Origin of the sequence: Enterococcus durans (assembly GCF_002277935.1) — a bacterium.
Taxonomy (GTDB): domain Bacteria; phylum Bacillota; class Bacilli; order Lactobacillales; family Enterococcaceae; genus Enterococcus_B; species Enterococcus_B durans.
On the sequence record NZ_CP022930.1, the window covers coordinates 1983424 to 2041094 of the forward strand.

The 57671-nt window shown below is 39.6% G+C and carries 45 protein-coding genes, 16 tRNA genes, 3 rRNA genes and 1 pseudogene (1 of these 65 running past the window's edge); 56 read left to right on the forward strand and 9 right to left on the reverse strand.

All coding sequences use genetic code 11. From position 1 onward, the window contains the following. From CJZ72_RS09440 to CJZ72_RS09490, 11 genes are all read left to right on the forward strand, one after another. Positions 1 to 416 carry the 3' portion of an amino acid ABC transporter ATP-binding protein gene (locus tag CJZ72_RS09440; RefSeq protein WP_081134734.1) on the forward strand. It extends 319 nt beyond the left edge of the window, so the window shows 416 of its 735 coding nt (coding positions 320-735); the start codon falls outside the window, past its left edge; it ends in the stop codon at positions 414 to 416. Positions 417 to 602: 186 nt separating this feature from the next. After that, positions 603 to 1130 (forward strand): YqeG family HAD IIIA-type phosphatase, encoded by a 528-nt coding sequence (locus CJZ72_RS09445; protein WP_081134733.1) that lies wholly within the window; start codon positions 603 to 605, stop codon positions 1128 to 1130. Continuing rightward, a complete protein-coding gene (yqeH, locus tag CJZ72_RS09450; protein WP_081134731.1) occupies positions 1127 to 2236 on the forward strand; it encodes a ribosome biogenesis GTPase YqeH in 1110 nt (369 codons plus the stop codon). Before CJZ72_RS09445 ends, yqeH begins: the two co-directional genes overlap by 4 nt. Before the next feature lie 15 nt (positions 2237 to 2251). After that, a complete protein-coding gene (gene yhbY, locus CJZ72_RS09455; RefSeq protein WP_053108905.1) occupies positions 2252 to 2563 on the forward strand; it encodes a ribosome assembly RNA-binding protein YhbY in 312 nt (103 codons plus the stop codon). Between the two features lie 9 nt (positions 2564 to 2572). Continuing rightward, a complete protein-coding gene (locus CJZ72_RS09460; RefSeq protein WP_025479907.1) occupies positions 2573 to 3223 on the forward strand; it encodes a nicotinate-nucleotide adenylyltransferase in 651 nt (216 codons plus the stop codon). Then, entirely contained in the window at positions 3213 to 3800 is a 588-nt protein-coding gene (yqeK, locus tag CJZ72_RS09465; protein WP_005877814.1) for a bis(5'-nucleosyl)-tetraphosphatase (symmetrical) YqeK, read from the forward strand. The genes CJZ72_RS09460 and yqeK overlap by 11 nt, the downstream gene beginning before the upstream one ends. A gap of 24 nt (positions 3801 to 3824) precedes the next feature. Next, positions 3825 to 4181: a ribosome silencing factor gene (gene rsfS / locus CJZ72_RS09470; RefSeq protein WP_095443791.1), complete on the forward strand. Its 357-nt coding sequence runs from the start codon at positions 3825 to 3827 to the stop codon at positions 4179 to 4181. A 1-nt stretch (position 4182) separates the two neighbouring features. Then, positions 4183 to 4923, forward strand: coding sequence for a class I SAM-dependent DNA methyltransferase (locus CJZ72_RS09475; protein ID WP_005877822.1), 741 nt, complete (start codon positions 4183 to 4185; stop codon positions 4921 to 4923). Positions 4924 to 5093: 170 nt separating this feature from the next. Further along, positions 5094 to 6248, forward strand: a complete 1155-nt coding sequence (locus CJZ72_RS09480) for a nucleotidyltransferase (RefSeq protein WP_081134730.1) — start codon at positions 5094 to 5096, stop codon at positions 6246 to 6248. A 120-nt stretch (positions 6249 to 6368) separates the two neighbouring features. Then, entirely contained in the window at positions 6369 to 7088 is a 720-nt protein-coding gene (locus CJZ72_RS09485) for a YebC/PmpR family DNA-binding transcriptional regulator (protein ID WP_005877837.1), read from the forward strand. Between the two features lie 408 nt (positions 7089 to 7496). Then, positions 7497 to 8135 (forward strand): hypothetical protein, encoded by a 639-nt coding sequence (locus tag CJZ72_RS09490; protein WP_005877839.1) that lies wholly within the window; start codon positions 7497 to 7499, stop codon positions 8133 to 8135. A gap of 86 nt (positions 8136 to 8221) precedes the next feature. Here CJZ72_RS09490 and helD read toward each other — a convergent pair whose 3' ends face one another. Next, a complete protein-coding gene (gene helD / locus CJZ72_RS09495; protein ID WP_095443792.1) occupies positions 8222 to 10498 on the reverse strand; it encodes an RNA polymerase recycling motor HelD in 2277 nt (758 codons plus the stop codon). 200 nt (positions 10499 to 10698) lie between these two features. On the opposite strand from helD, the gene CJZ72_RS09500 reads away from it, so the two are divergent. The 8 genes from CJZ72_RS09500 to CJZ72_RS14760 all read left to right on the forward strand — a co-directional run bounded on the left by CJZ72_RS09500 (position 10699) and on the right by CJZ72_RS14760 (position 21754). Further along, positions 10699 to 12483 (forward strand): heavy metal translocating P-type ATPase, encoded by a 1785-nt coding sequence (locus CJZ72_RS09500; protein ID WP_081134726.1) that lies wholly within the window; start codon positions 10699 to 10701, stop codon positions 12481 to 12483. Between the two features lie 123 nt (positions 12484 to 12606). Further along, positions 12607 to 12786: a 2-hydroxymuconate tautomerase gene (locus tag CJZ72_RS09505; protein ID WP_002287649.1), complete on the forward strand. Its 180-nt coding sequence runs from the start codon at positions 12607 to 12609 to the stop codon at positions 12784 to 12786. A gap of 325 nt (positions 12787 to 13111) precedes the next feature. Next, on the forward strand, positions 13112 to 15052 hold the full coding sequence (gene thrS, locus CJZ72_RS09515) for a threonine--tRNA ligase (RefSeq protein WP_081134725.1): 1941 nt from the start codon (positions 13112 to 13114) through the stop codon (positions 15050 to 15052). A 185-nt stretch (positions 15053 to 15237) separates the two neighbouring features. Next, positions 15238 to 16086, forward strand: coding sequence for a MurR/RpiR family transcriptional regulator (locus tag CJZ72_RS09520; RefSeq protein WP_005877856.1), 849 nt, complete (start codon positions 15238 to 15240; stop codon positions 16084 to 16086). A 272-nt stretch (positions 16087 to 16358) separates the two neighbouring features. Then, entirely contained in the window at positions 16359 to 18524 is a 2166-nt protein-coding gene (locus tag CJZ72_RS09525; protein WP_053108909.1) for a peptidoglycan D,D-transpeptidase FtsI family protein, read from the forward strand. Positions 18525 to 19361: 837 nt separating this feature from the next. Next, a complete protein-coding gene (locus CJZ72_RS09530; RefSeq protein ID WP_095443793.1) occupies positions 19362 to 20234 on the forward strand; it encodes an ATP-binding cassette domain-containing protein in 873 nt (290 codons plus the stop codon). Beyond that, entirely contained in the window at positions 20231 to 20926 is a 696-nt protein-coding gene (locus CJZ72_RS14755; protein ID WP_227260102.1) for a hypothetical protein, read from the forward strand. Before CJZ72_RS09530 ends, CJZ72_RS14755 begins: the two co-directional genes overlap by 4 nt. A 117-nt stretch (positions 20927 to 21043) precedes the next feature. After that, positions 21044 to 21754 (forward strand): hypothetical protein, encoded by a 711-nt coding sequence (locus tag CJZ72_RS14760; protein ID WP_232509726.1) that lies wholly within the window; start codon positions 21044 to 21046, stop codon positions 21752 to 21754. Positions 21755 to 21843: 89 nt separating this feature from the next. Here the strand turns inward: CJZ72_RS14760 and CJZ72_RS09540 are convergent, their stop codons facing one another. Continuing rightward, positions 21844 to 22653, reverse strand: coding sequence for a Cof-type HAD-IIB family hydrolase (locus CJZ72_RS09540; protein ID WP_306462902.1), 810 nt, complete (start codon positions 22651 to 22653; stop codon positions 21844 to 21846). Between the two features lie 305 nt (positions 22654 to 22958). Here CJZ72_RS09540 and CJZ72_RS09545 point away from each other — a divergent pair, with 305 nt between their 5' ends. Further along, entirely contained in the window at positions 22959 to 24395 is a 1437-nt protein-coding gene (locus tag CJZ72_RS09545) for an NCS2 family permease (protein ID WP_081134720.1), read from the forward strand. A 237-nt stretch (positions 24396 to 24632) separates the two neighbouring features. Next, entirely contained in the window at positions 24633 to 25829 is a 1197-nt protein-coding gene (locus CJZ72_RS09550; RefSeq protein WP_081134719.1) for a multidrug efflux MFS transporter, read from the forward strand. 85 nt (positions 25830 to 25914) lie between these two features. Here CJZ72_RS09550 and CJZ72_RS09555 read toward each other — a convergent pair whose 3' ends face one another. Next, positions 25915 to 26103, reverse strand: coding sequence for a YjzD family protein (locus CJZ72_RS09555; RefSeq protein WP_005875025.1), 189 nt, complete (start codon positions 26101 to 26103; stop codon positions 25915 to 25917). Positions 26104 to 26325: 222 nt separating this feature from the next. Between CJZ72_RS09555 and dnaE the strand changes: the two genes are divergently transcribed. The 4 genes and pseudogenes from dnaE to CJZ72_RS15110 form a co-directional block, all read left to right on the forward strand. Next, the gene (gene dnaE / locus CJZ72_RS09560; protein ID WP_095443794.1) at positions 26326 to 29634 is read left to right on the forward strand and encodes a DNA polymerase III subunit alpha; all 3309 of its coding nucleotides are present in this window, start codon (positions 26326 to 26328) and stop codon (positions 29632 to 29634) included. Between the two features lie 166 nt (positions 29635 to 29800). Then, positions 29801 to 30763, forward strand: coding sequence for a 6-phosphofructokinase (gene pfkA / locus CJZ72_RS09565; RefSeq protein WP_005875028.1), 963 nt, complete (start codon positions 29801 to 29803; stop codon positions 30761 to 30763). Between the two features lie 210 nt (positions 30764 to 30973). Next, positions 30974 to 32758, forward strand: coding sequence for a pyruvate kinase (pyk, locus tag CJZ72_RS09570; protein ID WP_095443795.1), 1785 nt, complete (start codon positions 30974 to 30976; stop codon positions 32756 to 32758). Between the two features lie 31 nt (positions 32759 to 32789). Beyond that, a pseudogene (locus CJZ72_RS15110) lies at positions 32790 to 32909 on the forward strand (DUF3788 family protein); the annotation flags it as partial. Between the two features lie 131 nt (positions 32910 to 33040). Here CJZ72_RS15110 and CJZ72_RS09580 read toward each other — a convergent pair. Further along, positions 33041 to 33937, reverse strand: coding sequence for a LysR substrate-binding domain-containing protein (locus tag CJZ72_RS09580; protein WP_081134714.1), 897 nt, complete (start codon positions 33935 to 33937; stop codon positions 33041 to 33043). 28 nt (positions 33938 to 33965) lie between these two features. Between CJZ72_RS09580 and CJZ72_RS14405 the strand changes: the two genes are divergently transcribed. From CJZ72_RS14405 to CJZ72_RS09715, 28 genes are all read left to right on the forward strand, one after another. Then, positions 33966 to 34112, forward strand: a complete 147-nt coding sequence (locus CJZ72_RS14405) for a hypothetical protein (RefSeq protein WP_157728887.1) — start codon at positions 33966 to 33968, stop codon at positions 34110 to 34112. Between the two features lie 403 nt (positions 34113 to 34515). Next, entirely contained in the window at positions 34516 to 35085 is a 570-nt protein-coding gene (locus CJZ72_RS09585; protein ID WP_095443796.1) for a YceD family protein, read from the forward strand. A 56-nt stretch (positions 35086 to 35141) separates the two neighbouring features. Next, positions 35142 to 35321, forward strand: coding sequence for a 50S ribosomal protein L32 (gene rpmF / locus CJZ72_RS09590; protein WP_002290970.1), 180 nt, complete (start codon positions 35142 to 35144; stop codon positions 35319 to 35321). A gap of 215 nt (positions 35322 to 35536) precedes the next feature. Further along, positions 35537 to 36958 (forward strand): NADP-dependent phosphogluconate dehydrogenase, encoded by a 1422-nt coding sequence (gene gndA, locus CJZ72_RS09595; RefSeq protein WP_005875035.1) that lies wholly within the window; start codon positions 35537 to 35539, stop codon positions 36956 to 36958. 186 nt (positions 36959 to 37144) lie between these two features. Then, a complete protein-coding gene (locus CJZ72_RS09600; protein WP_095443797.1) occupies positions 37145 to 37831 on the forward strand; it encodes a response regulator transcription factor in 687 nt (228 codons plus the stop codon). After that, on the forward strand, positions 37828 to 39330 hold the full coding sequence (locus tag CJZ72_RS09605) for a HAMP domain-containing sensor histidine kinase (protein ID WP_005875039.1): 1503 nt from the start codon (positions 37828 to 37830) through the stop codon (positions 39328 to 39330). Before CJZ72_RS09600 ends, CJZ72_RS09605 begins: the two co-directional genes overlap by 4 nt. Before the next feature lie 678 nt (positions 39331 to 40008). Beyond that, positions 40009 to 41568, forward strand: a 16S ribosomal RNA gene (locus CJZ72_RS09610). A gap of 77 nt (positions 41569 to 41645) precedes the next feature. Then, positions 41646 to 41718: transfer RNA gene (locus CJZ72_RS09615), tRNA-Ala, on the forward strand. Between the two features lie 180 nt (positions 41719 to 41898). Further along, positions 41899 to 44812, forward strand: a 23S ribosomal RNA gene (locus CJZ72_RS09620). 92 nt (positions 44813 to 44904) lie between these two features. Then, a 5S ribosomal RNA gene (gene rrf, locus CJZ72_RS09625) occupies positions 44905 to 45020 on the forward strand. The 16S, 23S and 5S rRNA genes sit together here with 16 tRNA genes alongside, the layout of an rRNA operon. 9 nt (positions 45021 to 45029) lie before the next feature. Then, positions 45030 to 45103, forward strand: a tRNA-Asn gene (locus tag CJZ72_RS09630). Between the two features lie 40 nt (positions 45104 to 45143). Beyond that, a tRNA-Ser gene (locus CJZ72_RS09635) sits at positions 45144 to 45232 on the forward strand. 15 nt (positions 45233 to 45247) lie between these two features. Continuing rightward, positions 45248 to 45319: transfer RNA gene (locus CJZ72_RS09640), tRNA-Glu, on the forward strand. 14 nt (positions 45320 to 45333) lie between these two features. After that, positions 45334 to 45406, forward strand: a tRNA-Val gene (locus tag CJZ72_RS09645). 9 nt (positions 45407 to 45415) lie between these two features. Continuing rightward, a tRNA-Asp gene (locus tag CJZ72_RS09650) sits at positions 45416 to 45488 on the forward strand. 34 nt (positions 45489 to 45522) lie between these two features. Further along, a tRNA-Phe gene (locus CJZ72_RS09655) sits at positions 45523 to 45598 on the forward strand. A gap of 1 nt (position 45599) precedes the next feature. Then, a tRNA-Tyr gene (locus CJZ72_RS09660) sits at positions 45600 to 45680 on the forward strand. A 6-nt stretch (positions 45681 to 45686) separates the two neighbouring features. Next, a tRNA-Trp gene (locus tag CJZ72_RS09665) sits at positions 45687 to 45760 on the forward strand. Between the two features lie 2 nt (positions 45761 to 45762). Next, a tRNA-His gene (locus CJZ72_RS09670) sits at positions 45763 to 45835 on the forward strand. Positions 45836 to 45845: 10 nt separating this feature from the next. Then, positions 45846 to 45917: transfer RNA gene (locus CJZ72_RS09675), tRNA-Gln, on the forward strand. Positions 45918 to 45954: 37 nt separating this feature from the next. Beyond that, positions 45955 to 46025, forward strand: a tRNA-Cys gene (locus CJZ72_RS09680). Positions 46026 to 46045: 20 nt separating this feature from the next. Beyond that, positions 46046 to 46130: transfer RNA gene (locus tag CJZ72_RS09685), tRNA-Leu, on the forward strand. 61 nt (positions 46131 to 46191) lie between these two features. Continuing rightward, positions 46192 to 46264: transfer RNA gene (locus tag CJZ72_RS09690), tRNA-His, on the forward strand. A 9-nt stretch (positions 46265 to 46273) separates the two neighbouring features. Further along, positions 46274 to 46345, forward strand: a tRNA-Gln gene (locus CJZ72_RS09695). Between the two features lie 9 nt (positions 46346 to 46354). After that, a tRNA-Leu gene (locus tag CJZ72_RS09700) sits at positions 46355 to 46438 on the forward strand. A 220-nt stretch (positions 46439 to 46658) separates the two neighbouring features. Then, positions 46659 to 47162 carry an AAA family ATPase gene (locus tag CJZ72_RS09705; RefSeq protein WP_081134456.1) on the forward strand — a complete coding sequence of 168 codons (504 nt, stop codon included), beginning with the start codon at positions 46659 to 46661 and terminating at the stop codon, positions 47160 to 47162. A gap of 70 nt (positions 47163 to 47232) precedes the next feature. Further along, positions 47233 to 47604 carry a nuclear transport factor 2 family protein gene (locus tag CJZ72_RS09710; RefSeq protein WP_081134455.1) on the forward strand — a complete coding sequence of 124 codons (372 nt, stop codon included), beginning with the start codon at positions 47233 to 47235 and terminating at the stop codon, positions 47602 to 47604. A gap of 226 nt (positions 47605 to 47830) precedes the next feature. Further along, on the forward strand, positions 47831 to 48040 hold the full coding sequence (locus CJZ72_RS09715; RefSeq protein ID WP_005878492.1) for a DUF3923 family protein: 210 nt from the start codon (positions 47831 to 47833) through the stop codon (positions 48038 to 48040). A 507-nt stretch (positions 48041 to 48547) separates the two neighbouring features. On the opposite strand, the gene CJZ72_RS09720 is transcribed toward CJZ72_RS09715, so the two are convergent. From CJZ72_RS09720 to celB, 4 genes are all read right to left on the reverse strand, one after another. Further along, positions 48548 to 49150 (reverse strand): alpha/beta hydrolase, encoded by a 603-nt coding sequence (locus CJZ72_RS09720; RefSeq protein ID WP_081134454.1) that lies wholly within the window; start codon positions 49148 to 49150, stop codon positions 48548 to 48550. A gap of 33 nt (positions 49151 to 49183) precedes the next feature. After that, positions 49184 to 50158, reverse strand: coding sequence for a ring-cleaving dioxygenase (locus CJZ72_RS09725; RefSeq protein WP_081134453.1), 975 nt, complete (start codon positions 50156 to 50158; stop codon positions 49184 to 49186). 162 nt (positions 50159 to 50320) lie between these two features. Beyond that, positions 50321 to 51040, reverse strand: coding sequence for a GntR family transcriptional regulator (locus CJZ72_RS09730; protein ID WP_005878504.1), 720 nt, complete (start codon positions 51038 to 51040; stop codon positions 50321 to 50323). 268 nt (positions 51041 to 51308) lie between these two features. Continuing rightward, positions 51309 to 52580 (reverse strand): PTS cellobiose transporter subunit IIC, encoded by a 1272-nt coding sequence (gene celB / locus CJZ72_RS09735; protein ID WP_081134452.1) that lies wholly within the window; start codon positions 52578 to 52580, stop codon positions 51309 to 51311. A gap of 154 nt (positions 52581 to 52734) precedes the next feature. On the opposite strand from celB, the gene CJZ72_RS09740 reads away from it, so the two are divergent. The 3 genes from CJZ72_RS09740 (at position 52735) to thiD (ending at position 55881) form a co-directional block, all read left to right on the forward strand. Then, positions 52735 to 54126, forward strand: a complete 1392-nt coding sequence (locus tag CJZ72_RS09740; RefSeq protein WP_081134451.1) for a glycoside hydrolase family 1 protein — start codon at positions 52735 to 52737, stop codon at positions 54124 to 54126. Positions 54127 to 54396: 270 nt separating this feature from the next. Further along, a complete protein-coding gene (locus tag CJZ72_RS09745; protein WP_081134450.1) occupies positions 54397 to 54837 on the forward strand; it encodes a universal stress protein in 441 nt (146 codons plus the stop codon). Positions 54838 to 55050: 213 nt separating this feature from the next. Next, the gene (gene thiD, locus CJZ72_RS09750) at positions 55051 to 55881 is read left to right on the forward strand and encodes a bifunctional hydroxymethylpyrimidine kinase/phosphomethylpyrimidine kinase (RefSeq protein ID WP_095444044.1); all 831 of its coding nucleotides are present in this window, start codon (positions 55051 to 55053) and stop codon (positions 55879 to 55881) included. Between the two features lie 177 nt (positions 55882 to 56058). Here thiD and cls read toward each other — a convergent pair whose 3' ends face one another. Beyond that, the gene (cls, locus tag CJZ72_RS09755) at positions 56059 to 57510 is read right to left on the reverse strand and encodes a cardiolipin synthase (protein ID WP_081134448.1); all 1452 of its coding nucleotides are present in this window, start codon (positions 57508 to 57510) and stop codon (positions 56059 to 56061) included. Between the last annotated feature and the right edge of the window lie 161 nt (positions 57511 to 57671).

A 57671-nucleotide genomic window follows, 5' to 3' on the forward strand; every position in this document is an offset into this window, starting at 1 on the left:
TAAAAGTAAAGAAACTCTCAAAAGAAGCAGCAGAAAAGATTGCCAAAGACTTATTGGGAAAAGTTGGGCTTTCTGACAAGGCTGATGCATACCCACAATCTTTATCAGGTGGGCAGCAACAAAGGATCGCCATCGCACGAGCTTTGGCCATGCAACCAGATGTGATGCTTTTTGATGAACCGACTTCTGCACTTGATCCTGAAATGGTCGGAGAAGTACTAGAAGTGATGCAACAACTAGCAAAAGAAGGCATGACTATGGTGATCGTTACTCATGAAATGGGCTTTGCTAAAGAAGTGGGAGACCGGGTCATTTTCATGGATGGCGGTGTCATAGTAGAAGAAGGCACACCAACTGAAGTATTTGAACATACAAGTAATCCTAGAACAGTGGACTTTTTATCCAAAGTCTTATAAAGCTAGAGAAATAGCTACGAATGGTCTTCTAGTCAAAGGGAGAGCAGTTCGTAGTTTTTTCTTTTAGGTACATTTATTCCAAAACGATTCAGGTATAGAGGTAGTTTTTTTTTAACATTTGCAGTATAATATAGTGTTGAGGAGTACGTTTCGTGCTCCTTCATTTTTTGCAGATGAGGAGACAACATGTTTTCAAATTATAAACCAACATGGATGGTGGATGCCATCTACAAAATTACCCCTGCACAATTAAAAAAACTGGGGATCAAAGCTGTTTTAACTGATTTGGATAATACATTGATTGCTTGGAATAATCCAGATGGCACAGAAGAATTGCTCGATTGGATTTTAGAGATGAGAAATGCTGGTATCCCAGTTGTTGTAGTTTCAAATAACAACTCGGAGCGTGTTGCACGTGCTGTTGATAAGTTCGAACTGATGTATGTGGCAAGAGCCATGAAACCACTCGCGCTAGGAATCAACAATGCAAAGAAAAAACTAAATCTTTCAGATGATGAATTAGTGATGGTCGGCGACCAAATCATGACAGATGTCAGAGGGGCGAATCGAGCGGGAATCCGTAGTATTTTAGTGAAGCCCATCATCGATACGGATAGCTGGAAAACACGATTCAATCGTTTTTGGGAACGTAAAATCATGGCCTATTTATTAGCACACAATCCTGATATGGGCTGGCGAGGTGGAATTGAATGAACGAAGAACTACAATGTATCGGCTGTGGAGCGGTGATCCAAACCGAACATCCTAATGAGTTAGGGTATACACCAAAAGCGGCATTAGAAAAGGGCTTAGCATCTGGCGAGGTCTATTGTCAACGATGCTTTCGCTTGAGACATTATAATGAGATCCAAGATGTATCCTTAACAGATGATGATTTCTTGCGATTATTGAATGAACTAGGACAAAAAGACGCATTGATCGTCAATGTAGTCGATATTTTTGATTTTAACGGTTCACTGATTCCAGGGCTGCATCGCTTTGTGGGCAATAATCCAGTATTATTAGTTGGAAACAAAGTGGATATTTTACCAAAATCTTTGAAAAAACCAAAAATGATCCAATGGATGAAAGAACGAGCATTTGAAGCTGGCTTACGTCCTGTTGAGGTCCTATTGACTAGTGCCAAAAAAGCGAATGAAATGGAAATGTTGCTGGAAAAAATCGAAGAATACCGTGAAGGACGAGACGTCTATATCGTTGGTGTGACAAATGTTGGAAAATCAACGTTGATCAATCAGATCATCAAAAATACAGCAGGTGTCCAAGATGTCATCACGACTTCTCAGTTCCCCGGAACTACATTAGATAAGATCGAGATTCCTTTGGATGATGGACACTTTTTGGTTGATACTCCAGGAATCATCCATCGCCATCAAATGGCTCATTATTTAGGAAAAAAAGATCTAAGGATCATTGCGCCAACTAAGGAAATCAAACCTAAAGGCTACCAACTGAATGAAGGACAGAGCCTTTTCTTAGGCGGATTAGCGAGATTTGATTTTATCAGCGGCGAACGTGGCTCTTTTATTGCTTATGTGTCGAATGATGTGAATCTACATCGAACAAAATTGGAAAAAGCGGATGAATTCTATGAAAAACACGTAGGTGGTTTATTGCAGCCGCCTCGTCCTGATGAAGTAGCAGCGTTTCCAGAACTTGTCCGTTTTGAATTTTCTGTCAAAGAGAAAACGGATATCGTGTTTGCTGGTTTAGGCTGGATCACTGTTACGCAACCTGCTGTCGTAGCGGGTTGGGCGCCTAAAGGGGTAAATGTAATGAAAAGAAAAGCATTGATTTAAGGAAGAAGGAACGATATGAGTCTAAGAGGAAAACAAAAACGTTTTTTACGTAGTAAAGCCCATCATTTACAACCAATCTTTCAAATAGGAAAAGGTGGAATCAATTCAGCAATGATGGTGCAGATTGCCGAAGCACTTGAAAAAAGAGAGTTGATCAAAGTTTCCTTATTGCAAAATACGGATGAGATTGCTGAGGATGTGGCAAAAATTTTAGAAGAAGAAGTAAGATGTGAAGTTGTTCAGATCATCGGTCGGGTCCTTGTTTTATATAAACCTTCTTCCAAGGAAAAATATCAACGTATATCGAAAGAAGTTAGAGCAATTTAAGGAGTGACGATAATGAAATCGCAAGCGAAATCTTTTGTCCGTTCCCAAGTGTTTCCTCAAGCAATGCCACAAATTTTCGAGAAACGAAAGCAAGTAGGCATTCTTGGGGGAACGTTCAACCCTGTCCATCTTGCTCATTTAGTTATGGCGGATCAAGCAGGTAAAAATCTAGGTTTGGATGAAGTTTATTTGATGCCGTCTTATCAACCACCACATGTGGATGAAAAAAAGACCATCGATGCTTCCCATCGCTTAAAGATGCTTGAACTTGCGATAGCTGATAATCCCTTTTTAAAAATAGAAACGATCGAATTGACTCGAAAAGGTAAGAGCTATACGTATGATACCATGAAGGCATTGACTCAAAACAATCCAGAAACGGATTATTATTTTATTATCGGTGGCGACATGGTAGAATACTTACCTAAATGGTATAAAATCGATGAATTAGTCACAATGGTAAACTTTGTCGGGATTCAGCGTACCGGTTATACGACTGAGACACCATATCCTGTCATCTGGGTAGATGTACCTGAAATCGATATTAGTTCAACGAAGATACGACAAAAGATCCAACAAGGTTGTTCTGTTCGTTATCTCGTTCCTGATAAAGTGATTGACTATATCCAGAAAGAAGGGTTATATCAAGATGAACTATAGTGAAGAATACACGGGTTATTCGAGAGAGATATTGATGCAAAAAATCCAGATGAGAATGAGTGAACGTCGGTTCAAACATGTCCTTGGTGTAGAAGAAATGGCAATCGCATTGGCAGAAAAATACGGCTGTTCTCCTGAAAAAGCGAGTATCGCTGCACTGACCCACGATTACGCAAAAGAACGTCCAGATGATGAATTCATATTAGTGATCAAAAGAGATGGTTATGATACAGCATTACTGGACTATGGCAATGCGATCTGGCACGGTGTTGTGGGAGCTTCTTTTGTCGAAAGAGAACTGGGTATTACAGACGAAGAAATCCTTCATGCCATACGTGTTCATACTACGGGGGCGGCAAAAATGTCTCTGTTGGATAAGATCATCTATGTGGCGGACTACATTGAACCCGGTCGTGTATTTCCTGGCGTAAAAGAAGCACGTGAACTTGCTTTGATCGATCTTGATGAAGCGGTAGCGTTTGAAACCAAGCATACATTGGCTCATCTCATTGAACAAGAACAACAAATTTATCCCAAAACAATTGAAACATATAATCGTTGGGTGGCTCAAAAATAACAGCTGCTCTATTAGGAGGAAATTATTATCAATAGCAAAGAACAATTACAAATCGCTGTCAAAGCAGCAGATTCAAAACGAGCAGAAGACATCATTGCCTTAGATGTTCGTGAAGTTTCTCTATTAGCAGATTATTTCATGATCTGCTCTGCAAATAGCGAACGTCAAATCAACGCCATTACAGAAGAAATCCTTGATAAGGAAGAAGAAAGCAATTACGAAGTAAGAAGAGTTGAAGGAAAAGAAGGCGGAAAATGGATCTTGATCGATCTTGGAGACGTCATTGTCCATGTTTTCCATGCACCTGAAAGAAGTTTTTATAATTTAGAAAGATTGTGGTCTGATGCACCATTAGTCGACCTAACTGATTGGTTAGATTAATATGGCTTATGAAACATTTGCTTTTGTTTATGACGAAGTAATGGATGAAACACTGTATCAGCAATGGCTAGATTTTTCGAAACGCCATTTACCCAAAGACACCCAAAATATTTTGGAGTTAGCTTGTGGAACAGGTGCTTTGGCTGTGGCATTTGCCAAAGATGGTTACCATGTGACTGGTTTGGACCTATCGGAAGAAATGCTGATGATCGCTAGTCAACGCGCATATGAAGAAGAAGCTTCTATCCAGTTTGTGGAAGGGAACATGCTTGATTTATCTGAGATGGGCCAGTATCAGGCTATTACTTGTTTTTCAGACTCTCTGTGCTATATGAAGAATGAACAGGAAGTCCAACAAGTGTTCGATGAAGTCTACCAAGCGTTAGAAGACGAAGGAAGATTTTTATTTGATGTCCATTCCATTTACCAAGTGGATACAGTTTTCCCAGAATATAGCTACCATTATCAAAATGATCGATTTGCTTTCTTATGGGATAGTTACCCAGGAAAAGAAAAACACAGTATCGAACATTTCTTGACATTTTTTGTAGAAGACCCACAAGGATCAGGCACATTCATTCGTGAGGATGAGTTGCACCAAGAGCAAACATATTCTTTAGATAATTACTTGAGAATGCTAGAAAACAGCGGTTTTTCCAAAGTAGAAGCATATGCTGATTTTACGGATGACCAACCATCTGAAGAGACAAAAAGACTATTTTTTGTTGCATATAAAGAATAGAAGTCATAGAAGAAGCCCCGAGCTTCACTAAATGAGTCGGACAATCAGAAAGACTTTATCGTTTTCTGATGGTTCGGCTTACTTTTCGATTTTTGTAGATTGGGAGTATACGGATACACAATGGTTTGATTTTAATCATTTGTAGTTATTTTAAGCAAGGTGGGTGAAAGATGAAAGCTTGCGGTATTATCGTAGAGTACAATCCATTCCATAATGGTCATCGCTATCATGCAGATATGGCGAGAAAACAGACAGGCGCTGATGTTGTTATCGCAGTCATGAGCGGTAATTTTTTACAGCGAGGAGAGCCAGCCATTTTAGATAAATGGGCGAGAGCGAATGCAGCTCTTGCCAATGGCATTGATCTAGTGATCGAACTCCCGATAGAATGGTCAGTTCAATCAGCAGATTACTTTGCCAGGGGGGCAGTTCGTTTATTACAGAAGATTGGCTGTGATTATTTATGCTTTGGTACAGAAGGAGAGCAATCGTTTGATTATCAAGCATTCGGATCATTTGTTCAGGAAAACCAAAAGAGAATAGATCAAGCATTCTTGCAATTAGTGGATCAAACCATGAGCTATCCACAAAAAATGACAGAAGTATTCAATCGACTCTACCCTGAAATGAATTTAGATTTTTCGTCACCCAATCATATTTTAGGTTTGAGTTACGCGAAAGAAAACGCCTGTTATGATCGACCCATGCAGTTAGTACCGATTGCTCGAAAGAATGCGGGATATCATGATCAAGAACTGCCAGAGCAGCAAATTGCTAGTGCGACGGCCATTCGAAAAGCATTGAGCGAAAAAAGAGCAATCGATCATTATGTACCAACTGAAACAGCCAAAATTTTTCAGTCTGCCTCGATGCAGACGTGGGAAACCTATTGGCCACTACTCCGTTATCGATTATTGTCTTCAGAAACAGAAGAATTACAAACAATTTATCAAATGACAGAGGGAATCGAAGTGCGACTGATAAAAGCGGCGAAAGAAGCGACGACTTTTGCTGATTTTATTGATTTAGTCAAAACGAAGCGTTATACGTGGACGAGGTTGCAACGTTTAGCTTGTTATACACTGCTAAATATCAAAACGGAAGAAATAAAAAGGCAACAAGCACATCTGTATCTAAATATATTGGGTTCGACAAAAAAAGGACGAGTATTTTTGAAAGAAAAACGAACGCTCCCGCTGTTTGCAAAAATAGGCAAACAGGAAGCACAGGTTGCACATCTTTTAATACGGAGTGATCAAATTTACCAGTTGGCGCCAGGTGTTCAGGAACAAAATTTTGGTAGAAGACCCTATATCTATGAATAAAAAAATAGGAAATAGAAAAAATACTTCACAGAAATAGAAAACACAAGTATAATGGAACAGGACATTTTGTGTAACACACAATGATAAAAGAACGATTAAATTAGAAAGCGAAGTGAGAATATGGGACGTAAATGGGCAAACATCGTAGCGAAAAAAACAGCTAAAGATGCAAATAACAGCCGAGTTTATGCAAAATTTGGGATCGAAATCTATGCGGCAGCAAAATCAGGTGACCCTGACCCTCATGCCAATCAAAAACTACGTTTCGTCATTGAACGCGCTAAAACTTACAACGTACCTAAACATATCATCGATCGTGCAATTGAAAAAGCCAAAGGTGCAGGCGATGAAACATACTCTGAACTACGCTATGAAGGGTTTGGCCCAAGTGGTTCAATGGTCATTGTCGACACATTGACAAATAATGTGAACCGTACAGCAGCTGACGTACGTGCCGCTTTTGGTAAAAACGGCGGAAACATGGGTGTTTCAGGGGCGGTTTCCTACATGTTCGACAACACAGCGATCTTTGGATTTGCGGGTGAAGATGCGGATGAAATCCTTGAATACCTAATGGATAAAGACATTGATGTACGTGATGTGATGGAGGAAGATGGTCAAATCATCGTTTACGGTGAAGTAGCAGATTTCCATGGTATCCAAGAGGCCTTAAAAGAAAAAGGGATCTCTGATTTTTCAATTGCAGAAATCCAAATGATCCCCCAAAATGAAGTAACATTATCTCCAGAAGATCAAGAAACATTTGAAAAAATGATCGATGCGTTGGAAGATCTAGAAGATGTGCAACATGTCTTCCATAATGTAGCTTTAGAAGATTAAGCATCCAAGAGATCGAGACGAAAGTCGGTTAGATTGAGAAATTGAAGAGAAAAACGAACAATACGCTTTTTGTATTGCTCGTTTTTTTTTTTTTGACATTTCCGAAAAACCTGACTTTTGGGCGCCGTTTATTCGAGCGTCCGTACCAAAACTGATTTTTAGATTTGGGCCACATTCTTTTTTTATGTAAAAGAGCAGATGTGATGTTTAAAAAAATGAAATACGTAAGTATAAAAGAGAAGTCTTATATTTTTGCTCAAGGAGGAGCGAACATATAGCACAACGCAACTTTCTGTCGTAATTTCGTATGATTTATTTTCTATTCTTTTTAGTCCTGTGTTATTATTATGTTATAAGTATTATTTGAAAAAATGATACATAGTAATGTGGATGTAGGCGGGGAAGAGTATGGAAGCAAAAATTAGTTTAGAGCCTTTTGAACGTATTTTAAGCGGTTACCAGAAAATCGAAGAACTAGCTGTGAATGTAGCAGATTGTTCGAAATTGGCACAGAAATATGCACGTTATGGGGTAGAAGGCTACCGCTTAGGGAACTATGTCGGAACTGGGTATCTCAATCGTTATCTAGAGTGTATGGTGGATCGTGCACCCATGTTGATATACAAAAGAAATTATTTGATTCCTCTGCTTTTTCGACGTTCAGATTCTGCTTATCAATTATTTGAAGAGGATTATCGAATGGAAGCTTTTTTTCGGTTATTGGAATGGAGCCTTAAACATCAACCGGGGAAAATCTTGATCGAAAAAAATGAAAAGTATGATTTAAAAAAAGCAAAGGTGATCGATAGTGCCTATCTAGCTTTTAGAGTATCGGAGATTCTTGACAGTGGCGGTTACCCCCTCAGTAATTTTCAGACGCTTGAGCAATTCATCGAATGGAATCGAATTTATCGCTTGATTGATAATGGTGGAATCGGTCGTCATAGTAAGCTGTTTGATCCTGAATATCCTGAAAACATGGAAGAGTTGCGAATGATCATCTCTTTAGTTAAATTAAAATATCCGGACACCGAACTCGTGGTTTGATTTCTGTGCTCCTAAAAACCAAATAGAGGCGGTAACAGAAATATTTATTTTCAAAAGAATATTTCTGTTACCGCCATTTATTCTGCTTATAAGTTTATTTTAGTGTAAAGCGCAGAGGGCATCGTTTCGATCAGAGGGCTAGTTTCAGATGTCATCACGTTCAATTCATGCATTGCACGGGTACATATCGTATAAAGGACTAACTTATCTTGACTTGAGAAAAAGTTTTCTTGATCGATATTCCAGAGATATACACGATCGAATTCTAATCCTTTCGCTAAGAAAGCAGGCAATAAAACGATTTGTCGTTTCATGAAGTCTGTTTCATTTGAGATCAATTGGATCTTTTCTTTTAGGACACTCGGTAGTTGCTCATAGAGCTGTTCACATTCAGCTTGCGTTTTTCCAATGATCGCCGTGCGCCAATAACGTGTTTTTTCTTGTGCTTGCTCAAGTGAGTCAGACAGCCAATTTAAGCGAGCCTCTAAGGAAGTGCCTTCCACAATGACTGGGAGCTCTCCTTTGCGAGCAGTTGTTTCCACATGGTCTTCTTTTGACAAAAAGTGATTAGCAAAATCAGTGATTTCTTTTGTCGAACGGTAACTCGTCGTTAATTGGAAATGAGTGACTTCCTGCTCTTTGAATAATTGGTCAAGTGAACCTGTAATCGTTTCATTCCCAAAAACATTTTGATTCAAATCACCACAAAATGTCAAATTCGCTTTTGGATAAACCGCCTGTAAAAGAGCCACCTGTGCAGGAGCGAAATCTTGCATTTCATCAATGAAGATATAGCGTGCTTTTTGTGTGGCGGAGACAGGATACACTTTGCGCATCAACAAGAAGAATAAGACAGCATCTTCTTGCTGCAAGTAACGTTGACGCAGATTTTCTTTTAGTCGCATTGCATGTTCTTGCCACATTTGCGGACTGATGTGATTCTTTGCCAAAACTATTTCTGGAATTGTTTGGATAAAATGCAGGTATTGTTTCGTAATATTGACGAATTGATAATTCATGATTCCGCGATAGATACGGCGGAATCGTTTTTTGACGATTTGATTTGCTAGTTTTTTACGTAAAGAGCGTTCTTTTTGCTCGGTGTATTCTAGATTAGGATCAGTCGCATATAACTCTTGTAATTGTTCTTCTGCCAGATCTTTGACCCATTGTTGATGGGTTTCGTCTTTTTGTAATCCACCCAATTTTTTTAATAATTTTGTTTGTAAGAGCGAAATACGTTGATGTAATGGCAACAGTTCATTGGTTTCTTGGTACCAGGTGCGGATCGATTCTTTTGACAAAATAGTACGTCCATTGATTTTCATGTCACGAAACAGGGGACCGTAATTTGTGATCGTTTCGATATACGCATCAATGTGATCAACCAACGTCAAACCGCTTTTTAACGTTTTGACTGGATCTTTGTCACCAGATAAAAAGCCAGCTTCCTGCTGGTCTTCTTCCAGCAACGTGAATTCTGGAACGAGTTGTTCCAAATAGCTTTTGAATGTTTGCGTAGGAACGCCGCTTTCACCTAAAGAAGGCAAGACGGTCGAGATATAATCTGAAAAAAGATGATTTGGTGAAAACAATAGCACATTTTCAGCTTCAAGCCATTTTCGATTATGGTAAAGTAAAAAAGCAATGCGCTGTAGTAAAGCTGATGTTTTTCCGCTACCGGCGATACCTTCGATCAACATGACTTTGCTCTGTGTATCACGAATGATGGCATTTTGTGCTTTTTGGATGGTGGAAACGATATTTTTCATATGTGCGCTTGATGCATCATCTAAAATCTCTAGTAAGAAATCATCATTGATCACTTCTGATGTATCGACCATCGAAACGATTTTCCCATCTACGATCTTGAATTGGCGTTTCAATAATAAATCAACATTGATCTTCTCAGTATCGGTTTCATAAAAGGCAGGACCGATTTCTCCTTCATAATAAAGGTTTGCGATAGGCGCACGCCAATCGATCACGATCGTTTCTTCTGCGAGGTCTCGTAATGAAGCAATCCCTAAATAAAGTGTTTCAGCTTCACTTTCTTCTTTAAAGTCAATACGTGCAAAATAAGGGTTTTCTTTCATTACCGCTAGGGTTTGCAGACGTTTTTGCTGTGCTTCGAGTGTATGGTATTTTAAAAGCAGTTCTTGCTCGTGTTGGCGGTATTCAACAGCTGACTCATAAAAAGATTCATTTGAACCGGCACGGATCTTATGGGTAGCAGTCTCTTTCGTGGAATCATTCATTTCCTGTGTGAGCGTTTGTTGTTTATTGTCCAGCAGCTTTTGTTCAAGTTGGATCAAGTGAGTCGTTTCATCCACATGCTGTTGTTCTAGTTGTCTTTCATTCATTTCTTTATGTGCTCCTTCCGCCGTAAATAACGAATTAAAAGTATAGCACAAAAGCTGAAAAAAAGGTACCTTTGTCCATTGATTAACAGAAGTTGTTTTTGATAATAGAGGATGAGAGTGATAGTTATTTTCATTTAAGAGTAAATAATTCACAAAGTTATGAGGAATCGGTATTCTATACTCTATAGAGGAGTGAGAACATGGCACATTTTAAGAAATTTTTATTAACTGTTTCTATAGGTATTATTGCGCTGATCAGTGAATTTATTTTTAAACAACCGCAGATTGCCTACCTTATCATTGCAGTCACTGGAGGCTTTTTAGCATTTTTTATGTTTCTTGAAATGATAAAGACCCTACGTTCTGGCAAATACGGTGTCGACATCTTAGCAATTACAGCAATTGTCGCCACATTGATCGTAAGGGAATATTGGGCAAGTCTGATGATCTTAGTCATGCTGACTGGTGGAGATAGCTTGGAAGACTATGCCAATAAAAAGGCAAGTAAAGAACTACAATCTTTATTAGATCGTACTCCTCGCACGGCACATAAACTGGAGGATGGAAAACTAAAAGAAATTGCTGTTGATTCGATCGAAATCAATGACATTATCGTAGTCAAGCCAGGAGAAATCGTTCCGGCAGACGGAAGAGTAGTAAAAGGAGAATCTCAATTTGACGAATCCTCACTGACTGGTGAGGCGAAACCAATCACTAAAGTCGTCGGCGATGAATTGATGTCCGGATCAGTCAATGGGAATGACTCGATCCAGATGCAGATCGAAAAAAGAGCAGCTGACAGTCAGTATCAACTGATCATAAAATTAGTGGAAGAATCAAAAGAAAAGCCGGCTCACTTTGTTCGATTGGCAGACCGCTATGCAGTTCCGTTTACACTGATAGCCTATTTGATTGGTGGGATATCATGGTGGTTAAGCAAAGATCCGTTGCGTTTTGCAGAGGTGTTAGTGGTAGCCTCCCCTTGTCCATTAATCTTAGCAGCACCAATTGCGCTAGTCGCAGGAATGAGCCGTTCTAGTAAAAATGGGATCGTTGTGAAGACTGGGACGACTATTGAAAAGTTAGCACGTACCAAAACAGTTGCTTTTGATAAAACGGGGACGATCACAAAAGGCTTCCTTGAAGTCGCTGAGATCCACCCAGAGCCAGCCATTACAGAAGATGATTTGTTGATCTATGCTGCAAGTGCCGAGCAGGAATCAGGGCATATTTTGGCGCGCTCCTTACTAAAAAATGTGCCTCACAATCAATTGTTAGCTGTAAGTGATTTGAAGGAAATCACAGGCCAAGGGATACAGGCGCTTGTAGCCGATCATCAAGTGAAAATCGGGAGAGCTTCATTTGTTGGCACCAATGAAATTCAGACAACGAAAACAGCGATCTATGTTGCTATTAACGGTCAATTTGCAGGCACGATCCTTTTTTCAGATACCCTTCGTCCAGAAGCAAAAGAAACGATTCAAGAATTAAAGAAACTTGGTATTTCCGATCTCATGATGATCACAGGAGATGGGCAGGCAATCGCCGAATCAATCGCAGCAGAAGTAGGTCTGACTTCTATCCATGCACGTTGTTTGCCACAAGACAAGCTGAAGATCTTGGAACAAATCCCTGAAAAAGATCGGCCCGTTACGATGGTGGGAGATGGCGTCAATGATGCACCTGCTCTAGCCATCGCAGATGTTGGGATAGCAATGGGTGCTCATGGATCGACAGCTGCTAGTGAAAGTGCTGACGCAGTCATATTGAAAGATGATCTAACGAAAGTCACGACAGCAGTAATGATTTCGAAAAGAACGATGCAAGTTGCCAAGCAATCGGTATTGATCGGTATCTTTATCTGTGTCTTTTTGATGCTCGTTGCAAGTATGGGTGTGATCCCAGCTTTATTTGGTGCAGTACTCCAAGAAGTGGTCGATACGGTATCGATCCTTAGTGCATTAAGAGCGAGAAGTGACAGATGAAGTGATAGATAAAGTATAGAAAATTCTTTTCACTTCCTTTGTTTTGCGGTATTATCAAGTGGTAGAAAATCTGTTTGAAACAAATGATACAGTTTCAAGACCAATCATAAGGGAGACGATACAATGCCATTCGTACACGTAGAATTAGTAGAAGGACGTAGTCCAGAACAACTTGAAAATATGATGAAAGATATCACGGAAGCAGTCCACAAAAATACGCAAGCGCCAAAAGAGCACATCCATGTCATCATCAATGAAATGAAAAAAGGAACATATGGCGTAAATGGTGAATGGAAAAAATAAGTCATGTACTTACTTGATTTTTCTTTTTATTAGTGGTTAAATAAACACATAGTTGATTGATGAGAAAGCCAACTGAATTTGAGAGTCTTCGATAAGAGAGGAAAAGCTAGGCTGAAACTTTTCCAGAAGAAAACCAAAGGATGACCACTTTCGAAACCTTTGTCGAAACAAAGGCGGTCGTACCGTTATAACGCTTAAGGAACGTATTGACGTTCGAAATTAGGTGGAACCACGAATCTTTCGTCCTAGTATCTTGTTTATGAGATGCTAGGACTTTTTTGTTGGAGTTCTCGATCAATCAAAAATCTAAGGGAGGCTATTTATTATGATAAAGATCACTTTTCCAGATGGCGCAGTCAAAGAATTTGAGGCTGGCAGTACTACTGCTGAAATCGCCGAAAGTATTTCAAAAAGTTTAGCTAAAAAAGCTTTAGCTGGTAAAGTCAACGGACAGTTGGTTGACTTGAATCGCGGGATTGAAGAAGACGCAACAATCGAGATCGTTACACCAGACCACGAAGATGCACTATCTTTAGTCCGTCACTCTGCAGCACATTTGATGGCTCAAGCAATGCGTCGTTTATACCCAAATATTCATTTTGGTGTAGGACCTGCAATCGATTCAGGCTTTTATTACGACACAGATAATGGAGAAAACCAAGTCAGTGTAGAAGATCTTCCAGCAATCGAAGCTGAAATGATGAAGATCGTGAAAGAAAATCTACCTATCGAACGACGTGTCCTTTCAAAACAAGAAGCGTTGGATATTTTTGCAAGTGACCCATACAAAGTTGAATTGATCAGTGAATTACCAGAAGATGAAGTAATCACTGCATACCAACAAGGTGAATTCATCGACCTATGCCGTGGACCACATGTTCCTTCAACTGGACGTATCCAAGTATTCAAATTGCTATCAGTTGCTGGTGCATATTGGCGTGGAAATTCAAATAATCACATGATGCAACGTGTGTATGGAACAGCATTCTTTGATAAAAAAGAACTAAAAGAATTCATCCGCCTTCGTGAAGAAGCAAAAGAAAGAGATCACCGTAAACTAGGAAAAGAATTAGATTTATTCATGGTTTCGCCAGAAGTAGGATCAGGTTTACCTTTCTGGTTGCCAAAAGGCGCAACGATCCGCCGTACGATCGAACGCTATATCGTTGATAAAGAAGTCAGCTTAGGCTATCAACACGTCTACACACCGATCATGGGGGATGTAGAACTGTATAAGACATCTGGACACTGGGATCATTACCAAGAAGATATGTTCCCACCAATGGATATGGGTGACGGTGAAATGCTCGTTCTTCGCCCGATGAATTGCCCTCACCACATGATGGTCTACAAAAACGCGATCCATTCCTATCGTGAATTACCAATTCGTATCGCTGAACTTGGAATGATGCACCGTTATGAAAAATCAGGTGCTTTGTCAGGCTTGCAACGTGTCCGTGAAATGACATTGAATGATGGGCATACATTTGTAAGACCAGATCAAATCAAAGACGAATTCAAACGTACGCTTGAATTGATGGTTGCTGTTTATGCAGACTTCAACATCACAGACTACCGCTTCCGTTTGAGTTACCGTGACCCAAATAATACACACAAATATTTTGATGATGATGCAATGTGGGAAAAAGCACAAGTAATGCTTAAAGCCGCAATGGACGAATTAGAACTTGATTATTTTGAAGCAGAAGGAGAAGCTGCTTTCTACGGACCAAAACTAGACGTTCAAGTCAAAACAGCACTAGGTACAGAAGAAACATTATCAACGATCCAATTAGACTTCTTGTTGCCTGAACGTTTTGAATTGACTTACGTAGGAGAAGATGGTGAAAATACCCATCGTCCAGTGGTTATCCACCGAGGAATCGTTTCAACGATGGAACGTTTTGTTGCTTATTTAACAGAAGTATACAAAGGAGCTTTCCCAACTTGGTTGGCACCGATCCAAGCAACGATCATTCCTGTTTCAGTTGATGCACACAGCGACTATGCTTATGAAATCAAAGAACGCCTTCAAATGAAAGGCTTGCGAGTAGAAGTAGACGACCGTAATGAAAAAATGGGGTATAAGATTCGTGCTTCTCAAACACAAAAAGTCCCTTACCAATTGGTTGTAGGAGATAAAGAAGTAGAGGATGCAACAGTAAATATCCGTAAATACGGTAGTAAAGAAACATCCGTAGAAGATCTGAACATCTTTGTAGATGCAATTGTTGCGGAAGTACAAAACTATAGTCGTGAAGGCTAATCAAATAGTAGACACAAAAAACAGCAGAGAAGACGATTTGTCTTACTCTGCTGTTTTTTTTCCACTAGCGACTACAAGGAATATTTAGACAAAAACTAAAGAAATTTTATACATTGCTGTGCCGCTCAAAAGGCTTAGATATGGTATACTTACATAGACTGTAAGATGAAAAGGATGTGAGATCTATGGGCGTTATTAGCCATATCAAAAGCATGATGGAAGAGTATTCCTCTGCAGAAAAAAAACTTGCAGATTATATTATCAACAATGTAGAAAAAATTCCAACGATGACGGCCAATGAACTAGCTGAATCAGCTGGATTAAGTGCGCCAACAGTCGTTCGATTTTCTAAAAAAATCGGCTATCAAAGCTTGACTGATTTTAAAATAAATATTTCGACAGAACTCCAAACAGGTATCGACGAAGGCTTTAGCGACATCCAACCGAATGAATCCTTTTATTCGATCAAAAATAAATTAGGAAATAATGCGCAAGTGGCGATCAGAGAGACGGTTGACGTCTTGAAAGAAGAAAAAATCCAAGAGGTCGTTCAAAGTTTGGAAGGTGCAGAAACAGTTTTTTTATATGGTGTAGGAGCTTCTTCTCTTGTGGTGGAAGACATCGTGCAGAAATGGTCACGAGTCGGAAAACCGATCATCTTTGAAAAAGATATCCATGTGCTACTCCCTCAGTTGGTAAGTAATGAAACGAAAAAAGTGCTGTGGCTGATATCCAATTCTGGCAACACTGCAGACGTGGTTGCAGTAGGGGAGATCGCTAAAGATCTGGGTATTCCAGTAATTGCTTTAACACAATTTGGAACCAACCATTTAAGCAGAATCGCAGATGTCGTCATCCAAACCTCCAGACCAAAAGAAATCACTAACCGAAGTGCAGCAACGAATTCCTTGTTAGCTCAATTCGTGACAATCGATATTATTTTTTATTTGTATATGGCAAAAAATGAACAGTTGAGCGAAAAAGTGGGAAAAACAAGACAAGCAATCAAAGGCTATTTTGAGTCGAAACTATGATTGTGCGAAAATAATAGAAAAACAGGTAGTTTTCCACAGTAAAAATAGCGCCTGTTGTGTTTCACGGAAATCAGAACGAAAATTATTAAAAAAGCTCTGTTTTGTAACGATTTGAATTATTTGTATTTGTGACGCAATTTAGTTTTGTGAAACAAAAGAAGATTTTTATCTTGAATTTCGTTAAAGAATTTTTTTAGCATAACTTTTTTTCTTTTTTAATTTCAGAAATTTAGGTACAATGAATCGTGAATGTAAGTAGGTAAAAGATAGGAATGATGAAAGATTTTATGAAAAAATTTATGAACAATTCTTGGATGGATAAAATAAAAAAAGGGGCACAGGAACCAAAAAACAAACCATTTCGCCGTTCCCACGTGCCTTTTCGCTTAAATTTTCTTTTTTTCATTATATTTACATTGTTCGTAGCGCTGATTGCTCGACTGGGGTATCTGCAAATCGTCAATGGGGAAGAGATGGAAGCAAAAGTCAAATCTTCATCTACCTTGACGATCCAAACAAGTTCTCCTCGAGGAATGATCTATGATTCAACTGGAAAGGCGTTAGTGACAAATCAAGCAAACCAAGCGATTACTTTTACAAGAGGGACAAAAGTCACGTCAAAAGATTTGCTGGAGGTAGCAACGAAACTCAATCAATTGATCGATGTTCCAGCGGATGAGAATTTGACCGAACGGGATAAAAAAGATTTTTGGTTGGCTGATCCTAAACATTTGAAAGAAGCAACGGAACGACTTTCCGCTAAAGAAAAGCAGTTGGAAACTAGTGAGCAATACAGTGCAACTGTAGACAAGGTCACAAAAGATGAAATCCAATTCAATGAAGAAGAATTAAAAATTGCAACGATTTTTAAACGCATGAATAGTGCCTACGAATTGAATACAGTATTTATCAAAAATTCTGGGGTGACTGACCAAGAACTTGCAGTCGTAGCGGAACACGCTTCAGAGTTACCAGGCGTTTCAACTGGAACGGACTGGACACGTCAATACAATGCAGCAGACTCATTAAAAAGTATTTTAGGTAGTGTGACTACAGAAAAACAAGGACTGCCAGCGGATGAAGCGGATAAATATCTAGCCAAAGGATATTCTCGTAATGATCGAGTTGGTCAAAGTTACCTTGAAAAACAATATGAAGATGTCTTACAAGGTACAAAAACACAATACGAAGTAACTTTAGACAGTGATGGAAATGTCACAAATAAAAAAGAAATCTTTGCTGGCGAAAAAGGGTCTAATTTGATGTTGTCCATCAATTCAGAATTCCAATCAAAAGTGGAGGACATCTTAAAAAATAATTATCAGACATTAGTCAATAATGGAAAAGCAAAATATTCACCGGGTGCTTACGCAGTTGCGATGAATCCTCAAACTGGGGAAGTATTGGCAATGACAGGATTCAGTCATAAAGAAGGGTCGAATGAACTGACAGAAAATGCTTTGGGTACGATCACAAGTGCATTTACACCGGGGTCTGTTGTCAAAGCAGGAACTTTGACCGCTGGTTGGCAAACAGCGGCGATTGCTGGCAATCAAGTGTTGGTGGATGAACCAATCAAACTGCAAGGTTCTGCTGAGAAAAGTTCGGTCTTCAACCGCAGTGGACAAATACCTATCAATGCGGTAAAGGCGCTTGAATTATCGTCAAATACGTACATGATCAAAGTCGCATTAAAAATGCTTGGCTTGGAATATACACCTAACATGGGCTTACCTTCTCTTGATGAGGAAGCAAAAGCCTATGAGGAATTACGTAAAGCATTTAAAGAATTTGGCTTGGGCACAACAACAGGTATCGATTTGCCAAATGAATCTGCCGGTATCTCCCGTTCAGTCGATTTTATGAAGAAATTCAATTCTGACAACGGCGCACAATGGTATTCACCAGGTAACTTCACCGATCTTGCGTTCGGTCAGTTTGATACGTACACACCGATCCAATTAGCACAGTATGCGTCTACGGTGGCAAATGGTGGAAAAAGAATCGAACCTCGTCTAGTGAAAGCTATCTATGGCAATGATGCAGATGGCAATCTAGGAGAAGTAAAAAAAGAAATCGAAACAAAAGTAGCGAATAATGTAGACATTACTGCGGAAGAAATGTCCATTCTTCGTGAAGGATTCCATCAAGTCGTTCACGGAACGGATGGGTATACGACAGCAAAACCTCTGGCTAACGCAAAAATGGATTTGTCTGCCAAAACTGGTACAGCTGAAACAGTGGCAGAAGGGCATCCTGATATCACAACAGTTAACAGTAATATCGTAGCCTATGGTCCAACCGATAATCCTGAGATAGCTATCAGTGTAGTTTTACCAAATCTATTGGATGAAAAAGACCATATGAATTTGACGATTGCTCAAGAAATCATGGATACTTACTATGATATGTTTATGGCTAATAAACAAAATCCTTGATTTTTTGACCTTCAATCTGTAGCTATTCAACTACAACAAACCTCTTATATATTGGTTTATCCAAGATCAAAGGGTCAAAATATGAAATGGAATAAATCAAACGTCATTTCATCAGTTGCCATTTGGGATGGAACACAACGCTTCTTCCTAAATGGCAATATTACTATAAAAAAACGATTTTATGACAGTATGCAACATATTTCTGTAGGATGCTTACAAGATTTTGTCAGCTATCATGAAATATGATATGCCTTTCTTGATGAATATCTTAGATAAAATCGTCGAAACGAATTTGGGCCACAGCTCGCTTTCTCGCAGACTCAAACGAATTGATTCTAGCGTTTTGATCGAGCTGATTGGTCCATTTTTTTATTGATCCAAAAAAATAATCGACCGAGGAATAACTTGCGTTTGATCTAAGAGCGTGGGACAAAAGTAAGAAACACTTTTGTCTCATTCTTTAAAAACGAATAAACGGAGGGAGCAGAAGCAACTCCTTCTTGAACAAGCCGAAATCCACAAAAATCTGAAAAGCAATTTTCGTTAATTTCTTCTTATTTCTCGGAGTTAAACACTTCTGTCCCAGCCTCAAGGAAAGATGCTATTCATTACCTGAGATTTCGTGAGTGAAAAGCGGAGAAACTGATGGTTGTTCCTCTGATTTTATTTGAAGGCAATAGTTACTGAGGCTAAGTTTTTCGTTGGTCCAGCATGGCTTTTTGAACTTCGCCAGAAGCCTTTGATGAGATGCGCGCCTTTTGTGTAATACTCCTAAATAGGATGTTTTAAAGATAGATAACAGAACCATTTATTATGAAATGAAAAGGACCTGATGAAATGGAACTTTCAGTTAAAAATTTGACAATGAGCTATTCGAACAAGACTGCGTTAGATGATGTATCGTTGAACTTCAAATCGGGTGGGTTAATCGGATTGATTGGCCCTAATGGAGCAGGAAAATCAACCTTGCTCAAAATCCTCTCTACTATGTTAAAGCCCAGTTCAGGGGAGATTTTCCTGGAAAGTCAGGATGTAGTAAACCATCCCAAAATCATGCGCAATATTCTCGGCTACTTGCCTCAGCATGTGCCCTATTATCCACAATTATCTGCTACAGAATATTTAAATTATATTGCTGCCATAAAAGGTATAGCTGCGCAAGATGGAAAAATGCAAATCTCTCAATTACTAAAGCAATTCCACTTGGAAGATGTGGGAAAACGACGTCTGAATGATTTTTCAGGAGGGATGATCCAACGCGTAGGGATGGCCGCGACACTTCTAGGTGATCCAAAAGTAATTTTAGTTGACGAACCAACGGCCGGACTTGATCCGTTGGAACGAGCCACGTTTAGGAATATATTAAGTGAGCTTGCAGTTGAGCGGATCGTCATACTATCGACTCATATTATTTCAGATATAGAAGCAGTTGCTAGTGACTTAGTCTTTTTGAAGGCTGGACGACTACTTTTCCATGGGTCACCAAATGACTTAGTAAAAAAAGCGAATGGTATGGTTTGGGAGTATGTATTGCCGAGTGGAATCTTTCCAGATTCTTCGAACATGGTCAGTTCGCTGATCCAAGAGTCAGATGGCATACATGTGCGGGTGATTGCTGAAACAGCTCCGACGTCTTCTGCCAAGGTCGTTGCGCCAAGGCTCGAAGATGCGAGTATTGCACTGTTGGAAAGACAGGTGAAGCAAAAATGATTCGCATAATGAAAGCTGACCTCTTTCAACGGATCAGAATCCCTTCATTTTTTGTTACAGTTGCTATGCTATTATTTCTTTCTGTTATAAGTACACCTCGTGCAAAAGGAGTGATTCAGGTTCTTTCCATTGATCCATCTGTTTATCGTCAAGCAGATAACCCTTCATGGTTACCGTCAAGTGCAGCTTTGATATTAGGCTTGATTCTGCCCATAATAGGCTTTTTGTTCATAAGGAATTCACTATCCCTTGATCGTGAAACAGGAGTTGCCGATCTATTTATGACAACAAGGTTCCATCGATTTCGCTATGTTTTTGGTAAATTCACTGCAAATTGCCTTTTATTAGTAAGTCTATGGCTTACAGTAGTTATCGGAACTTTTTTTATGTCGATTTTGCGCTTTCCAGGACAATGGCTCTCTATGTACCAGTTTTTAAGCCCTTTTTTAGTACTGTTGCCTGGTATTTTATTACTTTCGGCACTAGCTCTATTAGCGGATACTTTACCATTTTTACGAGGAACATTCGGAACGATCGCGATGATTTTTTTTATTTTGATCCTCTACGTACTTGAGGCAATGAGAAATAAGCAAGAAGGGCTAAATCTATTCAATCTATCAGGAACGAATTATATTTTGGATGCAATAAAACAAGCAGGTATTGTTGCTGGAAAACCAATCAATGGCTTGTAAGTTTTAAGTAGTGGGAAAGGGCCACAGTCTGGCACCCTTTCTCTAGTTATCCCGGCTATCGATTTTAAGCCATCAGATTTGATAGTTATTGGGATACAAATAGTCATCTGTATATTTTTGGTATTATTGTCCGCTTTCTTGCTAAACAAGCGGATCATCGTCCGTAAAAAGTATAAAAAAATACAAACGCCGGTAATTGTTGACTCGAAACCAGTCAATAATCTAAAGTGGAAACCAATAGAAGAAATGAATTTTAAATACGATCGATTGATCAAGCAAGAGGCGATTCGAATCTTTCAAGTGATACCTCTTTGGCAATTAGTAGGGATCATATTGATGTGGATAGCAGCATGGATCGTGTCACGTTCTGTTTTGAATGAAGTAGTCTTGCCTATTTTATTCATCCTAGCAATCGGTCCGATCTCATTGCTAGGTAGTCAAACACAAACAAATGGGGTTTATGGTTGGTTGAGAACTGTTACTAAAGGACAAAGGCATCAACAAAATAGTGAATTGATCGTTTTATTTTTGTTTGTATGTTGTCTGTTAGTGCCGATCATGGTAAAAAATCCCAGTGAAATAATTTTATTACTGTTTTTTGGTTTATCTTTGATACTATTGGCACAAGTGTTAGGGACACTCTTCAAAAACGGAAGAGCGTTTATAGGGATCATGTCAGTTTTTTGGTTCATCTATCTGAATGGTGTGACGGCTCTATTACCATTGCAAAAAGAAAGCAATCTTTTGGTGACGGGCGTATACATTCTCTTGACGATCTTATTGATAGTGTTGCTACAGTTAAAGGTTTTGGTAAAAAACAGAGAATAAGATGACTTGTTTGCTACAAAATAAGCGTATAAAAAACAATCCAGACTGAAACGTCAAACAACGTTTTAGTCTGGATTGTTTTTTAGGTTTTATAGAGCAAGTAGATCCTCAAGGTAAGTTGCTAACCCATCTTCTTGATTGGATAGGTCGGTAACATCATTTGCAACGCCTTTCAATTGATCAGTGCCATTTTTCATGGCAACTCCCCACCCGGCGTATTCCAATAATTCAAGATCATTATGTTCATCGCCAAAAGCGATAATATCCTTTTGGTCAATGTCAAGATAATTTGCGATACGGTGGACACCTTTGGCTTTTTCGATCCCTTTTGAGACGATTTCCAAAATGGCCATTGGTCCGCCCCAAGTACGAACATCTACAAATTGACCAAATTGACGGGTCAACTCTGACGAAACCTGTTCCGCGTAACGTTTTTCCGTTCTTACTAATAGTGAAGTCGGATTAGTTGTCAAGTTCTGTGGTGATAGTAGATTTTGTGGGCTAGGTTTTGCAGAAGCAAAGATTTTGGCATCAAAAAAATCAAAGCTGTCAATAAAGAAAGTTTCACGATTTTCAGCAGCGATAAACTCTAAGTTCAACTGTCGTTTTTGAGCCAAAATATCAAAAACAATTTGTTTATCGATTGAAGTTTCTTTTTCTTGTGCCCAATGTTTGTTAGGGATATGGACTAGAGCGCCGTTAAAATTGACCATAGGCGTGGTTAATCCTAATTGTTGATAATATTGGTAACTCATTCTAAAAGGCCGCCCAGTAGCAATGCTGACATGGTGACCAGCTGCCACGGCTTTCTTTAACGTATTTTCGGTTTTAGAAGTGATCAGTGAGTCTTGATTCAAAGTAGTTCCATCTAAATCAATTGCAATGAGTTTTTTATTCAAAAATGTCATTCCCTTCAAAGCGATGTTTGTTTAAGTCTAGCATATTTTAGTGAATAAACAAGGTACAACTTAGGTCAGATAAAAGCGTATACGAAAAAAATAACTTAATGTTCCTAGATTGAAAGTACATATAAAGTAAAACACGAACATTATTCGTTTTTTTTTGCTTTTTTTTCATTTTTTAGTTGAAAAACGAATGAAGCAACCTTATAATTTGAAATTGTTCGATGGAATGCGTTTTTTGTCTTATTGGTATATAAATTATTAAGCTTTCCGTTAGAAAAAAGTCAGGGAGTGGAAATTTTATGGAAAAGTTTTTCCAGTTAAAGAAGAATAACACGAATGTATCAACAGAAATGATGGCGGGGATCACGACTTTCTTTGCAATGAGTTATATCTTGTTTGTGAATCCAACCATTTTATCTGCATCAGGAATGCCATTTCAGGCGGTCTTTTTAGCAACGATCATTGCTTCAGTTATTGGGACATTAGTGATGGGGTTGTTCGCCAACGTTCCTTATGCACAGGCTCCGGGGATGGGACTTAATGCCTTCTTTACATTTACTGTTGTTTTTGGATTAGGGTATTCTTGGCAACAAGCGTTAGCAATGGTCTTTATTTGTGGGTTGATCAATATTTTTATTACGGTAACAAAAATTCGTAAAATGATCATCCATGCTATTCCAGAAAGTCTGCAAAATGCGATTGGCGGAGGAATTGGAATCTTTGTTGCTTACGTGGGTATCAAAAATGCAGGTTTCTTATCTTTTTCAGCAGATCAATCAGCGATCACTAGTTCTGTTGTTGAAGGTGGTAAAGCGACAAATGTGACGATCAACGGCGGTATCGTTCCCGCTTTAGCAAATTTCAATAATGCACCAATTTTATTAGCAGTTATTGGTTTAGTATTTACAGCAATTTTAGTTGTAAAGAATATCCGTGGGGCTATTTTGATCGGGATTGTGGTGACAACAGTTTTAGGTATCTTAATGGGTGTAGTTGATTTAGGTACAATCGATTGGAAAGCGAACTCTCTAGGAAGTTCGATCAACGAATTAGGTACGACTTTCGGAGCCGCTTTTGGCAAAGAAGGGATGCAATCATTATTCAGTGATTCTTCAAAGATCCCTCAAGTGTTGATGACGATCATTGCGTTTAGCTTATCTGATACTTTTGATACGATTGGTACATTCATCGGAACTGGCCGTCACACAGGAATCTTCTCTAAAGCGGATGAAGATGCACTAGAAGATGGCAGAGGGTTCAAAACTAAGATGGATAAAGCATTGTTTGCAGATGCTATTGCTACATCAGTTGGGGCAATTTTCGGTACATCAAATACGACTACTTATGTTGAGTCTGCTGCAGGGATCGGAGCAGGAGGTCGTACAGGATTAACTTCTGTGGTAGTCGCGGTCTTGTTTGCCTTAAGTAGTTTCCTTTCTCCTCTAATTGCGATCGTTCCAACACAAGCAACAGCTCCTGCATTGATTCTAGTAGGGGTAATGATGATGGCATCATTTGCTGACATCAAATGGCTTGATATGGAAGAAGCGTTACCAGCATTCTTCGCATCGATCTTTATGGGCTTATGCTACAGTATCTCTTATGGGATTGCTGCAGGATTCATTTTCTACACGATTGTCAAAGTAGTGAACGGAAAAGCCAAAGACGTCTCAATTGCTTTATGGGTCGTAGATATTTTATTCATCATTAACTTTATCATCCTAGCAACGATCTAATTGTTTATTGAAAATTAGTTGTAAAAAAATTGAACTCGCTCTCGCTAACTGTTCTCAGTTAGTTGAGGGCGTTTTTTTGTCACAAATAGCCTTCACTGATAAAATATAAGTAATAGAAATAGGTAAATGAAAAAAATATATTGGAATATTCAGAATATTTTTCAATTATCTCGATACATCGATTGCATAGGGGCAAAAAAATAAGGTATTATGAAAGAGATGAAAGAGGGATGATAGATGAAGAATCAATGGAGGAAAAATTTGATCATTACTTGGATCGGTTGTTTCTTTACGGGCTCAAGTATTAGTTTAGTTATGCCATTTATACCAGTTTATGTTGAACAATTAGGAACACCCAAAGACCAGATTGAACTGTTTTCTGGTTTAGCCATTTCAGTGACCGCGTTTGCTTCTGCAATCGTGGCGCCGATTTGGGGTAATTTGGCTGACCGGAAAGGGCGTAAAATCATGATGATCCGAGCAGCTGCCGGCATGACATTTACAATGGGTTCTCTTGCCTTTGTACCGAATGTCTATTGGTTGTTGATCATGCGCTTTTTAAATGGGATCTTGTCTGGTTATATTCCGAATGCTACTGCAATGATTGCATCGCAAGCGCCAAAAGAAAAAAGCGGTTGGGCGCTAGGGACGTTATCAACTGGGGCAATTGCGGGAAATTTGATTGGCCCTTCGATGGGTGGTGCATTAGCACAGTGGTTTGGGATGGAGAATGTTTTTCTGATCACTGGGGGACTGCTGTTAATAACAACGATGTTGACGATTTTCCTAGTGAAAGAAGATTTCCATCCAATTGAAAAGAAAGATTTGATCAGTACGAAAGAGTTATTCTCAAAAATGGATCATTTCTCTATTTTGGTTGGTCTTTTTGTGACAACGTTGATCCTGCAAATCGGGATCACGACGATCAGCCCGATATTGACCTTATATATCCGTCAATTGAGTGGCAATTCAGAAAATATCCTGTTTGTCAGCGGATTGATCGTTTCGGTTGCCGGGGTTTCTGCTGTGTTCTCATCGCCAAAATTAGGGAAACTCGGTGATAAGATCGGGAATCAAAAAGTTCTATTAGCTGGCTTGGTAATGTCCGCTTGTTGTTACCTACCTATGGCATTTGTGACTACTCCCTTGCAACTTGGAATACTGCGGTTTATCCTAGGATTTTCGACAGGTGCGTTGATGCCATCTATCAATACGCTTATTAGTAAAATCACACCAACTGAGGGAGTCAGTCGAGTGTATAGTTATAACCAAATGTTTAGTAACTTTGGACAAGTCTTAGGTCCGATGTTAGGCTCCACTGTTGCACATGCCTTCAATTACAGTGCAGTATTTATTGTGACAAGCCTGTTTGTTCTATCAAATATCTTTTTGTCATTATTTAACTTCAGGAAGGTCCTTCATCAAAAATTGTGAGGATAGTTTGATGGGAATTTTAGAGCTATCAATTTGATTGGAAATTGAAAAAAGGGTGAGACAAAGTCTCACCCTCACTTTATTTTTATGAATGTGATGAGGCTTCTTTTCTAGGGACAGCAACTGCACCAAGTAAAATGACAATAACGCCTGCAATCAAAGAAATGATCGTTGTTAAAGTGAAATCATATGCACCCTTTGTTAGAGCACCGCCAATGTAACCTACGACTTGACCTAACACAAATGACCAAAATAATGTTACGATATATCGCATAAAGAACACCTCTTTTCTAAGATTAGTTTACCAGATTTTTCATGAATGTAAAGAAACCCGGTTGTAAAAAAGCAAGTTTTATGATTTTATTATCCCGTATGATAGAATAAGAAGAATACATACAAAACAGAGCGTTCGTTAGAGCGTGATCAATTCACAGTAAAAGTTAGAATCAAACTTAACTATAAACTGCTGTCTAATTATATAAAAGGTGGAATGAATATGTTTTTCCCACAGCTTTATACTAAAACGTCCTATTCCCTACTACAAAGTACGATCCGTGTGACGGATTATATCCAAGAAGCAAAGAAATCAGGCTATTCTGTACTGGCAATCACCGATCAAAATGTTCTCTATGGCGTTCCTGAGTTCTATCAGACCTGCATCAGGGAAGGTATCAAACCAATCATAGGCGCAGTTATTTCGTATAGTTATGAAGAACGACTATATGATCTATTAGTTTACGCGAAAGATACTATCGGTTACCAACAGTTGATGCAGCTTTCAAGTAAAAAAATGATCCAAGAAAATTTGTTGTTAGATGATTTCAATGAAACAGATCATTTGATCTTTGTTATCCCGACACAGCATTCCGTCAAAAATGATTTTGAGGTTGCAAAAAATTTTGAGACCCATTGGCAATCAGTGAAATCAAAAGTTGCCCCACAGGATTTCTACGTGGGGGTGTCTGATATAGATAGTGAACAAAAGTGGCTCGATTTTTTAGTAAAAAACAATGAGTCGCTTTGTGCGTTGCATCCGATTGCTAGTCTTCGAGAAGAGGAACTATTTGCTTTAGAGACGATGAAACATATCAAAGAGGGAAGTCAACTCCCTTTAGAAGAGCTTACACAACAACAAAATAGAGCAAGACAAGGCTTTCTTCTTTCTGAGAAAGAAGTGATGACCCGTTTCCAAGAGGCAGATTTGGCTAAAGCGGTGGAAGGTGCGCAACGGTTAGCTAATTCAATTTCCTTTGAGTTCCAATTTCATCAAAAACTTCTTCCCCATTATCCCGTACCAGAAAATAAAACAGCAGGAGAATATCTTGATGAATTGTGTCAGATACAATTAAGCAAGCGTCTGACACAGATCACACCAGAATATCAAGAACGGCTGACTTATGAATTATCCGTGATCCATCAAATGGGATTTGATGATTATTTTCTGATCGTCTGGGATGTCATGGCATTCACACATCAAAACAACATCGTTACTGGAGCAGGTCGCGGGTCTGCTGCCGGCTCGTTAGTAGCGTATATATTAGAAATTACAGATGTGGACCCTTTGAAGTATGATCTGTTATTTGAACGTTTTTTAAACCCAGAACGATATACGATGCCGGATATCGACCTTGATATACCAGACAATCGTAGAGAAGACGTATTAAATTATGTAAGAGAAAAATACGGACAATACCATATGTCCCAAATCGCAACCTTTGGTACAATGGCAGCGAAAATGGTGCTACGAGATGTTGCCCGAGTGTTTGGGCTTTCTCAAAGTGAAGCAAATCGCTGGTCTAAAGCAATTCCTAATCAATTGAAAATCACATTGAAAGAAGCATATCAAGCATCTAAAAATTTGGTGGAATTAGTGAATGCAAATGAAAAAAATCAGTTGTTATTCAAAACAGCCATCATTTTAGAAGGGCTTCCTAGACATGTTTCCACCCATGCAGCTGGTGTAGTTATCAGTGATAAAAATCTTTTAGAGTTAGTTCCCTTACAAAAAGGCTCGGACGAAGCATTTCTAACTCAATATACGATGAATGACGTCGAAGCAATCGGATTACTGAAAATGGACTTCTTAGGTTTAAGAAATCTTTCAATCATCGACTATACGCTGAAGGCCATCAAAAAAGTAGAGAAAAAAGAGTTGCCGCTCAAACAGATCCCATTGAATGATCCCCAAACACTTTTGTTGTTTCAACAAGGGGATACGACAGGTGTCTTTCAATTTGAATCAGCTGGTATCCGTAATGTCTTAAGAAGGCTAGGGCCGGAAAACATTGAAGATATCGCAGCGGTCAATGCGCTTTATCGACCAGGTCCAATGCAAAATATCGATACATTTATCGCACGGAAAAAAGGCAAAGAGGCAATCAATTATCCTGATGATTCACTGATGCCGATTCTGAAAAATACTTACGGCGTAATCGTTTATCAAGAACAGATCATGCAAATTGCGACTAAAATGGCTGGGTTCTCACTTGGACAATCAGATATTCTTAGAAGAGCGATCAGTAAAAAGAAAAAAGAAGTGATCGATAAAGAACGAGAGCATTTTGTGAATGGTGCGCTTCAGCAAGGATATTCGAGAGAAAAAGCGGTTGAAGTATATGATTATATCGAGCGGTTTGCAAACTATGGCTTCAATCGTTCCCATGCGTTTGCTTACTCTTTTGTAGGTTTTCAAATGGCTTATCTCAAAGCACATCATCGTGGCGCATTCTTTGTTAGTTTAATGAACTCTGTTCGTCACAATACAACGAAGTTAAAGGAATATATTGCAGAAGCGCGCAAAAAGAAACTAAAATTAATTGCACCTTCTATCAATCAGAGCTATTACGGATTCGAGCTAGTCAATAAAGAAGAAATTCGTTTTGGACTAACTGCGATCAAAGGGGTCAGAAGAGATTTCATTGAAGATATACTGAAGGATAGAAAAGAAAATGGTGCCTATCAATCAGTGGATCAATTTTTGATCCGTCTAGACAAACGCTGGCTAAAATTAGACTTACTTCAATCCTTAGTAGCGGTGGGCGTATTTGATGAACTTTCGCCCAATAGAAAACAATTGATGCTTGATCTAGAAGGCAAGATCCAAAATGTTGTGTACAGTGGTGGAAGTATCGATCTGCTGGGGATCATGGCATTAAAAGAAGAAGAAGTAGCTGACTATCCGCTTGAAGAAAAACTGAAACTCGAAGAAGAATATCTAGGCGTCTACCTTTCTGGACACCCTACAGAAGGGTATGAACGATTGAAAATGGCTAAAAATATCCGTTTAGTCACCGATATCGTTGCCAAACAAGCAACATGTCTGCTGGTCATGATCAAAGAGATTCGAGAAATCAGAACGAAAAAAGGGGAATTGATGGCATTTGTTGAGGGAACAGATATCAGCGGTGAAATAGCTATCACCGTTTTCCCGAAAACGTACCGACAGTTTCGTAAATTATTTGAGATAAACAAAGTGATCTTTGTCCAAGGGAGAACGGAAATCAGCAATTACAATCAAGAGTTACAACTGATTGGTGAAGTATTTTCTGACCCTGAGACTTTGGAGAAACAGTATCCAGATCAAACTTGTTTTTTAAGGATCAAAGAAGAAGTAGATGATCCTCAAATGATGAAACAATTGCAAGGGATTTTTCAAAAACATCCAGGCTATGTTCCTGTAGTGATGTATCATGAAAAGGATCAGCGAAAAGTAGTACTAGCAGAGGCTTATTGGGTGGATGCAAGTGTTAATTTAAAGAAGCAATTAGCTTACTTATTACAAAAAGAAAATGTTGTTTTCAAATAACTTACGGTAAAAAATACTACTTGCTTTCATTTTTTTTCATTTTTTTATCTGTAAATCAAGACAAGTAGCAAAAATAATGTTAGAATGTTAGTCGTGGTTAACGCAAGAAGGTTATAAACCTGAGCACTGCTTAGGATAAAGTAATTTAATGAGGTGAATGTTTATTATGAAACGCATTGGAATTTTGACCAGTGGCGGAGATGCACCTGGAATGAACGCAGCTGTTCGTGCCGTTGTTCGTAAAGGAATTTATGAAGGTTTAGAAGTATACGGGATCAATTATGGATTTGCTGGTTTAGTGGCAGGAGATATTCGTCGCTTAGATGTAGCTGATGTGGGCGATAAGATTCAACGTGGTGGTACATTCTTGTACTCTGCACGTTACCCAGAATTTGCGACAGAAGAAGGACAATTAAAAGGAATCGAACAATTGAAAAAATTCGGTATTGAAGGTTTAGTTGTTATCGGTGGTGACGGATCATATCATGGTGCTATGGCATTGACAAAACGTGGATTCCCAGCAGTGGGTGTTCCAGGAACGATCGATAATGATATTCCAGGAACAGATTTCACAATCGGTTTTGATACAGCAATCAATACAGTATTAGAATCAATTGACCGTATCCGTGATACTGCTACTTCACACGTACGTACATTCGTTATTGAAGTAATGGGACGTAATGCTGGAGATATCGCTTTGTGGTCAGGTGTTGCCGGTGGCGCAGATGAAATCATCATCCCTGAACATGATTTTGATATGGCAGTTGTTGCTAAAAAAATCCAAGAAGGCCGCGATCGTGGGAAAAAACATTGCTTGATCATCTTAGCAGAAGGCGTTATGGGCGGAAATGAATTCGCTGATAAACTTTCTGAATATGGTGACTACCATACACGTGTATCTATCTTAGGACACGTTGTTCGTGGTGGATCTCCAAGCGCGCGTGACCGTGTGTTAGCAAGCAAATTTGGCGCATATGCTGTTGAATTGCTACAAGCAGGTAAAGGTGGACTATGTGTCGGTATCCATAACAATGATATGGTTGCTTCTGACATCATCGATACATTAGAAAACAACAAGCATAAACCAGATCTATCATTATATGATTTGAATAATTCACTTTCATTCTAAGAGTGAAAAAGTTATTTGAACTATGAGACTGGGACAGAAGTGTTTAACTTCGAGAAATAAGAAGAAATCAACGAAAATTGCTTTTCAAATTTTTGTGAATTTCGGCTTATTTTCCGTAGGAGTTGCTTCTGCTCCTAGGCTCGTTATCTGAAGATATTTAGGCTTTAATCGGCTTTAAATAAACAAAATTGAATGGGAGAGTTTTGTAAAATGAAAAAAACCAAAATCGTTAGTACATTAGGACCAGCTAGTAACTCAGTAGAAATTATTTCTAAATTGATCGAATCTGGGGCAAATGTCTTCCGCTTTAACTTTTCACATGGAGACCATGAAGAACAATTATCACGTATGGAAATGGTTCGTGAAGCTGTTAAAAAAACAGGTAAAGATGTAGGTATTCTTTTAGATACAAAAGGTGCTGAAATTCGTACAACTGTTCAAGGCACAACAGAAACTGATTTTGGTCGTGCAGGATACATCAAATTTGAAGTAGGAGATAAAACTCGTATCTCAATGGACCCTGAACACGTAGGCTCAAAAGAAAAAATTGCTGTAACTTACCCAGGCTTATTCGATGATGTACACGTAGGTGGACATGTATTATTCGATGATGGCTTGATCGATATGGAAATCCTTGAAAAAGATGAAGCAACTCGTGAATTAGTTGTTGAAGTTAAAAATGCAGGTATGCTTGGATCACGTAAAGGTGTAAATGCACCAGGCGTTTCAATCAGCTTACCAGGGATCACACCTAAAGATGCAGATGATATCCGTTTTGGTTTAGACAACGACATCGACTTTATCGCTGCAAGTTTTGTTCGTAAAGCACAAGACGTATTAGACATTCGTGAAATTTTAGAAGAAAAAGACATGACACATGTTCAAATCTTCCCTAAAATCGAATCTCAAGAAGGTATCGACAACATCGATGATATCATCAAAGTTTCTGACGGCGTTATGATCGCTCGTGGAGATATGGGTGTTGAAATCCCAGCTGAACTTGTACCAATGGTTCAAAAACGTATCATCAAAAAATGTAACGCTGCAGGAATCCCTGTTATCACAGCTACTCAAATGTTAGAATCAATGCAAGAAAACCCACGTCCAACACGTGCCGAAGCTTCTGACGTTGCTAACGCTGTATTTGACGGAACTGATGCAACAATGTTATCAGGTGAATCTGCAAATGGTGACTACCCAGTTGAAGCTGTTTCAACAATGGCTCGTATCGATCAAGAAGCTGAAAATGCTTTAGCTGAATTAGGTACTTTCCAATTGAACGAATTCGACAAAACAGATGTAACTGAAACAATCGGTTTATCAGTAGCTCGTGCTGCTAAAAACTTAGGTGTTAAAACAATCGTTGCTGCAACTGAATCTGGTTACACAGCTAAAATGATTTCAAAATACCGTCCAGATGCTGACATCTTGGCTGTTACTTTTGACGAACGCACAAAACGTGGTTTGATGCTTAACTGGGGTGTTTACCCAACAGTTGCTGAAAAACCATCAACAACTGATGAAATGTTTGAATTAGCTGCTCAAAAAGCTGTTGATTTAGGTTTTGCATCAGAAGGCGACTTGATCTTGATCACTGCTGGTGTTCCAGTTGGTGAACGTGGAACAACTAACGTTATGAAAATTCAAATGATTGGTTCTAAATTATTAGAAGCTCAAGGCGTTGGTCAAAAATCAGTCGTTGCAAATGCAGTCGTTGCTTCATCAGCTGAAGAAGCAATCAAAAAAGCAAAAGATGGTATGGTTCTAGTTGTACCAACAACTGACAAAGAATATATGCCAGCAATCGAAAAAGCAGCAGCAGTTATCGTTGAAGAAGACGGATTGACTTCACACGCAGCAGTTGTAGGAATTGCTCAAGATATTCCTGTAATCGTTGGTGCGAAAGAAGCAACTTCAACAATCGTTGATGGCGAATTGATCACTGTTGACTCACGTCGTGGTATTGTTTACCGTGGCGAAACAACAGCTATCTAATCCATTTAGCTCGCTAATTTAAAAGAAGAGGTTGGGACAGAAGTGTTTAACTCCGAGAAATAAGAAGAAATGAACGAAAATTGCTTTTCAAATTTTTGTGAATTTCGGCTTATTTAAGAAGGAGTTGCTTCTGCTCCCACCGTTTATTCGAGAGTCTGTGGCAAAACTGATTTTTAGTTTTGTCCCACGCTCTTCTTTTTTTTTGGCTATTCTAAGCTCGTTTTTTCAAAACAAGCAGACATTAAATATATTTTTCATGTTCTGTGTAGTTGAATGAATTCTTTATGGCTTTTTTTGGGTCTTCATAAATTCATGGATCACTTCAATAACTTTTTCTTGCAGTGGGGTAGTGATTTGTTGGGCTCTTTTTGCTAATGAGATTAGAAAACGCGGTTGGATCTCCTCTGAGAGTGGGATAGAAACAAGATTATCTTCAGGATGGATCGCAATCTCTGTCAGAAAGCCGATCCCGATATTTTCACGTATCATGCTTTTTAAAATAGTCAAATCGTTACTTTGGTAGACGATTTTTGGTTCAACATGGGCTTGTTTAGACAATTTGGTGAAAGCTGCTGGATGGACGTAATGTTCATTCAACAAAACAAACTGTTCATCTACTAAGTCTTTGAAAGATAAGACTTCATGTTTTGCCAGTGGATGTGTTTTAGAAACAACAATCATGAAGCGTTTATCCAGAAGCAACTCTACTTCAAGTTTTTGGTCAACGATTGGTTGCGTTGATCCTAAGACCGCCAAATCGATTCTCCCCTCGTGGATCATTCCGTAAAGGTCTCTAGAGCCGCCATCTGTAATCTCAATTTGTTCCATCAGCTGATGCTTGATAAAATAGCTAGATAGTTTTGGAAAGTACTCATTACCGATGATAGGGGGCATCCCAAATCGAAGTTTCTTTTTCTGTAATTGTGTGATCTCTGCTTTTGCCATCTTGATTTCTTGTAAAATCGATTGAGCATGGAGAAATAATTGTTTGCCTGCTGGAGTAATAATCAATTCATGGTGGGAACGATCTCTGGTGATAAGTGCTGCCCCTAACTCTTTTTCTAGGCGTTGCAACGCATATGTAATAGTTGGCTGACTAACCTGAAAATATTTTGCGACTTTGGTAAAGTTTTTTTGTTTCACGATCTGGACATAATATTCAATATCTCTTGTATTCATAAATACCCCCTGCACCTTCATATAAATAATGTTTATTGTAATCCATATCGTTGTCTATATCAAACAGAAACGACTGCACGGATCAGTTAAACAAATGAAGTATCGAACACGTAGCAAATCCTTTGCATTCAGTCAGTTGGAAATGTCGTATGTATTATTCTTTGATTATTTTTAGCACAGCAATTTATTTTTTATCAGTATCCGCGGGGATTTCTTTAAAACAATACTCGTTATAGAGACAAATTTTCGCCTCTCGGTTGATTGTTGATGTGTACCATTTTACAGATAAAAGGAAATGAATCACCTGATGCAAAATATGTAGTAGGCTCAAATATTAATGCTGTATACTTAATAAGCACCATTTTATTTGTTGTTGTTCCTGTAGTAGTGGGAACGAAATGAGTACAGTTGAAAACAAAGAGAATCAAACGTTTATTCCATATTAGGCAATCAAGATAGATAGATATTCTCGATTTACTTTGTGTTTTTTTATGAAGTGTAAGGTGTCAAGAAAATTTCATTGACAACGACGTTTTTGCCCTGTATAATTGCTTTTGTTGCTTAGGAGTGATGAGAGAATGAAATGGTCTTTACTGGAATTGAGAAAATACCAAGAGACACCGTTAACTTTTCATGAGACCCTTGATCTTAAAGCGGATCTTATGAAGCGAGACAATTTGATATTAGATGTTGCGCCTGTTATAGTCGATGGGCTCGTTTCAGTTGATAATCAAGGCTATCTTGTCCATTACACTGTGCAGACGACTCTGACCGTACCGTCAACTCGTTCGTTAGAACCAGTTGCATTACCCATGGATTTTACAGTAGATGAACTGTTTATGACAAAGGAACAGTACCAACTCAGAGACGATCAATTGTCTGCAGAAGAGATTTTGTTGATAGAAGATGCAAAACTTGATTTGACAGAATCGATCGAAGACAACATTTTATTGGCAATTCCAATGCGTGTATTGACTGAAGAAGAAGAAAAGACGACCGATTTTCCTAAAGGAACAGATTGGGAAGTTGTTTCTGAAGAGGAATACGAACGCAGAAAACTGGAAGAAGCCGAAACAAAAGTAGATCCTCGTCTTGCAAAATTATCTGAACTTTTTGATGCAACGTCAAATGAGGACGATAAAGCGTAAGATTGGAATATATTGTATCATTTATGATGCAAGACTTTACAAGGAGGTGTAGCAAAATGGCAGTACCAGCTAGAAGAACATCAAAAGCTAAAAAAGCAAAACGTCGTACACACTACAAATTGACAATCAAAGGTTTAAACGAATGTCCTAACTGTGGTGAAATGAAAAAAAGCCATCACGTATGTGCAAATTGTGGTTACTATGATGGTAAGGACGTAATGTCTAAAGAAGCTTAATACATTTTAATTAGAAAATGTAAAAACCTCAAGGCTAACCATGGAGCCTTGAGGTTTATTTTTTGTTCCTTATTCAAAAATCGAGGAAATTTAAGTTTTCTATGACGAAAAGAGTTGCAACATAAAAATATGTGCTTCTTTGGTTTGCAATGAGGCAATGTTAAGCTATAATGAGAGAGATTAGGGAGAACATCCCACATGTAGGAGGAGTTCATATGTCAAAACAACAAATCGGCGTTGTCGGTATGGCCGTAATGGGTAAAAACTTAGCCCTTAATATTGAAAGCCGTGGCTATTCAGTTGCCTTATTCAATCGTACGGGTTCAAAGACAACTGCCGTGGTGGAGGAACATCCAGATAAAAACTTCAAAGCGACTTACACAATCGAAGAATTTGTAGATTCAATCGAAAAACCTCGCCGAATTCTTTTAATGGTCAAAGCTGGTCCAGCAACGGATGCAACGATCCAAGAATTGCTTCCTCATTTGGATAAAGGAGACGTTTTGATTGACGGCGGAAATACATTCTTCAAAGATACGATTCGCCGTAATGAAGAACTTGCAAATTCAGGGATCAACTTTATCGGTACCGGTGTTTCCGGCGGAGAAGAAGGCGCGTTAAAAGGCCCTTCAATCATGCCCGGCGGACAAAAAGAAGCGTATGAATTAGTTGCACCGATCTTAGAACAGATCTCTGCTAAAGCAGAAGATGGCGCACCTTGTGTTACTTACATCGGCCCTAATGGTGCTGGTCATTATGTAAAAATGGTACACAATGGTATCGAATATGGCGATATGCAATTGATTGCTGAATCATATGACTTGATGAAAAATATCTTAGGCCTTTCAGTAGATGAGATGGCAGATATCTTCAAGGAATGGAATCAAGGGGAATTAGATAGCTACTTGATCGAGATCACTGCGGATATTCTAACGAGAAAAGACGATGAAGGTACGGGTAAACCGATCGTTGATGTCATTTTAGACGCAGCAGGAAACAAGGGCACAGGTAAATGGACAAGTCAAAGTGCGCTAGATCTAGGTGTTCCATTACCTTTGATTACAGAATCAGTTTTTGCACGTTACATTTCAGCCTACAAAGAAGAACGTGTGCAAGCAAGTAAAATTCTAACTCGTACAAACGACTTTGAATTTACAGGAGATAAAAAAGAACTTGTTGAGAAAATCCGTGAAGCTCTTTACTTCAGCAAAATCATGAGTTACGCTCAAGGATTTGCGCAATTACGGGTAGCTTCTAAAGAATACGGATGGGATCTACCATTTGGTGAGATCGCTAAAATCTGGCGTGCTGGTTGTATCATTCGTGCACGTTTCTTACAAAAGATCACAGACGCTTATGATAAAGAACCTGATATCGAAAATCTTTTGTTAGATGACTATTTTGTGGATATCACTAAAAAATATCAACAGGCTGTCAGAGATGTCGTTGCATTAGCTGTCCAAGCTGGTGTACCTGTCCCAACATTTTCTTCTGCAATTGCCTATTTTGATTCTTATAGAGCAGAACGCTTGCCAGCAAACATCATCCAAGCACAACGTGATTATTTTGGTGCTCATACGTATGAACGTGTGGATAAAGAAGGGATCTTCCACTATTCTTGGTATCATGAAGAGTAATCTTTCTACTTTTCGCGAATGATTGAATAAAAAATGACGAAAGAGCTGAAGTCGATCGATATGAAAGGACTTCAGCTCTTTTTAAAAATTTGTATCCATGCTAAAATGAATGTAGATTTTTAAATAGATTATCGGTATAATAATATAGTTTTGAATAAGCACGTAGAGAGAAAGGAAAAAAGATTAATGAGTAATATTCTAATCATTGAAGATGAAAAGAACTTGGCTCGATTTGTCGAGTTGGAATTAAAGCATGAAGGCTATAATGCAGAAGTTCATTATAATGGACGTACAGGATTAGATGCGGCCCTGAACAATGAATGGGATGCTATTTTGTTGGACTTGATGTTGCCAGAATTAAATGGACTAGAAGTCTGCAGACGAGTGCATCAAGTGAAGAATACGCCAATCATTATGATGACTGCCAGAGATTCAGTCATTGATCGCGTTTCCGGATTAGACCATGGAGCAGATGACTATATCGTTAAACCATTTGCAATCGAAGAATTGTTAGCCCGCTTACGTGCATTATTACGTCGAATCGATATCGAAGGCGACAAAAATGTAGCGAAACAAACAACAATTACTTATCGTGATTTGACGATTGAAAAAGAAAATCGTGTCGTACGACGTGGCAGTGAAGTGATCGAACTCACAAAACGTGAATACGAACTATTACTTACGCTGATGGAAAATGTCAATGTTGTGTTAGCACGTGACGTTTTGTTAAATAAAGTATGGGGATATGAAACAGAAGTCGAAACAAACGTTGTAGATGTTTATATTCGTTACCTTCGTAATAAAATTGATGTTCCTGGAGAAGAAAGCTATATCCAAACAGTTCGTGGAACAGGTTATGTGATGCGCTCGTGATAAAACAAAAAAAATCAGAAAAAAGAGAACTTAAAGGTCCCTCCTTGACTATCAAGTGGGCCTTTGCAAGTTCTTTCTTTATATTTGTAGTGTTTACTATTTTCGCAGTCATCACGTATAAGTCATCGATCAACCTTCTCGTTGCAAAAGAAAGAAACAATGTAGAAAGAACGATCTCAGAGGTTACTTCTCGCTTGGCTAACTCAGATGAGGAATTAACACTAGTCAACACTTATCGAAACTTGACAAATTCAAGGGATCGAGATGGTAGTGTGAATGATACTTCGATCATTGAAGGGAATTTGATGAAGATCGATTCTTTTATTTCAGAATTAGGCCAAGAATCAATGGACTTATATGTATATGATCTAGATGAAAAATTGATTTTTAAAACACATGAGAAAGACCGTTCATTGATCCAAGCAACACGGAAAGTCCCAACGATCGTTACCTTGGATGGAAAGACTGGCTTCCTTTCGGTACAACCGATCTATTCCAAAGAAACACGAGAAAAAATCGGGTACGCTCAAAGTTTTTACGAGCTTTCTTCTTTTTATGATATCCGCAACAAGCTTTTGTTGACGCTGATAGTCTTAGAGATCGTTTCGTTGATCTTGAGCAGCATATTAGGTTTTTTCCTGTCCTCTTATTTCTTGAAACCATTGAAGGTCTTGAGAGATACGATGGATACGATTCGAAAAGATCCACAGTCGGATATTCACATGCCTGAGATAGACACAAACGATGAACTAGCCGACTTAGCAGAGATATTCAATGAAATGCTCGATCGCATGCGTCTATATATCGAACAGCAAGAACAATTCGTAGAAGATGTTTCTCATGAGTTGAGAACGCCTGTCGCGATTATTGAAGGGCATTTAAGCTTGCTGAATCGCTGGGGAAAAGATGATCCCGAAATACTTGAAGAATCATTAGCTGCAAGTATGCAAGAAATCAGCAGAATGAAAAGTTTGGTACAAGAAATGCTGGACCTTTCTCGAGCAGAACAAGTGGACATCCACTATGCAAACGAGACGACCTTAGCGAAAGAAGTAACATACCAAGTGTATAATAACTTCAAGATACTTTATCCGGACTACGTTATTACATTAGATGATGATTTGACAAAAGAAGTGACTTTGCAGATCTATCGCAATCATTTCGAGCAATTGATCATAATTATTTTGGATAATGCTGTAAAATATTCTACAGATCGAAAAGAAGTGCATATCTCGATTTCATCTACTTTGAATGAGTTTGAAATTGCTATCCAAGACTTTGGAGAGGGGATACCGCAAGAAGATCTGAATAAGATATTCAATCGATTCTACCGAGTGGATAAAGCAAGAGCACGGACAAAAGGTGGCAATGGCTTAGGCCTTTCGATTGCCAAACAATTAGTAGAAAGTTACAAAGGGAAGATTATTGCAGAAAGTGTGGTTGGCCAAGGAACGATTTTTAGGATTTTCATTCCAATCATCAAAAAAGAAAACAAGTAAGGAAAGTGCCTTGCTTGTTTTTTTATTTTGTAAAGGACGAATAAAAAGACAAAAACGGACGGGAGAAAGAATAGAAGGTAAAAATACTTTATGGCTAACCGAACTTTTCAGACGATATCGAGTGAAAAAGTTGCTTAAATAAGGAAAAAAATGTTAAAAAACACGTTTGTATCGGCGAATATTCGTGTTTTGAAATAATAGAAAAAAATGTATTTTTTCTATTGCATTTTACTTAAGTACTTGATATATTATTATTTGTTCTGACAAAACGATATTCAAAATCTAGTTACATTTCATAAAAAAAGATGTTGACGAACATTTTGAATCGTGTTATAATAACGAAGTCGTTTTAGAAATGGACGCTTGAAAGTCTTTTATATCAACGGAAAAAGTTGTTGACAAATAACAACTAACGTGATAAGATAATCAAGTCGTTAAGAACACGGCAAACAATTCGAAAAAAACTTTTGAAAGAAAGTTGTTGACAGAAACTTAAGAATCTGTTAAGATATAAGAGTTGTTAAAACAAAAAGATTAGACCTTTGAAAACTGAACAAAGTAAGACAAACTAAATGTGTAGGGCGTCTTGATCGATTCAAGACAACAAACATTTTTAACAAGCAAGCAATATGCTAGCAAACAAATTGAGCTTAACAATCGCAAGATTGTTCTAACTTTTATTATGAGAGTTTGATCCTGGCTCAGGACGAACGCTGGCGGCGTGCCTAATACATGCAAGTCGTACGCTTCTTTTTCCACCGGAGCTTGCTCCACCGGAAAAAGAAGAGTGGCGAACGGGTGAGTAACACGTGGGTAACCTGCCCATCAGAAGGGGATAACACTTGGAAACAGGTGCTAATACCGTATAACAATCGAAACCGCATGGTTTTGATTTGAAAGGCGCTTTCGGGTGTCGCTGATGGATGGACCCGCGGTGCATTAGCTAGTTGGTGAGGTAACGGCTCACCAAGGCCACGATGCATAGCCGACCTGAGAGGGTGATCGGCCACATTGGGACTGAGACACGGCCCAAACTCCTACGGGAGGCAGCAGTAGGGAATCTTCGGCAATGGACGAAAGTCTGACCGAGCAACGCCGCGTGAGTGAAGAAGGTTTTCGGATCGTAAAACTCTGTTGTTAGAGAAGAACAAGGATGAGAGTAACTGTTCATCCCTTGACGGTATCTAACCAGAAAGCCACGGCTAACTACGTGCCAGCAGCCGCGGTAATACGTAGGTGGCAAGCGTTGTCCGGATTTATTGGGCGTAAAGCGAGCGCAGGCGGTTTCTTAAGTCTGATGTGAAAGCCCCCGGCTCAACCGGGGAGGGTCATTGGAAACTGGGAGACTTGAGTGCAGAAGAGGAGAGTGGAATTCCATGTGTAGCGGTGAAATGCGTAGATATATGGAGGAACACCAGTGGCGAAGGCGGCTCTCTGGTCTGTAACTGACGCTGAGGCTCGAAAGCGTGGGGAGCAAACAGGATTAGATACCCTGGTAGTCCACGCCGTAAACGATGAGTGCTAAGTGTTGGAGGGTTTCCGCCCTTCAGTGCTGCAGCTAACGCATTAAGCACTCCGCCTGGGGAGTACGACCGCAAGGTTGAAACTCAAAGGAATTGACGGGGGCCCGCACAAGCGGTGGAGCATGTGGTTTAATTCGAAGCAACGCGAAGAACCTTACCAGGTCTTGACATCCTTTGACCACTCTAGAGATAGAGCTTCCCCTTCGGGGGCAAAGTGACAGGTGGTGCATGGTTGTCGTCAGCTCGTGTCGTGAGATGTTGGGTTAAGTCCCGCAACGAGCGCAACCCTTATTGTTAGTTGCCATCATTTAGTTGGGCACTCTAGCAAGACTGCCGGTGACAAACCGGAGGAAGGTGGGGATGACGTCAAATCATCATGCCCCTTATGACCTGGGCTACACACGTGCTACAATGGGAAGTACAACGAGTCGCGAAGTCGCGAGGCTAAGCTAATCTCTTAAAGCTTCTCTCAGTTCGGATTGTAGGCTGCAACTCGCCTACATGAAGCCGGAATCGCTAGTAATCGCGGATCAGCACGCCGCGGTGAATACGTTCCCGGGCCTTGTACACACCGCCCGTCACACCACGAGAGTTTGTAACACCCGAAGTCGGTGAGGTAACCTTTTGGAGCCAGCCGCCTAAGGTGGGATAGATGATTGGGGTGAAGTCGTAACAAGGTAGCCGTATCGGAAGGTGCGGCTGGATCACCTCCTTTCTAAGGAATATTACGGAGACTACACTGGTTGTTTTATACTTTGTTCAGTTTTGAGAGGTCTACTCAAAATTTAGATCGGGGCCTTAGCTCAGCTGGGAGAGCGCCTGCTTTGCACGCAGGAGGTCAGCGGTTCGATCCCGCTAGGCTCCATTAACAACGTATGTTGTTAAATTATTTTGTTCATTGAAAACTGGATATTTGAAGTAAATTAAGTAATACAAACCGAGAACACCGCGTTGAATGAGTTTTTTAATAAGTTCAATTGCTTATTTTCTTGATCGGACTTCTATCGCTAGAAGAAAGATCAAAACCCAACCGCAAGGTTGATAAGGTTAAGTGAATAAGGGCGCACGGTGGATGCCTTGGCACTAGGAGCCGATGAAGGACGGGACTAACACCGATATGCTTTGGGGAGCTGTACGTAAGCTATGATCCAGAGATTTCCGAATGGGGAAACCCAACATCTTTTATAGGATGTTACGTTTGCGTGAATACATAGCGCATTCGAGGTAGACGCAGAGAACTGAAACATCTAAGTACCTGCAGGAAGAGAAAGAAAATTCGATTCCCTGAGTAGCGGCGAGCGAAACGGGAAAAGCCCAAACCAATGAGCTTGCTCATTGGGGTTGTAGGACTCCAATATGGTAGTTCTTTCAGATAATCGAATGACTTGGAAAAGTCAGTCAAAGAGGGTAAAAACCCCGTAGATGAAATTTGGAAGGCACCTAGGAGGATCCTGAGTACGGCGGAACACGAGGAATTCCGTCGGAATCCGGGAGGACCATCTCCCAAGGCTAAATACTCCCTAGTGACCGATAGTGAACCAGTACCGTGAGGGAAAGGTGAAAAGCACCCCGGAAGGGGAGTGAAATAGAACCTGAAACCGTGTGCCTACAACAAGTCAAAGCCCGTTAATGGGTGATGGCGTGCCTTTTGTAGAATGAACCGGCGAGTTACGATTGCATGCGAGGTTAAGTCGAAGAGACGGAGCCGCAGCGAAAGCGAGTCTGAATAGGGCGTTTGAGTATGTAGTCGTAGACCCGAAACCATGTGATCTACCCATGTCCAGGTTGAAGGTGCGGTAAAACGCACTGGAGGACCGAACCCACGTACGTTGAAAAGTGCGGGGATGAGGTGTGGGTAGCGGAGAAATTCCAAACGAACTTGGAGATAGCTGGTTCTCTCCGAAATAGCTTTAGGGCTAGCCTCGGATTTGAGAATGATGGAGGTAGAGCACTGTTTGGACTAGGGGCCCATCTCGGGTTACCGAATTCAGATAAACTCCGAATGCCATTCATTCATATCCGGGAGTCAGACTGTGAGTGATAAGATCCATAGTCGAAAGGGAAACAGCCCAGACCACCAGCTAAGGTCCCAAAATATATGTTAAGTGGAAAAGGATGTGGGGTTGCACAGACAACTAGGATGTTGGCTCAGAAGCAGCCACCATTTAAAGAGTGCGTAATAGCTCACTAGTCGAGTGACCCTGCGCCGAAAATGTACCGGGGCTAAACATATTACCGAAGCTGTGGAGTACACCATGAGGTGTATTGGTAGGAGAGCGTTCTAAGGGCGTTGAAGGCAGATCGTGAGGACTGCTGGAGCGCTTAGAAGTGAGAATGCCGGTATGAGTAGCGAAAGACAGGTGAGAATCCTGTCCACCGAATGACTAAGGTTTCCTGGGGAAGGCTCGTCCGCCCAGGGTTAGTCGGGACCTAAGCCGAGGCCGACAGGCGTAGGCGATGGACAACAGGTTGATATTCCTGTACTCGTTGTTTTTGTTTGAGCAATGGAGGGACGCAGGAGGCTAAGGAATGCAGACGATTGGAAATGTCTGTCCAAGCAGTAAGTCTTGATAGGAGTCAAATGCTTCTGTCTACACGGATAAGCTGTGATGGGGAGGGAAATAATAGTACCGAAGTTCCTGATGTCACACTGCCAAGAAAAGCTTCTAGTGAGAAAACAATGACCCGTACCGCAAACCGACACAGGTAGTCGAGGAGAGAATCCTAAGGTGAGCGAGAGAACTCTCGTTAAGGAACTCGGCAAAATGACCCCGTAACTTCGGGAGAAGGGGTGCTGATCTTCGATCAGCCGCAGTGAATAGGCCCAAGCGACTGTTTATCAAAAACACAGGTCTCTGCAAAATCGTAAGATGAAGTATAGGGGCTGACGCCTGCCCGGTGCTGGAAGGTTAAGAGGAGTGCTTAGCGTAAGCGAAGGTACGAATTGAAGCCCCAGTAAACGGCGGCCGTAACTATAACGGTCCTAAGGTAGCGAAATTCCTTGTCGGGTAAGTTCCGACCCGCACGAAAGGCGTAACGATTTGGGCACTGTCTCAACGAGAGACTCGGTGAAATTTTAGTACCTGTGAAGATGCAGGTTACCCGCGACAGGACGGAAAGACCCCATGGAGCTTTACTGTAGTTTGATATTGAGTGTCTGTACCGCATGTACAGGATAGGTAGGAGCCGTAGAAATCGGAACGCTAGTTTCGATGGAGGCGCTGGTGGGATACTACCCCTGCGTTATGGCCACTCTAACCCGCACCACTAATCGTGGTGGGAGACAGTGTCAGATGGGCAGTTTGACTGGGGCGGTCGCCTCCTAAAAGGTAACGGAGGCGCCCAAAGGTTCCCTCAGAATGGTTGGAAATCATTCGAAGAGTGTAAAGGCAGAAGGGAGCTTGACTGCGAGACCAACAAGTCGAGCAGGGACGAAAGTCGGGCTTAGTGATCCGGTGGTTCCGCATGGAAGGGCCATCGCTCAACGGATAAAAGCTACCCTGGGGATAACAGGCTTATCTCCCCCAAGAGTCCACATCGACGGGGAGGTTTGGCACCTCGATGTCGGCTCGTCGCATCCTGGGGCTGTAGTCGGTCCCAAGGGTTGGGCTGTTCGCCCATTAAAGCGGCACGCGAGCTGGGTTCAGAACGTCGTGAGACAGTTCGGTCCCTATCCGTCGCGGGCGTTGGAAATTTGAGAGGAGCTGTCCTTAGTACGAGAGGACCGGGATGGACTTACCGCTGGTGTACCAGTTGTTCTGCCAAGGGCATTGCTGGGTAGCTATGTAGGGAAGGGATAAACGCTGAAAGCATCTAAGTGTGAAGCCCACCTCAAGATGAGATTTCCCATTTCTTTAAGAAAGTAAGATCCCTGAGAGATGATCAGGTAGATAGGTCAGGAGTGGAAGGCCAGTGATGGTTGGAGCGGACTGATACTAATCGATCGAGGACTTAACCAAATGGTTAAAAGAAAAGAACTCGGACATTACTTAAACTTCAAATCCAGTTTTGAGTGAGCAAAATGCAAACTCAATAAAAGATAACACCACAGTGTGGTGGCGATAGCGAGAAGGATACACCTGTAACCATGCCGAACACAGAAGTTAAGCTTCTTAGCGCCGATTGTAGTGAGGGGTTGCCCCTTGTGAGAGTAGGACGTCGCCACGCTGGTAATATTCCGGCATAGCTCAGTTGGTAGTAGCGCATGACTGTTAATCATGATGTCGTAGGTTCGAGTCCTACTGCCGGAGTTCTCATTTATGAGAAAGAGTAATGAGCTTCTTTCACTCGGGAGAGTTGTCCGAGAGGCCGAAGGAGCATGATTGGAAATCATGTAGATGGTTTATACTGTCTCAAGGGTTCGAATCCCTTACTCTCCGTAATAGAATTATCCTGGCCCGTTGGTCAAGCGGTTAAGACACCGCCCTTTCACGGCGGTAACACGGGTTCGAGTCCCGTACGGGTCATTAATTGAAAATATGGAGGTTTAGCTCAGCTGGGAGAGCATCTGCCTTACAAGCAGAGGGTCAGCGGTTCGATCCCGTTAACCTCCATAATGAATTGGTTCCGTGGTGTAGGGGTTAACATGCCTGCCTGTCACGCAGGAGATCGCGGGTTCGATTCCCGTCGGAACCGTCATTCTTTTTCAATTAATACATTTTTAAATATTGGCGCGGTAGCTCAGTTGGTAGAGCAACGGATTGAAGCTCCGTGTGTCGGCAGTTCGATTCTGTCCCGCGCCACCATGGAGGAGTAGCGAAGTGGCTAAACGCGACGGACTGTAAATCCGTTCCTTAGGGTTCAGTGGTTCGAATCCACTCTCCTCCATTTAATAGGGGCATAGTTTAAAGGTAGAACAGCGGTCTCCAAAACCGTTAGTGTGGGTTCAATTCCTGCTGCCCCTGCCATGGCGATTGTGGCGAAGTGGTTAACGCACCGGATTGTGGCTCCGGCATTCGTGGGTTCGATTCCCATCATTCGCCCTTCTTTTCTTGGGGTATAGCCAAGCGGTAAGGCAAGGGACTTTGACTCCCTCATGCGTTGGTTCGAATCCAGCTACCCCAGTTCTATAATTTACTTTATAGACTGATAATAGTATAATGGCGGTATAGCCAAGTGGTAAGGCAGAGGTCTGCAAAACCTTCATCACCGGTTCAAATCCGGTTACCGCCTTAGTACTAATAAATCAACTTGCCGGCGTGGCGGAATTGGCAGACGCGCTGGACTCAAAATCCAGTGCCCGTTGAGGGCGTGCCGGTTCGACCCCGGCCGCCGGTATTGACTAAGATGAACCCATCTTAGTTTTTTATTGAGAAATAAAATAACATATCTTATTATGGCGAATGTGGCGAAGTGGTTAACGCACCGGATTGTGGCTCCGGCATTCGTGGGTTCGATTCCCATCATTCGCCCTTCTTTTTTGGGGTATAGCCAAGCGGTAAGGCAAGGGACTTTGACTCCCTCATGCGTTGGTTCGAATCCAGCTACCCCAGTTTTATCACGCCGGCGTGGCGGAATTGGCAGACGCGCTGGACTCAAAATCCAGTGATCTCACGATCGTGCCGGTTCGACCCCGGCCGCCGGTATCCTAACCCAAACGTAGTTTTACGTTTGGGTTTTCTTTTTGTTTCTAGGAAAAGTAATGGCACACTGACATATTCTTATGTTAGTGTTTTTTTGTTTGAAAAAAATAGGAGAATACATTTTCACTCAATGGAAACCTCTTTTGTCAAAAATATGTGTCTCTTTCATATTATGCTATATTTATTTGTGAAAACAAATGAACGTGTTAATAGGAGAAGACATATGAGTAAGTTGATTATTTTAAGAGGAAACTCTGGTAGTGGCAAAACAACTACTGCTAAGGCTATACAAAATTATTTTCCACGTGGAAAAGTGATGCTCATTTCTCAAGATGAGATCCGTTTAGGTATTTTAAATGTCAAAGATCGTAAAGAGAATCCGACTGCTGATTTAATTCGACTGATTGCTGAATTTGGATATGATAAATTTGATGTAGTGATTGTTGAAGGTATTCTTGGTTCTCACATTTACAAAGAGATTTTTGAACACTTATGTCGTTTTTTTGATGAGGTATACACTTACTACTATGATATTTCATTTGAAGAAACTGTGGCACGTCATGGACAACGAGAAAAAGCAAAAGAATTTGGTGCTGAGCGTATGAAAAAATGGTGGGTGGAAAAAGATGTATTAAATTTCTCAAATGAAATGTTGATCACGTCAGAAATGACTCAAGAACAAGTGGTCCAAATGATTATCTCTGATATGAATGAAAACGGTTTATGATTTCTTTGATGCAAGTCTTTATTTTTCACCTTTTTATAGATACTACAATTGATTTCTAAGGAGAAGTATTATGGACAAAAGAAAAATGATTCAAAACTATTTTCACTCATGGATCACAAGAGACTTTTCCAAAATACCTGAATACTTTCATCAAGATATCGTGTATAGAGAATGTTACGGGCCAGTATATCATGGTATGGATGAAATCAGTAGTTGGCTTTGTCATATGCGAACAAAACAAAGGGTTATTGCATGGCACATCTATCGGATACTTGATGTTTTAGATGATATTTTTGTGGTGGAGTGGTACTTTTATGCTGAAGAGACAGCAAAATACAGTTTCTATGGTGTTTCAATCATAGAATTTGATGGAGGTATGATCATCTCGATTAGTGAATACGAACAAAAGCATGAAACGTATAGACCGTATGAAGAAACGTAATTCCTTTGTATTGAATAGTATATTTTTTAAGCGTTTTCTCTATCGATGAGGTTTTCTATTTTTCACTTTCTTTTGAGAAGAGGAAAGCGAGTTGAGAAATCTATGTTAGTATTGATTCATGGAAATGGTAAACGATGTTTAGAAGCTGAAATTAGAAGAAGCGTATTTTATTTCAATTCCAATCATTCTTTATGCGTTTCTACTACTATTCAGAGGAGTGGAAAATATGAAGTTGTGGAAGGTTGTTAATATTTTAGAATTAGTCATTTTTGTTGTGGGTATTTTATTCTTGTGGTTTAGAAAAGTCGATGGTAGCGGAGTTGTCAATACAACAAATAATAAAATGGTTTCTATAGCTATGCTGGTTATTTTCTTTATTATTCTTGCAATCATCCAATTGATTTGGTTTAGAGCTCTTAAAAAGAGAAGTCTGTGAATCATCATTTTATAAATGAATTGCCTGATTTTTAATTTGGTTATGCGGAATTGCAGTGTTTCATCGAGAATTGATTCTCTAAGGGTCACTATTTTGGTCGTGTCAGAAGATAACTCATGTTTGGAATCGTTTTTTGAGTATCAGAAGTAGATTCACCGCCTAGTTTAGACTGATAGTTTGATTGCTCAACTCTAAATAATGAAATGCAAAAAAGAAGGAGCGTGGGACAAAAGTAAGAAACACTTTTGTCTCATTCTTTAAAAACGAATAAACGGTGGGAGCAGAAGCAACTCCTTCTTAAATAAGCCGAAATTCACAAAAATTCGAAAAGCAATTTTCGTGAATTTCTTCTTATTTCTCAGAGTTAAACACTTCTGTCCCAGCCTCTAAACGTGTTAATAAATTAGTAGGTTGCTTGACTTAACATCAAAAGAATCCGCCAGAAGAAAACAGGGTTAGTTGTTTTTCTTCTGGCGGATCATTCTTAGTAAGTTCCTATTCTAGGGATCAACTATTTTTATCTAGCCACTCTTTAGCAATGGTTAACTCTTCCATCGTCAATTGATGTCCTGTATTTGTGTTGGTTACGGTCAATTGGGCATGACGAGTTTCAAATTCGTTGATTAAAGCAGAAATAGCTGTGGAAGAGACAATAGGATCGTCTTCACTGTAGGAAAGCCAGATTTTTTTGTCCGCCAATGAAAAGGTTTGCTGATGGTTACCTAATGACATTGGATGGAAAAAGAGGCCTGTTTTTAGACCCGTTTGACTTTCTAACATCAAATGCGCAGCAATATTTGCACCGTTTGAGTAACCGACAACGATCCAGTCACTCAAAGGGATTCGTTCGTTTTCACTGATTGTTTTGATTTCTTCGTGCAAGTTTGTTGACTCTTCTTCTAAACTTTCATAATCAAATTGATTCAATCCATTTCGTTTGAAAAAACGATTCATACCGTCTTCATTAATGGAACCGCGAAAAGAGAGAAGTGTGCTATTGGGAGCTAAAAAGTGGGCGATATCAATTAAAGAGTATTCATCTCCACCTGTACCGTGAAGCAAGAGTAACTTTTTGCCATTAGGGCTACCTTTTTCGAATAAATAGTGCATGGGGCGCCTCCTTTTTTCACTCATAGAAAACAGTTATTCACGTTTTTTATTCGCATCGCTAGTATCGAATGGACGGACATATTCTTCGATCTCTGCTCGTTTCTCTTCTAAGAAAGGTGGTAAGGACAATATCTCTCCTGCGGTTTCAGTTGGTTCATCACCAAAAAATCCAGGTCCATCTGTAGCTAATTCGAATAACACGTGAGAAGCGGCTAAGAAATATTCTGATTGGAAATAAAAGCGATCAACAAAGCCTGAATTTGGTAAATCAACTTTATTGATCAAGCGAATCCAGTGTTCCAACGCTTCTTTATCTGCGACACGTAAAGCTAAGTGATGGATATTGCCAAATCCTTCTATTGCGTCTGGAAGATCAGTCCGGTGTTCGATGATGATACTAGCCCCATTACCCCCTTCGCCTACTTCAAATTGATAAAAAGCATCTGAATGAGCTGTTTCTTTAAATCCTAAGATGTTTTCTAGGATCACGCGGATATGGTCTAAGTTTTTGACTCGAACAAAAATAGGGCCTAATCCAGTAATGCCATATTTTGATGGAACGTTACTGTTTTTCCATGGGATACCAGAAGCGACGCCGTGGTTATTTTCGTCTGAAATCAGTTGGTATGCTTGACTGTCAAAATCTTCAAACTCTAAATACTTTTTAGAAAAGCGTTCGTTGATCTCAGAATGAGTGATACCATATTTTTCAAATCGTTCGAGCCAAAATGTCAATGCTTCATCGTTTGGAACTCTAAAAGAAGCTCTTGAAATCGTATCAGTACCTTTTTTTCCTTTTGCCTGATTTGGAAAATCAAAAAAAGTCATATCAGTTCCTGGTGCTCCATGTTCATCTGTGAAGTAAAGATGATAAGTTTCGATGTCGTCTTGATTGACGGTTTTTTTCACTAAACGCATACCCAAAATGTCAGTAAAAAAACGATAGATTTTTGTGGCACTAGAAGTCATTGCTGTAACGTGGTGGATTCCTCTGATTTGTGTGTCCATACTGCTTCCTCCTGTTAACTTACAAAAAGTAAGTGATGATAAATACAGTATAGTGGGAGAGGGGAGTTAATGCAATTAATTTGTCTTTGTGTTTTATTGGCTGAATGATATAAAAAAAGTCCCTTACACGAAACGACTGTTTCTTGCAAGGGCTATATGATTTTAATTAGAACGGACATCAAGTACAGAATAATTACGAACATCGAACCGATTACGACTTGAGGAATATTCAATAGGTTGGCCGTCTTTTAAGTAGACGACTTGTTGGACTTCCAGTACAGGATCGGTCTCACTACAATTTAAATATTCTTGGTCAAAAGTGGTGCTTTTATCTGCAGAGATTGCGCGATAGGCTCCAGCAAAGTGAATATTCAATTCTTTATGCAAGTAATCATAAATAGAAGAAAGCAGGTGTTCTCTTTTTAAGCCAGGTACTAAGTTAACGGGCATAAATGTGTGTTCCAAAATGTAAGGTTCATTGTCCAGTATGCGTAGGCGATGGATGTTATAAACGGGTTGTTCTGCATCGACCATCAAGCGCTCCTGGATATATTCATTCGGAAACTCCACGTCGAAATGGATCACTTGACTTGTTAGAGAACGATGGCGTTTATGCATTTGATAGCTTAGACCTTCGTATTCATTGGCAGGAGAAGTATCTTTTTCCATAAAAGGATGATTCAATATTTTTGTTCCAGAGCCTCTTTGAGAGTAAAGCAATCCTTCCATTGCTAAAATGTTGATTGCTTTTTTGATCGTCATGCGGCTGGCACCGAATTCTTTCACCAAGTCCACTTGATTCGGTAAAAAACTATTAGGCGGGTATTCTTTTGAACGAATCCGCTCTCTTAATATATGGGCTATTTCTTCGTATTTTGGCACGTTATTCACCTCACAATTGAGTATAACTAAAGATATCTTTTTCGACAACAAGTAATCGAAAAAGAAGGTCGATAGTTAAAAAAGCTGTGGGAAAAATCTGAAAATCAGTTTTATTACAGACTCTCGAATAAACGGTGTCCAAAAGTCTGGCTTTTCGGAAATTTAAAAAAACGAACAATACATTTTTGTATTGCTCGTTTTTCTCCCTAATTTCTCAAACCTAAATGACTTTTGTCTCGACCTTTTTTCGATGTAGTAAAAGCAGTTGTTACAAGACATCCAAGTCTGGTTGTTTATCCAAGATTTTAAGGAACGGATACCAAATGAAAGCTACAATCACAAAGTCAACAACTTGAAGGAGCCCGCCTAACCAAGAATTGGTTGCTAACACGCCACTTGCGATGATTGGAACAGTCCAAGGCACCGAAACCCCAGTTGGTGGTGGTACGATTCCAGCTGCCATGATCAAGTAGTTGAATGTAGTGACGATCAGTGGTGCAATGACCCAAGGAATCAAGATCGTTGCGTTTAAAACGATTGGTAACCCGAAGATCACAGGTTCATTCACATTGAAGATCCCGGGAGCTAGAGCTAGACGACCAACATCACGATATTGTTTTTTCTTCAAAACAAATGCCATCAAAAGGACAACTGCTAGCGTCATTCCTGAACCACCGATACCAACGGTAAAAGTTTCCATGAATGGTTTAGTGATGATGTGTGGCAATTCTTTTCCATGTTGATAAGCTTCAAGGTTATCAAGCATCAAAGTGTTCCAGATCGGATCCATTACAGAGTTGACGATGATTTGACCATGAAGTCCGAAGAACCATAGGAATTGAACAAAGAACAAAGCAATCAATGTAGCTGGTAAACTGCTTCCCAATCCAGTCAATGGTTTTTGGATTACTTCATAAACCACATCATGAAGATTTGCATGGAAGACACCAGTCATAATCGCGTTGATAACTAAGAAAACAGTTAATGTCACAACGGCTGGAATCAAAGCAGCAAAAGATTTTGATACTGCTGGTGGTACACCGTCAGGCATTTTGATCTGCCAACCACGTTTTGTGATACGGCAGTAGATTTCACCTGCAATAAATGCAGCAATCATACCAATGAACATCCCTTTAGCGCCAAGTCGATCAAGCGACAAGACACCAGAAACCTCTTCGCCTCCAGGTGTAGTCATGACAAAAGGAGTAAGAATCAAAAAGCTCGCAAAGGAAACTGCTCCGCCAAAAATACCTTCAACGTCATAGGATTTCGATAAATAATAGCCGATACCAAAAGTAACAAAGACAGACATGATACTCATTGTTGCATTTTGACCGTTTCCAAATAGAGTGGTTAAAGTTCCTTTCGTGCTATCACTGAAAAATGGAAGATTATTGATAACTACCACGATAGAACCAAACATCGTTAATGGAAAAGACAGCATAAATGCGTCTCTTAAAACCGTCAAGTAACGATTTCGCCCTAACATATTTGCTAGAGGCATGATTTTCTGAGCAAGCTTATCCATAAAACCGTTCATTATTTTCACCTCAAATTTATTTTTGTAATCGATTACAAAAATAGTATAACTGGTATTTTATTAAATGTCTAGTCATTTATTATAAAAGTATTGATTTATTTTTTGATATTCGTTATCATAACGGTATCAAAAGAAAATAAGCGAGGGCAAAAAAATGACGAAGTATAAATTTCCAGAGAATTTTTGGTGGGGTTCCGCAGCTAGCGGGCCACAAACAGAAGGAAGGATCCAAGGCGATCACAAAGGAGAGAATATTTGGGATTACTGGTATGAACAAGAACCAGAAAAGTTTTTCAATCAAGTTGGGCCGGAAAAAACGAGTCAGGTTTATACTAAATACCGTGAAGACGTACAATTGATGAAGAAAACAGGCCACAATACTTTCCGGACATCTATCCAATGGAGCCGTCTACTACCAAATGGAACTGGGGAAGTAAATCAGACTGCAGTTGATTTTTACCGTGCGTACTTCAAAGAACTATTAGACAATGGTATTGAACCTTTTGTGAATCTCTATCATTTTGATATGCCGCTGACACTTCAAAAAAATGGTGGCTGGTTAGACCGAAAAACTGTCGATGCATATGTGGATTATGCGACTACTTGTTTTGACTTGTTCGGCGATCTTGTAAAAAAATGGTTTACCCACAATGAGCCGATCGTTCCAGTTGAAGGAGGGTACCTGTATCAATTCCATTATCCAAATCATGTCAATATGAAAGAGGCTATTCAAGTTGGCTATCATGAAAATCTGGCGAGTGCCAAAGCGATCAAGGCATATCACCAATTGGCACAAGATGGAGAAATCGGGATCATCTTAAATCTGACACCAAGCTACCCGAGAGATGAAACAAATGAAGAAGATGTGAAAGCCGCAACGATCGCGGATGCTTTCTTTAATCGTTCGTTCCTTGATCCCGCTGTAAAAGGCGAGTTTCCGCAAGACTTGATCAAGATTGTCAAAGAATTGGATTTATTACCTGAGATAAAAGAAGGGGATCTGGAAACGATCAAAGAAAATACGGTCGATCTATTAGGGATCAATTATTACCAACCGCGACGGATCAAAGCGAAAGAAACGCCAGTGGATACAAAAAATAGTCCTATGCCAGATGATTATTTTGATAATTATGATCTGCCAAATAAAAAAATGAACCCTTATCGTGGATGGGAAATCTATGAAAAAGGAATTTATGATATTTTGACGAATACTAGAGAAAATTATGGAAATATCAAATGCTATATTTCCGAAAATGGTATGGGGGTTGAAGGAGAAGAACGTTTTATCAATGAGAATGGCGTGATTGAAGATGATTACCGCATCGAATTTGTTACGGATCATCTAAAATATGTTCATCAAGCAATCGAAGAAGGCACAAATTGTGTTGGTTACCATATGTGGACGTGCATGGATAACTGGTCATGGACAAATGCATATAAGAACCGCTATGGTTTTATTGCAGTAGATCTTGCTCAAGATGGAAAACGGACGATCAAGAAATCTGGTCATTGGTTCAGCGAAGTGGCTAAGAACAACGGATTCTAGAAACGAACTTCTAATAAAAAGAAGCAATGACAGAAGTAAAAGCGTTTCTCGTATGCAAGAAATTTGAATAAATGGCGGGAATAGAAATTGTCTCCTTAAAAAATAAACATGAATCTTCAAAAATTTGAAAAATGATTTTCGTGGGATTTGGCTTATTTCTTGAGGATAGGTTCATTTCTATTCTGGCCTTTTTTTATATAAAAATGATACAAGTAAATATTTGTTATGGGGACTCAATAGTGCTAGAATTAAGGCAAGGAGGCGTTTACAATGTTAGATGCGTATAAAAATATTTTAGTTGCAATTGATGGTTCGGAAAAAGCTGAAAAGGCTTTTATGGAGGCGATTGCAGCTGCTAAGAGAAATCAAGCAACTTTGCACATTTTGTATGTCAATGAAGTGACTGGCAACTATTTCGGTGACTTTGGGTTCCTGACACCAAATCTTCAAGAAGAATTAGATGAAGTAGCGGAAAAACAAATGAATGAGCATCGAAATCTGGCAATTGAAAAAGGATTGACAGATATCGAGACATATATTTTATATGGTTATCCAAAAACATTGATCGCAAACTTCAATGAATCCAAAGAACCAATCGATTTGATCGTGATGGGTGCGACAGGGTTAAATGCAGTGGAACGAGCGTTAGTTGGTTCAACAACTTCCTATGTAGTAAACCATGCACCATGTAATGTGCTCGTAATTAAATAACATTATCAATTAATAATAATGCTTTTAAGGAATTGCTTCTTGCTTTTCCTTAAAAGTTTTTTTAGTGTCTATTTCTTTATCATTGGTATGAAAACGCTAAATCCAAAGTATTTTCAAATAAATTTGATTGTAGGAGTAAAGTAGTGGTATAGTAACTGCAAAAGAAAAAATCAATCAAAAATGATAGATAAAAGAACGAAGGGAATGATCATGATGGAAGAACAATATTTACAAGTAATGACCATCGCTGGTTCAGATAGTGATGGCAGTGCCGGGATGCAAGCAGATATGCATACGTTTTTTACTCGAGGCGTTTATGGTGTCTCTGTAATGACTGCTTGCGTGGCAGGAAACTCATATGGCATTGGCGCAAGTGTGACGCTGCCAACTGACTTTATTGATAAAGAGTTTGCATTGATTGCAGAAGATTACCAAGTAAAAGCAGCAAAAACAGGGATGTTAGCTGATTCTACATTGATCGAAACAGTTGTTGAGAATTACCAAAAGTATGACTTCGGTCCTTTAGTCGTTGATCCTGTGATCGTGACCAAACATGGCAATCTGTTATTAGAGGAATCTGCTTTACAAAGCTTGAAAGACAAACTTTTACCTTTAGCAACAGTTTTGACTCCTAATTTTTATGAAGCAGAAAAATTGACTGGCCGATCATTGTCAGAAGAGGAAGATTACGTTCAAGCAGCAAAGGAACTCCAACAAATGGGGGCAAAAAATGTCATGATCAAAGGGCATCATTTAAAGGATGCAGACCAAAAAGACGTAAAAGATTATGTCTTGCTTGAATCCGGAAAGTCATTTTGGTTAAGTGCACCTTTTTATCCTACTGATCGTATCAACGGCACAGGGGATTCTTTATCTGCTTGTATTGCAGCAGAATTAGCTAAAGGAAAATCTGTTGAGGAAGCCATTCGTTTTGCGAAAGAATATGTGAATGTTGCGATACGAGAAGAAATCAACGTAGGGCATAAATATGGACCAATCAATCATTGGGCAGCTGGAGCATTGAAGGAATCTGCAGATTTCTAACATATATCTGGGTCGAAAATGAAAATAAACCAATAGAAAAAAGTTGACTACTTTGAAAATAGGCTTTCCTATTTTTTTGAGTAGCCAACTTTTTTTACGAACAGCTGATCGTTTTGATACGTGATCTATGAGAACCAAGAGTGTTAGATGAAAAATACTGGGAATAACTTATCCAGACTATAAAATTGGTGAGAACAAACGTGAAATTTGTTGTTTGAACAATAACCACTTAGACATTTCTTTGACTGTTTCAGTTGTCATCGGTGTACACTTTTCTTCATCAACCAAAAATTGGTCTGCTAATTGGTTCAAGAAGTCTGCATCGTAAATGACAGCACTAGTTTCAAAGTTCAGACGGTAACTACGAATATCTTGATTGGCAGAGCCCACCATACAGATTTCATCATCCATGATCAGTGTCTTTGCGTGTAGAAATCCATTTTCATACACTAAGATCTGCACGTTCTCTTTGATCAATTGTCTAGCATAATATTGAGTAGCGCGATAGATGAAGGGATGATCGGGCTTGTTTGGAATCATGATCTTGACTTCGACACCTGAGGCAGCTGCAATTTTTAAAGCTGCAAGTACACTTTCATCAGGTACAAGATAGGGTGTTTGGATCCAAATCCGTTTTTTCGCTGAAGTGATCAGTTTGATGAAGGATAACTTGATCTGCTCACGTTCATTGTTCGGACCGCTTGATACTAATTGAATAGATGTATTTTCATGTTTATAGTCTTTCCCTGGTTCTTTTTGGAAAAAGTAATTAAGATGATAGCCGACTTTTTTCTGTTCAGGAACTGAAACATTCCAATCTGTTAGAAAGCGTAATTGCAAGAGCGATGCTGCAGCTCCATAGATTCGAAGATGTGTGTCACGCCAGTACCCAAATTTTTTGGTTACGTTGACGTATTGATCAGCAATATTGAAACCACCGATATAACCGATTTTTCCATCGATCACAACAATTTTGCGGTGATCATGATAGTTTAGGCGAAAACGGAGCAATGCACGTTGAGAAGTAATAAATGTGTGAACGTGTCCACCATTTTTAATTAGTTTGTTGAAGTCCTTTGGTTTTGTTCCGTTGGAGCCAAAGGCATCATACAGTAAACGGACCTCTACTCCTTCTGCTGCTTTTTCTTCAAGTAACGACAAGATCTGTTGGCCAATATTGTCTGTTACAAAGGCATAATACTCAATATGGACGGAATGTTTGGCCGCTTTGATATCTTTTAATAGAGCGTCCAGTTTTTCTTGTCCATCTGTCAATAAAGTGACCGAATTTTTTCGAGTCAGTGGCATACGATTGAGTGAAGAGAAAAAATCAACGAATTGTTGATGTTCCAGATTTTCCATCAATGGATCATAGTGATCGATCGTGTCTCCTTTGAAATCTTGAAAATTTTCTAATTCTTTCAAGTCACTTTGTCTTAAATAGAATTTTTTCTTATCTGTCAGGCCACGCCCAAAGAAAAGGTAGAGTATAAACCCAATACCGGGAAGCGCGAAAAGTACAAGTAACCATGCCCAGATAGCAGCAACATCACGTGGTTTGATCAAAATAATAACTAAAGCAATGATGACGTTGATCAAATAAAGGACATAAATAATATTTGTTCCCACAGTCAAATCCTCCTTTTTTACAATAACAATAGTATAGCATGAGAACAAAAAGAAGCCTACAAATGAAGAACGCCATTTTTGTAAACAAGGTTGAAAATATCCAGTAAACTAAGCTAAAGTGGTTGCTTTTTGGCCTATATTCAGGTAGGATAATAGTACAG

Bases quoted from the DNA above. Each gene is read 5' to 3' on its own strand.
- CJZ72_RS09445 (WP_081134733.1), top strand. From the start codon at position 603: ATGTTTTCAAATTATAAACCAACATGGATGGTGGATGCCATCTACAAA.
- yqeH (WP_081134731.1), top strand. From the start codon at position 1,127: ATGAACGAAGAACTACAATGTATCGGCTGTGGAGCGGTGATCCAAACC.
- yhbY (WP_053108905.1), top strand. From the start codon at position 2,252: ATGAGTCTAAGAGGAAAACAAAAACGTTTTTTACGTAGTAAAGCCCAT.
- yqeK (WP_005877814.1), top strand. From the start codon at position 3,213: ATGAACTATAGTGAAGAATACACGGGTTATTCGAGAGAGATATTGATG.
- CJZ72_RS09475 (WP_005877822.1), top strand. From the start codon at position 4,183: ATGGCTTATGAAACATTTGCTTTTGTTTATGACGAAGTAATGGATGAA.
- CJZ72_RS09480 (WP_081134730.1), top strand. From the start codon at position 5,094: ATGAAAGCTTGCGGTATTATCGTAGAGTACAATCCATTCCATAATGGT.
- CJZ72_RS09485 (WP_005877837.1), top strand. From the start codon at position 6,369: ATGGGACGTAAATGGGCAAACATCGTAGCGAAAAAAACAGCTAAAGAT.
- CJZ72_RS09490 (WP_005877839.1), top strand. From the start codon at position 7,497: ATGGAAGCAAAAATTAGTTTAGAGCCTTTTGAACGTATTTTAAGCGGT.
- helD (WP_095443792.1), bottom strand. From the start codon at position 10,498: ATGAATGAAAGACAACTAGAACAACAGCATGTGGATGAAACGACTCAC.
- CJZ72_RS09500 (WP_081134726.1), top strand. From the start codon at position 10,699: ATGGCACATTTTAAGAAATTTTTATTAACTGTTTCTATAGGTATTATT.
- CJZ72_RS09505 (WP_002287649.1), top strand. From the start codon at position 12,607: ATGCCATTCGTACACGTAGAATTAGTAGAAGGACGTAGTCCAGAACAA.
- thrS (WP_081134725.1), top strand. From the start codon at position 13,112: ATGATAAAGATCACTTTTCCAGATGGCGCAGTCAAAGAATTTGAGGCT.
- CJZ72_RS09520 (WP_005877856.1), top strand. From the start codon at position 15,238: ATGGGCGTTATTAGCCATATCAAAAGCATGATGGAAGAGTATTCCTCT.
- CJZ72_RS09525 (WP_053108909.1), top strand. From the start codon at position 16,359: ATGATGAAAGATTTTATGAAAAAATTTATGAACAATTCTTGGATGGAT.
- CJZ72_RS09530 (WP_095443793.1), top strand. From the start codon at position 19,362: ATGGAACTTTCAGTTAAAAATTTGACAATGAGCTATTCGAACAAGACT.
- CJZ72_RS14755 (WP_227260102.1), top strand. From the start codon at position 20,231: ATGATTCGCATAATGAAAGCTGACCTCTTTCAACGGATCAGAATCCCT.
- CJZ72_RS09545 (WP_081134720.1), top strand. From the start codon at position 22,959: ATGGAAAAGTTTTTCCAGTTAAAGAAGAATAACACGAATGTATCAACA.
- CJZ72_RS09550 (WP_081134719.1), top strand. From the start codon at position 24,633: ATGAAGAATCAATGGAGGAAAAATTTGATCATTACTTGGATCGGTTGT.
- CJZ72_RS09555 (WP_005875025.1), bottom strand. From the start codon at position 26,103: ATGCGATATATCGTAACATTATTTTGGTCATTTGTGTTAGGTCAAGTC.
- dnaE (WP_095443794.1), top strand. From the start codon at position 26,326: ATGTTTTTCCCACAGCTTTATACTAAAACGTCCTATTCCCTACTACAA.
- pfkA (WP_005875028.1), top strand. From the start codon at position 29,801: ATGAAACGCATTGGAATTTTGACCAGTGGCGGAGATGCACCTGGAATG.
- pyk (WP_095443795.1), top strand. From the start codon at position 30,974: ATGAAAAAAACCAAAATCGTTAGTACATTAGGACCAGCTAGTAACTCA.
- CJZ72_RS09580 (WP_081134714.1), bottom strand. From the start codon at position 33,937: ATGAATACAAGAGATATTGAATATTATGTCCAGATCGTGAAACAAAAA.
- CJZ72_RS14405 (WP_157728887.1), top strand. From the start codon at position 33,966: ATGTTTATTGTAATCCATATCGTTGTCTATATCAAACAGAAACGACTG.
- CJZ72_RS09585 (WP_095443796.1), top strand. From the start codon at position 34,516: ATGAAATGGTCTTTACTGGAATTGAGAAAATACCAAGAGACACCGTTA.
- rpmF (WP_002290970.1), top strand. From the start codon at position 35,142: ATGGCAGTACCAGCTAGAAGAACATCAAAAGCTAAAAAAGCAAAACGT.
- gndA (WP_005875035.1), top strand. From the start codon at position 35,537: ATGTCAAAACAACAAATCGGCGTTGTCGGTATGGCCGTAATGGGTAAA.
- CJZ72_RS09600 (WP_095443797.1), top strand. From the start codon at position 37,145: ATGAGTAATATTCTAATCATTGAAGATGAAAAGAACTTGGCTCGATTT.
- CJZ72_RS09705 (WP_081134456.1), top strand. From the start codon at position 46,659: ATGAGTAAGTTGATTATTTTAAGAGGAAACTCTGGTAGTGGCAAAACA.
- CJZ72_RS09710 (WP_081134455.1), top strand. From the start codon at position 47,233: ATGGACAAAAGAAAAATGATTCAAAACTATTTTCACTCATGGATCACA.
- CJZ72_RS09715 (WP_005878492.1), top strand. From the start codon at position 47,831: ATGAAGTTGTGGAAGGTTGTTAATATTTTAGAATTAGTCATTTTTGTT.
- CJZ72_RS09720 (WP_081134454.1), bottom strand. From the start codon at position 49,150: ATGCACTATTTATTCGAAAAAGGTAGCCCTAATGGCAAAAAGTTACTC.
- CJZ72_RS09725 (WP_081134453.1), bottom strand. From the start codon at position 50,158: ATGGACACACAAATCAGAGGAATCCACCACGTTACAGCAATGACTTCT.
- celB (WP_081134452.1), bottom strand. From the start codon at position 52,580: ATGAACGGTTTTATGGATAAGCTTGCTCAGAAAATCATGCCTCTAGCA.
- CJZ72_RS09740 (WP_081134451.1), top strand. From the start codon at position 52,735: ATGACGAAGTATAAATTTCCAGAGAATTTTTGGTGGGGTTCCGCAGCT.
- CJZ72_RS09745 (WP_081134450.1), top strand. From the start codon at position 54,397: ATGTTAGATGCGTATAAAAATATTTTAGTTGCAATTGATGGTTCGGAA.
- thiD (WP_095444044.1), top strand. From the start codon at position 55,051: ATGGAAGAACAATATTTACAAGTAATGACCATCGCTGGTTCAGATAGT.